At 62.5% G+C, this 57,487-nt stretch carries 54 protein-coding genes and 1 pseudogene (1 of these 55 cut by a window edge); 24 read left to right on the top strand and 31 right to left on the bottom strand.

Annotation, left to right across the window (positions count from 1 at the left end):
* The 7 genes from PSV33_RS03505 to PSV33_RS03475 form a co-directional block, all read right to left on the bottom strand.
* A protein-coding gene (locus PSV33_RS03505; protein ID WP_096670283.1) for a DUF2147 domain-containing protein crosses the window boundary here: on the bottom strand, positions 1 to 161 show its beginning. The gene continues 295 nt to the left of window position 1, outside the view; the window shows 161 of its 456 coding nt (coding positions 1-161); the start codon lies at positions 159 to 161; the stop codon falls past the left edge of the window.
* Between the two features lie 116 nt (positions 162 to 277).
* Positions 278 to 751 carry a hypothetical protein gene (locus tag PSV33_RS03500; protein ID WP_096670281.1) on the bottom strand — a complete coding sequence of 158 codons (474 nt, stop codon included), beginning with the start codon at positions 749 to 751 and terminating at the stop codon, positions 278 to 280.
* 146 nt (positions 752 to 897) lie between these two features.
* Positions 898 to 3,063 carry a PQQ-dependent dehydrogenase, methanol/ethanol family gene (locus tag PSV33_RS03495; RefSeq protein WP_300558736.1) on the bottom strand — a complete coding sequence of 722 codons (2,166 nt, stop codon included), beginning with the start codon at positions 3,061 to 3,063 and terminating at the stop codon, positions 898 to 900.
* A 23-nt stretch (positions 3,064 to 3,086) separates the two neighbouring features.
* Positions 3,087 to 3,692 carry a hypothetical protein gene (locus tag PSV33_RS03490; RefSeq protein ID WP_141396382.1) on the bottom strand — a complete coding sequence of 202 codons (606 nt, stop codon included), beginning with the start codon at positions 3,690 to 3,692 and terminating at the stop codon, positions 3,087 to 3,089.
* Between the two features lie 5 nt (positions 3,693 to 3,697).
* The gene (gene amoB, locus PSV33_RS03485; protein WP_096670277.1) at positions 3,698 to 4,939 is read right to left on the bottom strand and encodes a bacterial ammonia monooxygenase, subunit AmoB; all 1,242 of its coding nucleotides are present in this window, start codon (positions 4,937 to 4,939) and stop codon (positions 3,698 to 3,700) included.
* Between the two features lie 10 nt (positions 4,940 to 4,949).
* Positions 4,950 to 5,702 (bottom strand): methane monooxygenase/ammonia monooxygenase subunit A, encoded by a 753-nt coding sequence (locus PSV33_RS03480; protein ID WP_096670275.1) that lies wholly within the window; start codon positions 5,700 to 5,702, stop codon positions 4,950 to 4,952.
* Between the two features lie 86 nt (positions 5,703 to 5,788).
* Positions 5,789 to 6,598 (bottom strand): methane monooxygenase/ammonia monooxygenase subunit C, encoded by an 810-nt coding sequence (locus tag PSV33_RS03475; RefSeq protein ID WP_176491404.1) that lies wholly within the window; start codon positions 6,596 to 6,598, stop codon positions 5,789 to 5,791.
* A 234-nt stretch (positions 6,599 to 6,832) separates the two neighbouring features.
* On the opposite strand from PSV33_RS03475, the gene PSV33_RS03470 reads away from it, so the two are divergent.
* From PSV33_RS03470 to PSV33_RS03460, 3 genes are all read left to right on the top strand, one after another.
* Positions 6,833 to 8,284, top strand: coding sequence for an aldehyde dehydrogenase family protein (locus PSV33_RS03470; RefSeq protein WP_255250071.1), 1,452 nt, complete (start codon positions 6,833 to 6,835; stop codon positions 8,282 to 8,284).
* A gap of 66 nt (positions 8,285 to 8,350) precedes the next feature.
* On the top strand, positions 8,351 to 9,949 hold the full coding sequence (locus PSV33_RS03465) for a choline dehydrogenase (protein ID WP_176491403.1): 1,599 nt from the start codon (positions 8,351 to 8,353) through the stop codon (positions 9,947 to 9,949).
* Positions 9,950 to 10,058: 109 nt separating this feature from the next.
* Positions 10,059 to 11,699 (top strand): 3-(methylthio)propionyl-CoA ligase, encoded by a 1,641-nt coding sequence (locus PSV33_RS03460; protein WP_096670269.1) that lies wholly within the window; start codon positions 10,059 to 10,061, stop codon positions 11,697 to 11,699.
* Between the two features lie 48 nt (positions 11,700 to 11,747).
* Here PSV33_RS03460 and PSV33_RS03455 read toward each other — a convergent pair whose 3' ends face one another.
* The 5 genes from PSV33_RS03455 to PSV33_RS03435 all read right to left on the bottom strand — a co-directional run bounded on the left by PSV33_RS03455 (position 11,748) and on the right by PSV33_RS03435 (position 18,615).
* A complete protein-coding gene (locus PSV33_RS03455) occupies positions 11,748 to 14,294 on the bottom strand; it encodes a LuxR C-terminal-related transcriptional regulator (RefSeq protein ID WP_255250070.1) in 2,547 nt (848 codons plus the stop codon).
* Positions 14,295 to 14,460: 166 nt separating this feature from the next.
* Positions 14,461 to 14,892: a Zn-ribbon domain-containing OB-fold protein gene (locus tag PSV33_RS03450; protein WP_096670267.1), complete on the bottom strand. Its 432-nt coding sequence runs from the start codon at positions 14,890 to 14,892 to the stop codon at positions 14,461 to 14,463.
* Positions 14,889 to 16,091, bottom strand: a complete 1,203-nt coding sequence (locus PSV33_RS03445; RefSeq protein ID WP_096670265.1) for a thiolase — start codon at positions 16,089 to 16,091, stop codon at positions 14,889 to 14,891. Before PSV33_RS03445 ends, PSV33_RS03450 begins: the two co-directional genes overlap by 4 nt.
* 26 nt (positions 16,092 to 16,117) lie before the next feature.
* The gene (locus tag PSV33_RS03440; protein WP_096670263.1) at positions 16,118 to 17,755 is read right to left on the bottom strand and encodes a class I adenylate-forming enzyme family protein; all 1,638 of its coding nucleotides are present in this window, start codon (positions 17,753 to 17,755) and stop codon (positions 16,118 to 16,120) included.
* A 77-nt stretch (positions 17,756 to 17,832) separates the two neighbouring features.
* A complete protein-coding gene (locus PSV33_RS03435; protein WP_366945578.1) occupies positions 17,833 to 18,615 on the bottom strand; it encodes a nitroreductase family protein in 783 nt (260 codons plus the stop codon).
* Between PSV33_RS03435 and PSV33_RS03430 the strand changes: the two genes are divergently transcribed.
* Positions 18,614 to 20,584, top strand: coding sequence for an AMP-binding protein (locus PSV33_RS03430; protein ID WP_096670259.1), 1,971 nt, complete (start codon positions 18,614 to 18,616; stop codon positions 20,582 to 20,584). The genes PSV33_RS03435 and PSV33_RS03430 overlap by 2 nt on opposite strands.
* 54 nt (positions 20,585 to 20,638) lie before the next feature.
* On the opposite strand, the gene PSV33_RS03425 is transcribed toward PSV33_RS03430, so the two are convergent.
* The 3 genes from PSV33_RS03425 to PSV33_RS03415 form a co-directional block, all read right to left on the bottom strand.
* Positions 20,639 to 21,106, bottom strand: coding sequence for a luciferase family protein (locus PSV33_RS03425; RefSeq protein ID WP_096670257.1), 468 nt, complete (start codon positions 21,104 to 21,106; stop codon positions 20,639 to 20,641).
* Positions 21,107 to 21,216: 110 nt separating this feature from the next.
* Entirely contained in the window at positions 21,217 to 22,038 is an 822-nt protein-coding gene (locus PSV33_RS03420; RefSeq protein ID WP_096670255.1) for a class III extradiol ring-cleavage dioxygenase, read from the bottom strand.
* Positions 22,039 to 22,218: 180 nt separating this feature from the next.
* Entirely contained in the window at positions 22,219 to 22,458 is a 240-nt protein-coding gene (locus PSV33_RS03415) for a CDGSH iron-sulfur domain-containing protein (RefSeq protein ID WP_096670253.1), read from the bottom strand.
* Between the two features lie 189 nt (positions 22,459 to 22,647).
* On the opposite strand from PSV33_RS03415, the gene PSV33_RS03410 reads away from it, so the two are divergent.
* Positions 22,648 to 23,547 (top strand): LysR family transcriptional regulator, encoded by a 900-nt coding sequence (locus PSV33_RS03410; RefSeq protein ID WP_096670251.1) that lies wholly within the window; start codon positions 22,648 to 22,650, stop codon positions 23,545 to 23,547.
* A gap of 78 nt (positions 23,548 to 23,625) precedes the next feature.
* Here the strand turns inward: PSV33_RS03410 and PSV33_RS03405 are convergent, their stop codons facing one another.
* The 14 genes from PSV33_RS03405 to PSV33_RS03340 form a co-directional block, all read right to left on the bottom strand.
* Complete coding sequence (locus PSV33_RS03405; protein ID WP_096670249.1) at positions 23,626 to 24,606, bottom strand: acyl-CoA dehydrogenase family protein; 981 nt, start codon at positions 24,604 to 24,606, stop codon at positions 23,626 to 23,628.
* A gap of 26 nt (positions 24,607 to 24,632) precedes the next feature.
* A complete protein-coding gene (locus PSV33_RS03400) occupies positions 24,633 to 25,802 on the bottom strand; it encodes an acyl-CoA dehydrogenase family protein (protein WP_096670247.1) in 1,170 nt (389 codons plus the stop codon).
* Between the two features lie 31 nt (positions 25,803 to 25,833).
* Positions 25,834 to 25,962, bottom strand: a complete 129-nt coding sequence (locus PSV33_RS03395; protein ID WP_255250069.1) for a hypothetical protein — start codon at positions 25,960 to 25,962, stop codon at positions 25,834 to 25,836.
* Between the two features lie 33 nt (positions 25,963 to 25,995).
* Complete coding sequence (can, locus tag PSV33_RS03390) at positions 25,996 to 26,646, bottom strand: carbonate dehydratase (protein WP_096670245.1); 651 nt, start codon at positions 26,644 to 26,646, stop codon at positions 25,996 to 25,998.
* 20 nt (positions 26,647 to 26,666) lie between these two features.
* A complete protein-coding gene (locus PSV33_RS03385) occupies positions 26,667 to 27,455 on the bottom strand; it encodes an enoyl-CoA hydratase-related protein (protein ID WP_096670243.1) in 789 nt (262 codons plus the stop codon).
* A gap of 92 nt (positions 27,456 to 27,547) precedes the next feature.
* Positions 27,548 to 28,480 carry an MBL fold metallo-hydrolase gene (locus tag PSV33_RS03380; protein WP_096670241.1) on the bottom strand — a complete coding sequence of 311 codons (933 nt, stop codon included), beginning with the start codon at positions 28,478 to 28,480 and terminating at the stop codon, positions 27,548 to 27,550.
* A complete protein-coding gene (locus PSV33_RS03375; protein ID WP_176491402.1) occupies positions 28,461 to 28,649 on the bottom strand; it encodes a hypothetical protein in 189 nt (62 codons plus the stop codon). The genes PSV33_RS03380 and PSV33_RS03375 overlap by 20 nt, the downstream gene beginning before the upstream one ends.
* Positions 28,650 to 28,684: 35 nt before the next feature.
* Positions 28,685 to 30,688, bottom strand: coding sequence for a biotin carboxylase N-terminal domain-containing protein (locus PSV33_RS03370; RefSeq protein WP_096670239.1), 2,004 nt, complete (start codon positions 30,686 to 30,688; stop codon positions 28,685 to 28,687).
* Positions 30,689 to 30,732: 44 nt separating this feature from the next.
* The gene (locus PSV33_RS03365; protein ID WP_096670237.1) at positions 30,733 to 32,340 is read right to left on the bottom strand and encodes a carboxyl transferase domain-containing protein; all 1,608 of its coding nucleotides are present in this window, start codon (positions 32,338 to 32,340) and stop codon (positions 30,733 to 30,735) included.
* A 13-nt stretch (positions 32,341 to 32,353) separates the two neighbouring features.
* Complete coding sequence (locus PSV33_RS03360) at positions 32,354 to 33,181, bottom strand: SDR family oxidoreductase (RefSeq protein WP_170954822.1); 828 nt, start codon at positions 33,179 to 33,181, stop codon at positions 32,354 to 32,356.
* Positions 33,182 to 33,245: 64 nt separating this feature from the next.
* A complete protein-coding gene (locus tag PSV33_RS03355; RefSeq protein ID WP_096670233.1) occupies positions 33,246 to 33,662 on the bottom strand; it encodes a MaoC family dehydratase in 417 nt (138 codons plus the stop codon).
* A gap of 10 nt (positions 33,663 to 33,672) precedes the next feature.
* Entirely contained in the window at positions 33,673 to 34,116 is a 444-nt protein-coding gene (locus PSV33_RS03350; RefSeq protein WP_096670231.1) for a MaoC family dehydratase N-terminal domain-containing protein, read from the bottom strand.
* A gap of 33 nt (positions 34,117 to 34,149) precedes the next feature.
* Entirely contained in the window at positions 34,150 to 35,334 is a 1,185-nt protein-coding gene (locus tag PSV33_RS03345) for a lipid-transfer protein (RefSeq protein WP_096670229.1), read from the bottom strand.
* A gap of 112 nt (positions 35,335 to 35,446) precedes the next feature.
* Complete coding sequence (locus PSV33_RS03340) at positions 35,447 to 36,970, bottom strand: AMP-binding protein (RefSeq protein ID WP_096670227.1); 1,524 nt, start codon at positions 36,968 to 36,970, stop codon at positions 35,447 to 35,449.
* A gap of 185 nt (positions 36,971 to 37,155) precedes the next feature.
* Here PSV33_RS03340 and PSV33_RS03335 point away from each other — a divergent pair, with 185 nt between their 5' ends.
* From PSV33_RS03335 to PSV33_RS03280, 12 genes are all read left to right on the top strand, one after another.
* Positions 37,156 to 38,334: an acyl-CoA dehydrogenase family protein gene (locus PSV33_RS03335; RefSeq protein WP_096670225.1), complete on the top strand. Its 1,179-nt coding sequence runs from the start codon at positions 37,156 to 37,158 to the stop codon at positions 38,332 to 38,334.
* 12 nt (positions 38,335 to 38,346) lie between these two features.
* Positions 38,347 to 39,153, top strand: a complete 807-nt coding sequence (locus PSV33_RS03330; RefSeq protein WP_096670223.1) for an enoyl-CoA hydratase/isomerase family protein — start codon at positions 38,347 to 38,349, stop codon at positions 39,151 to 39,153.
* 34 nt (positions 39,154 to 39,187) lie between these two features.
* Positions 39,188 to 40,435 carry a thiolase family protein gene (locus PSV33_RS03325; protein ID WP_096670221.1) on the top strand — a complete coding sequence of 416 codons (1,248 nt, stop codon included), beginning with the start codon at positions 39,188 to 39,190 and terminating at the stop codon, positions 40,433 to 40,435.
* Positions 40,436 to 40,445: 10 nt separating this feature from the next.
* Positions 40,446 to 41,213 carry an SDR family NAD(P)-dependent oxidoreductase gene (locus PSV33_RS03320; protein ID WP_096670219.1) on the top strand — a complete coding sequence of 256 codons (768 nt, stop codon included), beginning with the start codon at positions 40,446 to 40,448 and terminating at the stop codon, positions 41,211 to 41,213.
* Positions 41,214 to 41,244: 31 nt separating this feature from the next.
* The gene (locus tag PSV33_RS03315) at positions 41,245 to 42,405 is read left to right on the top strand and encodes an acyl-CoA dehydrogenase family protein (protein WP_096670217.1); all 1,161 of its coding nucleotides are present in this window, start codon (positions 41,245 to 41,247) and stop codon (positions 42,403 to 42,405) included.
* Between the two features lie 4 nt (positions 42,406 to 42,409).
* Positions 42,410 to 43,210 carry an ABC transporter ATP-binding protein gene (locus PSV33_RS03310; protein ID WP_096670215.1) on the top strand — a complete coding sequence of 267 codons (801 nt, stop codon included), beginning with the start codon at positions 42,410 to 42,412 and terminating at the stop codon, positions 43,208 to 43,210.
* Positions 43,207 to 45,159 carry an AMP-binding protein gene (locus PSV33_RS03305; RefSeq protein ID WP_096670213.1) on the top strand — a complete coding sequence of 651 codons (1,953 nt, stop codon included), beginning with the start codon at positions 43,207 to 43,209 and terminating at the stop codon, positions 45,157 to 45,159. Before PSV33_RS03310 ends, PSV33_RS03305 begins: the two co-directional genes overlap by 4 nt.
* Positions 45,156 to 46,043: a branched-chain amino acid ABC transporter permease gene (locus tag PSV33_RS03300; protein ID WP_176491401.1), complete on the top strand. Its 888-nt coding sequence runs from the start codon at positions 45,156 to 45,158 to the stop codon at positions 46,041 to 46,043. Before PSV33_RS03305 ends, PSV33_RS03300 begins: the two co-directional genes overlap by 4 nt.
* Positions 46,044 to 46,046: 3 nt before the next feature.
* Positions 46,047 to 47,099, top strand: coding sequence for a branched-chain amino acid ABC transporter permease (locus PSV33_RS03295; protein ID WP_096670211.1), 1,053 nt, complete (start codon positions 46,047 to 46,049; stop codon positions 47,097 to 47,099).
* A 73-nt stretch (positions 47,100 to 47,172) separates the two neighbouring features.
* A complete protein-coding gene (locus PSV33_RS03290) occupies positions 47,173 to 48,402 on the top strand; it encodes an ABC transporter substrate-binding protein (protein WP_096670209.1) in 1,230 nt (409 codons plus the stop codon).
* Complete coding sequence (locus tag PSV33_RS03285) at positions 48,396 to 49,256, top strand: ABC transporter ATP-binding protein (protein ID WP_096670207.1); 861 nt, start codon at positions 48,396 to 48,398, stop codon at positions 49,254 to 49,256. The genes PSV33_RS03290 and PSV33_RS03285 overlap by 7 nt, the downstream gene beginning before the upstream one ends.
* Positions 49,257 to 49,303: 47 nt before the next feature.
* Positions 49,304 to 50,404: a CaiB/BaiF CoA-transferase family protein gene (locus PSV33_RS03280; protein ID WP_096670205.1), complete on the top strand. Its 1,101-nt coding sequence runs from the start codon at positions 49,304 to 49,306 to the stop codon at positions 50,402 to 50,404.
* A gap of 79 nt (positions 50,405 to 50,483) precedes the next feature.
* Here PSV33_RS03280 and PSV33_RS03275 read toward each other — a convergent pair whose 3' ends face one another.
* Together PSV33_RS03275 and PSV33_RS03270 are read right to left on the bottom strand one after the other, a co-directional pair.
* Positions 50,484 to 50,648: a Tn3 family transposase gene (locus PSV33_RS03275; protein ID WP_255250072.1), complete on the bottom strand. Its 165-nt coding sequence runs from the start codon at positions 50,646 to 50,648 to the stop codon at positions 50,484 to 50,486.
* Positions 50,649 to 50,677: 29 nt separating this feature from the next.
* On the bottom strand, positions 50,678 to 51,343 hold the full coding sequence (locus tag PSV33_RS03270; protein WP_096670203.1) for a metalloregulator ArsR/SmtB family transcription factor: 666 nt from the start codon (positions 51,341 to 51,343) through the stop codon (positions 50,678 to 50,680).
* Between the two features lie 85 nt (positions 51,344 to 51,428).
* Here PSV33_RS03270 and PSV33_RS03265 point away from each other — a divergent pair, with 85 nt between their 5' ends.
* The 7 genes and pseudogenes from PSV33_RS03265 to PSV33_RS03235 form a co-directional block, all read left to right on the top strand.
* Complete coding sequence (locus PSV33_RS03265; RefSeq protein WP_300558660.1) at positions 51,429 to 51,806, top strand: DsrE family protein; 378 nt, start codon at positions 51,429 to 51,431, stop codon at positions 51,804 to 51,806.
* A gap of 10 nt (positions 51,807 to 51,816) precedes the next feature.
* Complete coding sequence (locus tag PSV33_RS03260) at positions 51,817 to 53,028, top strand: MFS transporter (protein ID WP_096670199.1); 1,212 nt, start codon at positions 51,817 to 51,819, stop codon at positions 53,026 to 53,028.
* 126 nt (positions 53,029 to 53,154) lie between these two features.
* Positions 53,155 to 53,658 (top strand): annotated as a pseudogene (locus PSV33_RS03255) (recombinase family protein); the annotation flags it as partial.
* 145 nt (positions 53,659 to 53,803) lie between these two features.
* Positions 53,804 to 54,184, top strand: a complete 381-nt coding sequence (locus PSV33_RS03250; RefSeq protein WP_096670289.1) for a DUF6516 family protein — start codon at positions 53,804 to 53,806, stop codon at positions 54,182 to 54,184.
* Positions 54,181 to 54,543: a transcriptional regulator gene (locus PSV33_RS03245; RefSeq protein WP_176491400.1), complete on the top strand. Its 363-nt coding sequence runs from the start codon at positions 54,181 to 54,183 to the stop codon at positions 54,541 to 54,543. Before PSV33_RS03250 ends, PSV33_RS03245 begins: the two co-directional genes overlap by 4 nt.
* A gap of 201 nt (positions 54,544 to 54,744) precedes the next feature.
* Positions 54,745 to 57,132, top strand: coding sequence for a DEAD/DEAH box helicase family protein (locus PSV33_RS03240; RefSeq protein ID WP_096670197.1), 2,388 nt, complete (start codon positions 54,745 to 54,747; stop codon positions 57,130 to 57,132).
* A 132-nt stretch (positions 57,133 to 57,264) separates the two neighbouring features.
* Positions 57,265 to 57,487 (top strand): hypothetical protein (locus tag PSV33_RS03235; RefSeq protein ID WP_300558646.1); only part of this gene is annotated, 223 nt, incomplete at its 3' end.

Raw genomic sequence — 57,487 nt, 5'->3', positions numbered from 1 at the left:
CCAGCCGATTCGCTGATGCGAATCAAGGTTTTCACCGTCTTGCCGTCGTCGTCAATCGTCTTCCAGAGCCCGACGGGCGTGTCCTGCGCAAAAGCAGGACCGGCTGCCCAGGCAAAGGAGGCGATGGCGAGTACGTGTTTCAATGTCTTTCCGATTGTCATGAGACTTTCCTTCGTTGTGGGTAGGCGAGCAACGACTTCATGGGCCGATGATGCTATTACTTCAATAGCTGCTTGCACTTCTATTCATTGGCATCAAGGACGACTTGACTGTACGTTCAAGGTTTGACCTTACCCTGATTCGAAACGACCACCACACTCACCTTCTGTACCGAAAATTCGATGGTCTTGTGGGATGCATCGGACCAGTACACGCTAATGACGCGCGGCCCAGGGGCTGCGGGCAGGTCAAAGGCGTAGCGGTAACGATTCTTGCCCACGCGGACCAAGTCCGCCATCATCGGCATCAGAGACGTACCGTCGATACCGACATGCAGATGAACGCCAATGGACTTGGCGCTCATCGTCATGTTCGCCAGCTCCGCATCGGTCTCGAACTCGACCTCAATGTTGGGCCCGACCTGCGCCCCGGCAAGCGGCGACACGATGCGCAGCGGCGGCAGTACCTTCATGTCCTTCGCCGCGCCGCTCTTGGATGCGGCGTGCGCGTGCTCGGTCGCCAAGGCGACGGGTCCCGCCAGCGCACCCATCAGGACCGCGATACAGACAGCGGAAACTTTTTTCGATTGCATGGTTTTTTCCTCATATCCGTAAGCCATAGAATCTGGCCGACCGGGCGCGAAGCCCTGCAAGAACCGTCGGCCCGTCGCCGGCTGCACGGCAGGCAGCCGCGCACAACTCCCCGGCGCACTCCTTCGCGCCATCGGTCATATATCGGTCATTTCTTGGGACGTATCGCGTCTGCCGTTCCCTGGATGAAGGCCTTGATCTTCTCCACATCGTCCACGCTCAGCTTGCCCGTGAAGTCAGGCATGCCCCGGCTCATGGCGGGACCTTTGAAGATGAACTTGTCGAGGTTTTCGATGAAGGCCGCGTTCATGTAACCGAGGTTGGGGATGTTGCCGCCACGGTCCACGCCGGGAACACCATGGCAGAGAACGCAATTGCTGACATACAGCAAGGTGCCGGCCTCGTAGTGAGCCGGGTCGTATTTCACCCCTGCCACCAGTTCGCCCATCCGGTAAGCGACGAAGTCCGGCATGGGCGCTTTGCCGCCAACGGCAAAGGTGTAGACCGTGCCCGGACCTTGCCGCTCGGTGGCCCGCTTATCCTGACCGTAACTGCCGCCCCATCCCACGGCAATCGACACGTACTGCTTGCCATCCACCAGATAGGTGATAGGCGCAGCCACCACGCCGGTCCCCGTGGGCGACTCCCAGAGTTTCTCGCCATTTTGGGCGTTGTAGGCGATGAAACGCCCGTCCGCCGTGCCCTGAAACACGAGGTTACCGGCCGTGGTCAGCGTGCCACCATTCCACGGTGAGACCTGTTCCTGGCGCCATGCTTCTTTTTGCTGTACCGGATCCCAGGCAATCAGTCGGCCAAACGGCTTGCTTTTTGGTGGGACTGCATTGATGTAATTGCCGGTATTCCAACCGGTACCGGAGCCTGGCTGACCTGGCTTGTTGGAGTTGAAGCTCCAGTTCTTGTCATCCATCATGTTGACGGGTATGTTTTGCGCAGGCAAGTAGACCAGCCCGGTCCGTGGATTGAACGACATGGAGTGCCAGTTGTGCGCGCCGTAGGGGCCTGGAATGGCATCGTACGGTCGATCCGTGGGACGCGCATCGGCAGTCTCGATGGGGCGACCCGTCGCGTCGTAGCCGCTGGCCCAGTTCACGTCGACGAAGTTCTTCGCCGAGATGAACTTGCCGTTGGTGCGGTCGATCACGAAGAAGAAACCGTTCTTCGGCGCATGCAGGATCACCTTGCGTGGCTTGCCCGCTATCTTCAGGTCGGCCAGGATCATCGGCTGGGTCGAGGTGTAGTCCCAGTTGTCGCCGGGTGTTTCCTGGTAGTGCCAGACGTACTTGCCGGTGTCGGGGTTGAGCGCGACGATGGACCCCAGGTACAGGTTATCGCCGCCCGCGGGGCTGCGCTTGGCTGCCGCCCAGGGTGAACCGTTGCCGACGCCCACGTACATCAGGTTCAGTTTGGGATCGAAGGTCAGCGTGTCCCAGGCGGTGCCACCACCGCCGGCTTCCCAGTACTTGCCCGCGGGGTCCCAGGTCTTGGCGGCCTTGGCCATGGACTCGTCCTCGAACGGTTTGCTCGGGTCGCCGGGTACCGTGAACCAGCGCCATTTCTGGTCGCCGGTGGCGGCATCATAGGCCGTGATGTAGCCGCGCACGCCGTACTCGGCGCCGCCGTTGCCGATGATCACCTTGCCCTTGAACACGCGTGGCGCCCCGGTGATCGTGTAGCTGAACTTGCGGTCGATGATGGTGTCTTTTTCCCAGACCTTGTTGCCGGTGGCCGCATCGAGCGCGATCAGCCGGCCGTCGTAGGAGGCGACGAAGACCTTGCCCTGATACAGCGCCACGCCGCGGTTGACCACGTCACAGCAGCCCTTGTAAGCGGCCTCGCGCGGCACCTTGGGATCGAAGGTCCAGATCTTCTTGCCGCTGCGCACGTCAATGGCATGGACGATGCTCCAGGAGGCGCTGACATACATGACGCCGTCCACCACCAGCGGCGTGGCCTCGACGCCGCGCGTCGACTCGAGGTTGTAGGACCAGACCAAGCCGAGATCCTTGACGTTGGCGGTATGGATCTGCTGGAGCTTGCTGAAGCGGGTCTCGGCATAGTCCAGGCCGTGGCTGGGCCAGTCGTTCGTTCGCGCCTCATTGGCACGGATGAAGGCGCCGTCGACTTTCCTGGTCACGGCCGCAATGTGCGCCTTCGAGCCCTTGGCCTCCTCGGCCATGACGGGCGGCGCGGCCATCACCAGCAGCGAAACCACCGCCAATGTCAGGGCCATTGCAGGTCGGTTGGCGGTTTTTTCTTGACGCGCGTTACCCGCCATGTTCATCCAAATTTTCATCTTGTCTCCTTTTTTCATGCTGTCTACTTTTGAGGTACGTCGGTGATCGGGGGTTTTCGCCGCTGTCTGGTAAGCCGGTACAAGAGCCAGGCCATGCCGATAAAGAACAAGGGCAATGGCAGGTATTTCCAATAGTTGCGCACGCCGACGCGGAACGGAAAGACCGAGGTCTCCGTCTTCCCGCTGGCCGGGTCGGTCGCGCTGAGCAGGCCGATGTACCAGCCGGGCTCGCTGAACTTGTGGTCCAGGGTGACCGTGCCGCGCGGATAAACCTTGGCCGGCAGCGCCACCATCGTCCGCTGCGCGATTTGGTCCGTGTCACCAAGATCCTCGTAGCGCGCCTTGGCACCCAGCCCGTCCGCGTCACGCAGGATGCGGAACTCGACCACGCGTTCGCGCAGCGCGGGCTGGATGAAGTCAATCACGATCACTGCCCGTCCGACTTCGGGGATGTCCTCGCAGAACTCCTGACTGGCACGGTGCTCGGGCTGGTAGCCGGCGAAATGGGCCCGGTCGCTGCCGATGCGCAGGATGCACTTGTCGTCTTCAATGCCGACCCCGCCATGGGCCCATGCCGATACCGCAGCCACGGCCAGCAGCGCGGAACTCAACGTTCGGATCAGTCGCATCTCCATTACCCCCCGAACAAAGGGATCATCGGTCCGCTGATCTCTACTGGATAGCGACGGCCCTGCGCATCGAAGAAGAACAGCATGCCGGCCACCACCGCATCCGGGGAGGAGATCATCGTCGTCATGCGCTGCGTCTCCCACATCGCATCGTCCGCATAGACCACGATCTTCTTCGTTTCTCCTGGATTGATCGAGCCGCCCTCCACGCGCAACGCGTCTGTCGCGACCAGATCGTCCTGGTCTTTTGGTGTGACCTTCAGCACCGCGGAATTGATAAAGCGCAGGCCGCCTGAGGCAAACTCACCAACGCTCACGGGACTCTTCCCGCTGTTGGTTACCGTGAGCTCGATACGGAAGCTCCGGCCCGGGATGCGGTAGCGTGCATCATCCATCGTGACCAACACCGGCGAAGGCGCCATCTTCAGGGGCGGCGTCTTGATCTTGCCGGTCTGTAGCGGCGTCGTGACCGGCCAGCGCTCGGTGGCATAGAAAAACCCGCCAGCGATAAGCATCAGCGTAGCCACCAGGATAACCAGTGCCGCCTGACGGTCGCGCGTGGTGATCATGTCGTCGGCGTTCTCACCCAGCGCGCTGGCACGCCGGAACCTCGGCAAGATCAAAGGCACCTTGGTCAGCCAATAGCCAAACCAGACCAAACCAAGCACAACCCACACCGCTGACCAGGAAGCCGCATTGGCAAAGCCGTGCGTTTCCAAATCAAGGGTTTGGCCGAACAAGGTTTTGATGCTGTTGTCAAATGCCGCCGGGTCGCCCCCGACCTCGACCCAGATGCCGGGCCCAATCATCGGCCCGGCATCCTGGACGTTGATGATGGGATGCAGGTGATAGCGGCCGGGTGTGCGGGCCTTCAGCGTGATCTCGAAGTTGTACTGCTCACCGCGCTTATACGAACTACTGCGTATGGTGGGCACACCGTTGACGCGGCTGTCCAGGCGCACAAAAGAAGGCCCGGGTACGCCCACATTGAGATAGGCGGTGTCCTCGATGGACGCGACATGCTCCGGCCAGGACAGGGAAGGAACAAAAGTTCCCTTGACGACCAGAATCTGGTTGACATCGAGCTTGCGCGTCGACAAATCCACGTCAAACCAATGCACGGTGCGCATGCGCAAAGCGGGTTGCTGAGCCTTTTCACCATGGGCATACGTCGGCGTTGCCGAAAACGTGACCAGGACGACGATCAGGCCTTGAATGACTGCGAACAATTTTGCAATGAAATTCATGACCTCTTCCTTAAACAACTTTTCGCAGCCACACGGCCTTGACACCGAGTGAGCCAACCCAGGCCCAGAACCAGAGGCTCAATATGGTCAGGAAGCCAGCAAAAACCGCCGTCAGCGGTGTGACTGCATCGCCGAATGTCCTCAAAGTACTCTGCTCGATGATGCGCACATATTCGGGCATGGCAGTGCGGATGTACTCAAAACCCATCACGTCCGCCACCGTCATCAGCGTGCCGTGCATTTCGACCGGCACCATGAACGGAGCCAGCAGTGGCCAGTTCATTGGGTACAGAAGCAGCCCCGAAAGAAAGCCAGCAAAAATCCCCGTGAAAAACCAGCTGCGCGTAAGCAGCAAGGTGCAATCGATCAGTAGACCCACGCCAATGAAAGTCGACGGCAGCACCATGTTCATCGGAAAACCCGCGAACTCATGAAAGTTCAAGTACCGGCTCAACCAGCCCGTCAGCGTCAACCCGATAATGCTCAGCGTCGCACCCAGAGGTATGCGCAGCAAATGCCAAAAGGCATATCCAAATACGCCGGGCAGAATAACCAGCACCAAGGGCGTGACCAGCGGCCAATAACGGCGGTCCCGCCAATCGATCCAGTAATCCCAGTCCCCCACCAGCAAGGCAAACTGGAAGGCGAATACGGACCCCAGAAGCACCACAAAGAGCGGAATGACCACCCAGTCAACCTGGGCATCAACGCGGGCCGCTTCCTGCGGGCTAAAGGCGGCCTCAGCCGGAGTCAAAACGGACATTCAAAGTCTCCAGAAATAAATTGGGAGGTCAAGCGCACAGCTTGTCATCGAGACCTAGCCCCGATGCATTTACCCGGAAAGGCGTATCAGTGAGCCGCTTGAAGCTCGGCTTGCGGCGACACCGACTGCTTCGTCAGCTCGGCCACGCGACCCAGTATCTGCAGGAGCAATCCACCAGCCGCAAACGTAGACCAGCCCAGCAACACAAAGCCATAGTGAATCGGCGCGGCGAACAACTCCTCTGCATAGAAGAAAGTGTGACCCCACTCGTTGAATCCCACATTGGGCATGATCATGAAAGCGCCGGCGACGATGATCGCGAACGGCAGCGAAATGCGATTGCCAAAGAGCGGGATGCGCGTGTGAGCGTAGGCGAACGAGATGAAGCCCCAAAACACCAGCAAGGGCACGCAGAAATAAAACAGACCAATGTGGGTGGGGGTGAAATCAGTATCCCGGATCGTCACCTGGTGCCAGGCTGCATCGGCCTCCGTGTAGATCGAACCGGTCACATAAAACATGATGGCGAACAGCAAAATGAGCGCCATCAGCACGAACAGGCGCCGCACCTCCTCTCGTGGCCCGATCCGGGAAAAATCCCGCTCACGGGTACGCCATAGATACACCAGAGCCCCGGTTCCCAGCGCGCCAATCAGCAGCAACTGTCCGTACAGCAGACGCATCCAGTAAACATCGAACTCGTGGCTGAAATAGTCGAGCCCGTATGTGAACGCCGACGCCTCGGAGTAGATGCGATAGCCGGTATAGAGCACCGCGAACGCAAGCAGCGCCAAAAAGAATTTGGCCCACGGAGCACCTATTTTCTCCCGGGAGGATTTTCCCTCGCCGCCGGCTACCCGCATGCCCCCGGCACCTTGAATTGAAACTGTTTTCATTGTCATGTCTCCTGTCGTGTGAATCGTGTGAATTAAGGGTAATCACTTAGCCTCCACCCACTTGCAAGAAAGAGGCTCGGCCAGCTTTGCGCCAACACTCGAAGAATGGTAGATCGAAGCACACGACGTTGCACCTAACTTTCGTTAGGGTGATTTCCATGGCGCATCTCAATAGACTTACTTCGACCTCGAATCGACGTGATACGAGACCAAAATAAAATGCAGGAGACAGAAATGAAGGTGACTTCCAATGCCATGCGGCTTGTCAACCCCGACGAACCGGCGGGACAACCGGAAATAGACCGCATCTTCGCCGCGCAGCGTGAGACGGCCTTACGGCTTCGTCAATCAACCGCCGCGCAGCGGCTCGACAAGATCGACCGCCTGAAGCGGGCCGTCCTGGCGCGCCAGGCCGACATTCAGCGCGCTGGCGCACTGGACTTCGGCAAACCGGCCGCCGAGGTCGACCTGACCGAAATTTTACCCATCGTGGCCGAAGCCAACGATGCGCGTCGCCATCTGCGCCGCTGGATGAAGCCGAACAAGGTTTTCCCGACCCTGCTGATGTTTGGCACGTCAAGCTACGTGCAGTGCGAGCCCAAGGGCCGCTGCCTGATCATCTCGCCGTGGAACTATCCCGTCAACCTGACCTTCGGCCCACTGATCTCGGCCATCGCCGCCGGCAACACGGCCATTCTCAAACCCTCGGAGATGACACCCCACCTGTCGGCGCTGATGGCGGAGATCGTGCGCGAGGTGTTTCCCGAAGACGAGGTGGCCCTGTTCCAGGGCGACGCGTCGGTCTCGCAGGCGCTGCTGGATCTGCCCTTCGATCACATCTTCTTTACCGGCTCGCCGGCGATTGGCCGCGTGGTGATGGCCGCGGCGGCCAAGCACCTGACCAGCGTGACCCTGGAGCTGGGCGGCAAGAGCCCCACCATCGTTGACGCCACGGCGGACCTGAAGGCCGCGGCGGCCAACCTGATGTGGTCCAAATGCACCAACAGCGGCCAGACCTGTATTGCGCCGGATCACGTCTACGTCCACGAATCGGTCAAGGATGTTTTTGTAGAGCACTGCCGCCAAGCCCTGGCCAAAGCCTACGGTGAAGGAGATGCCGTGCGCACCAGCCCTCACCTGGCGCACATCGTCAATGAGCGCCATGCCAAGCGCATCGTCGGACTGCTGGATGACGCACTTGAAAAAGGTGCCAGACTGCTGGCCGGTGGCCAGCACCAGACAGATCGCCAGTTCGTCGCGCCCTCCTTGATCGACAACGTCAGCCCGGATGCAAAGATCATGCAGGAGGAAATTTTCGGCCCGTTGCTGCCCGTCATTGCTTACCGCGATCTCGACGAAGTCATAACCAAGATCAACGACCAGCCCAAGCCGCTCGCGCTGTACATCTGGACGAAGAACCACAAGGTCGCCGACAAGGTGCTGCGCGAGACGAGTTCGGGCGGTGCCTGCGTCAACCACAGCGTCGTGCAGTTCCTGCATGGCCGCCTGCCCTTTGGCGGTGTCAACAACTCCGGCTTGGGCAGCGCACACGGGATCTACGGGTTCAAGGCCTTCAGCCATGAGCGCGCGGTCGTCAAGACCTGGCTGTTGCTGGCCTCCACCTTCTACCCGCCCTACACCCATCTGTCGCGACGGCTGATCAACTGGACGCTGCGTCTGGTCTGATGGCCTCGGTTGCACCGAGCTAGCCTGGTGCATTTCTTTTTTCTCTGAATCGCATAGGGACAAATCTTGAAATTCGATTACATCATCGTGGGCGCCGGTTCGGCCGGCTGTGTCTTGGCCAACCGATTGAGCGCGGATCCGTCGAACCGCGTGTGCCTGCTCGAAGCGGGACGGTCCGACGACTCACCGCTGATCCGCACGCCCATGGGCCTCGTGGGCTTGCTCGCCACCCGCAAGTACAACTGGTATTTCGACACCGAACCACAAGCCGAACTCGAAGGTCGTCGCCTGTACTGGCCACGGGGAAAAACAATCGGGGGTAGCAGCTCGATCAATGCCATGGTCTACATGCGCGGGCAACAGGCTGATTACGACGCATGGGCAGCAGCGGGAAACGCCGGATGGGCCTACAAGGATCTGCTGCCGATCTTTATGGAACATGAGAATAACGAGCGCGGTGTCTCGACCTACCACAGAACAAATGGACCACTGAACGTTGCCGATGTACGCTCGCCCAACCCGTTGTCGAGCCGCTTCATCGACGCCGCCGTGCAATGCGGCATTCCGCGCAACATGGACTTCAACGGCGCGCAACAGGAAGGTGCGGGGCCTCACCAGGTGACCCAGAAGAACGGGGAACGCTGGAGCAGCGCTCGGGCCTTCCTGCACCCTGTCATGGACCGGCCGAACCTGACCGTGCTCACCGGTGCCCATGTCACACGCATCCTCTTCTCGGGCAAACAGGCCGTGGGGGTCGAGATCGAACGCAAAGGCGAACGCCAGCGCATCGAGGCCGAACGTGAAATCGTGCTGAGCGGCGGCGCCATCAATTCACCGCAGCTGCTGCTGCTGTCGGGTGTCGGACCCAGGCAGCAATTGACGGGCCTGGGCATCGACCTGGTCGCCGACCTGCAGGGCGTGGGCCAGAACCTGCAGGACCATCTCGACGTGACGGTGATGATCCGCGACCGCAGCAAGCAGGCGATTGGTGTCGCGCCTGGTTTCCTGCCGAAAGCACTTGCCGGGCTCTGGCAATACTGGCGCAAGCGCGAAGGCTTCCTGTCCAGCAACGTGGCCGAGACAGGGGGTTTCGCCAGGCTCTCGCCACAATCGGCGCTGCCAGAGGTGCAATTTCACTTCCTGCCGACCTACCTGCGAAACCATGGCCGTGACCTGGCCCCCGGCTACGGCGCCACCTTGCACATGTGCCAGTTGCGCCCCCAAAGCCGTGGTTTCATCGGCCTCAAAAGCGCCGATCCGCTGGCCGCACCGATGATTCAGCCCAACTACCTGAGCCATGCCGACGACTGGGACGAGATGCTGCGTGGCCTGAAACTTGCACGACGCATCTTTGAGGCCAAGGCCTTCCACGACATCAATGGCGGCGAAGTGGCGCCGGGTGCCGGCGTGCGCAGCGACAAGGATCTGCGGGCCTACATCCGGCGCAGTGCGGAAACCATTTACCACCCGGTCGGCAGTTGCAAGATGGGCAATGACGACATGGCCGTGGTCGATGCGCAGTTGCGGGTGCACGGGCTTTCGGGCCTGCGTGTCGCCGACGCATCGATCATGCCTACGGTTATCGGCGGCAACACCAATGCCCCTTGCATGGTGATCGGCGAGAAGTGTGCGCGGGCCATCCTGTCAAGCCACAAACTTCAGTAGATTCATTCGCATAAAAGTCACCACCCCGCAGAGGCGCTATGGCACCTCTCATCACGATACCCGGCCAGTGGCCGGATTTAGCCTTAACCAAAAAATCCAAGGAGACTTCATGAACGGTCAAATGATGAGCGCCCCCCTGCTCATTTCCTCACTCATCACCCATGCGGCACGCCATAGCGGCGATGTGCCCATCGTCTCGCGCCGCGTCGAAGGCGACATCCACCGCATCACCTATGCGCAATTGCACGACCGCGCGCGCCAGATGGCCCATGCGCTCGGCAATCTCGGTGTGAAAGCTTCGCAGCGCGTCGCCACGCTGGCCTGGAACGGCTACCGGCACCTGGAACTGTATTTCGCCGCCTCCGGCAGCGGTTCGGTGCTGCACACCCTCAACCCGCGCCTGCACCCGGACCAGTTGCTCTACATCCTCGACCATGCCGAGGATCAGGTGCTGTTCTTTGACCTGACCTTCCTGCCCCTGGTCGAGGCCGTGGCGGGGCGCTGCAAGACGGTACGTCACTTTGTCGCGATGATCGACAAGGACAAGATGCCGGCGAGCAAGTTGTCCAATCTGCTGTGCTACGAAGACCTGATCTCGGCGCACAAGCCCGACTTCGCATGGCCCACTTTCGACGAGAACACCGCCTCGTCGCTGTGCTACACCTCGGGTACCACCGGCAACCCCAAGGGCGTTCTCTACAGCCATCGCTCGACGATGCTGCACACCTATGCCTCGCTCATGCCGGACGCGATCTCCATCTCATCGCGCGACTGCGTGATGCCGGTGGTGCCGATGTTTCACGCCAATGCCTGGGGCCTGCCCTACAGTTGCGCGATGGTCGGCGCCAAGCTGGTGCTGCCGGGGGCCGCGCTGGACGGCAAGTCGCTGCACGAGCTGATTACCACCGAGCAGGTGTCGTTTGCGGCCGGCGTGCCCACGATCTGGCTCGGCATGCTCCAGCACGCCGAGCAGAACGCGCTCAGCCTCGCCCCCTTGAAGCGCACCATCATCGGTGGCTCGGCCGTGCCGCCAAGCATGATGCGAGCCTTTGAAGATAACCATGGCATTGAAGTCATCCACGCCTGGGGCATGACGGAGATGTCGCCCCTGGGCACGGTCAGCCGGCTGAAGCAGAAACACCTGTCCCTGCCACTGGACGAACAGCATGCGCTGCTCGCCAAGCAAGGCAAGGTCGTGTTCGGCGTGGACATGCGCATCGTCGATCCGCAGGGGGCCGACGTCCCCTGGGACGGCAAGACGCCGGGCGATCTGCTGGTGCGTGGCCCTTGGGTAGTCCAGAGCTACTTCGGCCCTGATGGCGCCAAACCCCTGGTGAGCGACACGACCGGCGCGCAGTGGTTCCCCACCGGCGACGTGGCCACGATCGACGCCGACGGCTACATGCAGATCACGGATCGCAGCAAGGACGTGATCAAGTCCGGCGGCGAGTGGATCGGCTCGATCGACCTGGAAAACGTCGCCATGGCGCACCCGGCGGTGGCGATGGCAGCGGCCATCGCCGTGCCGCACCCGAAATGGGATGAACGGCCCTTGCTGGTGGTAGTGCGCAAGCCGGGCGCGGAGGTCACCCGCGAAGCGCTGATTGAACACTACAAAGGCAAGGTCGCCTCCTGGTGGGTGCCTGACGACGTGGTGTTCGTCGAGGCCATCCCCATCGGCGCCACTGGCAAGATGCTGAAGAACCAGTTGCGTGAGCAGTTCAAGGACCACCGGCTGCCGGGGGTCTAAAAGATTTGCGGTAAACATATTCAATGAATGCCGCAAAAGCAAGCCCCATCAAACTAGCCAGGCCCGAGTGCGAGCTTCGCGCAAAGCACCCGTGCGATTTTTCACGCCCAGCTTCGCGTAGATGTTGTGAAGATGCCATTTCACCGTGCCCTCGGTCAACACAAGCCGACCCGCCACTTCGCCATTGGACAGGCCATCTGCCAGCAGGCGAAGGATCTGCAGTTCGCGCTCGGTTGGTCGCTCCTGGTCCGCGGGCGCCGCATCCTGACGTGCAGATGCAGCGCCCGCGGCAAGCAGCAGCGTTCGCGCGTATAAAAACGCCGGCGTGGGACTCTGCGGCTTGTCAGCCACGCGGCGCAAAAGGCTCTCCAACTCGGGGCCTTCGTCAAGGTACAGGCGCACGTAGCCGTTCGATGCCGCGATGCGAAGGCTTTCCATCACCGCGTCGTGCCCACCCTCGGCATCTCCTGTTCGCACCAACGCCAGTGAGCGCAGCATCAACAACTCGGCCAGCTTGTGCTGCTGGTGGCTGCGTCGCGCCCTGGCGATGCCGGAATCGACCCATTGCAGAGCGAGATCGGGCCGCCCCTGCGCGAGATCGAGGCGGGCCCAGAGGCGCTCGGCCTTGTCTCTGTGCAGATTGGTCTGCGGTCCTTGCGGCAGCAACCCATTATCGTTGGCCATTTGTCGCGCCGCCTCGACGTCGCCGGCGCGCAACAGCAGCAGCGCACGTTCGGCCACCATCGTGAGCTGCAGGCGCACGAAGCCGCGCGCCAGTCCCACGCGCTCGCCCTCCGCCGCCGCATCGAGCGCACCGGATATGTCGCCCCGCGCCGCCTGCAGACGTGACGCCGCCACGTAGCCCGCGACCATCGCATCGACAATGCCCTGGTGCGGCAGCAGTGGCAGTGCCGCTTCCACTTCCACCATCGCGTCAGTGCACTGGTTGCGTTCATACAGCAGCAACGCGCGGATCGCGCGCAGCATGGCCGCCAGGCCCGCGGCGCCGGGAGCGAAAGCTGGCTCTTCGGCCAGCGCCGAGGCGCTGTCTGCCAGGGCATCACGATGCCGCCCCGCCTTGAGCAGCGAGGCGGCCGAGATCACCCGCACCCACATGTGGCCGTAAGGTGAAGGAGCCTCCTCGAACTTCACTTGCGCCTCGCGCAAGGACTGGGCAGCCTCGGCGAAGCGTCCATTGCATTTGTGCGCATAGGCCAGCACCGTTTGTGCGGCTCCATAGTGGAATGGGTCCGGATCGGGTGGCCCTGCCAGCCACCGGCGCACAAAGACCTCGGCATCGGCCTCGTTATCACGCAGGCCGGCGATCACGCCGCGCTGAAGGACGGTCGTATGCAGGATCAAGCGAACGCCGGCTGATTGTCCCTTGCCACAAGCCCGCTCAATGCGCGTCAGCCACGCTGCCGCCTCGGCATAGCGGCGCAAAAACACCAGCGCCCACACCGCTTGCAACATCAGCGCGCAGTCTGGCTCCACGCCGCGTGATTCCAATTGCGCGAGCAGGTCCAGGAAGGTCTCGTGCCGGCCCTCGCCCTGCACCAGTTGACGCGCGTAGCCGGTCAGATAAGCCGACGCCAGCCTTGCGTCATCACCTTCCAGGGCCACGCGGATCGCACGGTAGACCTCGCCCCGGGCATGCCACCATTGCGCACAACGCGTTCGCAGTATGCGCACAAACACAGGCCTCAGCCCCATGTCGGCCAATCGCGTCAGTGCGCGCTCCGCCACCAGCGCATGCAAGGCGTAGAACGGCTCGCCAGCCACGCGTCCCCGACGCTGCACGATGCCCAGTTGCTCGCCTTCGGCGATCGCCTCCGCCCCCTCGGGCGCATCGAGCGCGACCAGCAGCGGCAGCGTGAAGTCGCCAATGGCGGCCATCACGAACAGCGCCTGCCGTCGGGCCGGCGCGAGGCCCTTGAAGAAGCTCTCGTAAACGAAGCTGTCCATTAGCAAGTTACTGCTGCCCCCGGCGGCCTCCTGTACGCCCTCGCCGCTGGCGAGGGCAAGCTGTACCAATGCCGGCCAACCCTCGGTGATCCCGACGATATGCTCAACCTCTTCGTCACCGGCCGACAGGCGGCGCCGCCGCACCAGTTCCCGCACATCCTGCGCGTCGAGCTTCAGCTCGTGCTGTGTCACCCAGCGTACCAGCCCGCGCGCGGTCAGCACGGCCAGATCGAAATCCATCCCTTCGCGGCCGCAAACGACGAACCTCAAGTAGTCGGGTGCCGCCACCAACAGACGGCTCAGGGTGTGAGCGCTCTCGCTGCCACGCAACACATGCACATCGTCGAAGAACAGCACCATGGGACGACGACGTTGGCCAAGGGCCTGCAACAACGCCAGCAAGCCGCTCTCGACCGCCGCCGTCGCGTCGATGGCACCCATCGCGACAGGCTCCGACGGACCTCCGACTGCATTCAACAAAGAGCGCACAAAGAACACCTGGTCGCGCCAGGAAGCGTCGAGCCCCACCCACACGGGGTCGGCGTCTTTGCAAGCGCGAAACCATCCTCCCATCAATGTCGTCTTGCCATAGCCGGCCGGCGCAACGATGGCCACGATCCGATCACGCATGGACAAGGGCGCAATCGCCCGCCGCGCAACCGTGGCCGTCGTCAGGTCAGGGGGGCCCCCCTCGACTACCGCCTGGGAGGACGACGCAGCGAAATGGGGCCAACGAAATCTCGCTTTGGGTTGGGTCATGCCTTCAGACACTCAGAAGGCGCACGAAGACGCTGTTTCACGCTTGAAGTCCGGCCGCCCGGAATCGCGGCAGCGACACACCGCCACCGACAGGCTCGCAAACCAGCTCGACCGCCATGTCGAAGGTGACCACCGCAGGGTCCGCGCCGACGAAGGAGCTGATCATCCGCGGGCCTTCTTCGAGCTCAACCAGCAGCACGGCATAAGGCGTGTCCTGCTTGAAGGCCGGGCCGGGCGCCCGATGCACCACGCTGAACGAATGCACCTTGGCGCGACCGCTGGCGGCGCGGTGCTCCAGCTGTTCGCTGCCGCACGCGCGGCAGATCGCCTGCTGGTAGAGCTGCACATGGCCGCAATCGAGGCAGTGCTGCAGCAGCAACTTGCCTTCCTGAATGCCGCGCCAATAAACTTCCGAATCCGCATCCGGCATGGGCTGCGGCTTGAGGTGAGCGTCTTTCGGGTTGATCACAGCGCGGCCTCCGTTCCCAGGATGGTGGTGGCGTTGGTCGCGAAGCCCGCACCCAGGCTGTGCACCAGGCCGAGTTCAGCGCCCGCAACCTGGCGTTCACCGCAGCTTCCGCGCAACTGGTTGACGACCTCGTAGAAATGAAACAGCGCCCCCGGCATGCCCGAGTGCGCGAACGACAGCAGGCCGCCATGGGTGTTGCAGGGAATGGCGCCGCCGTAGGTGATCTGGCCGTCCTGGACGAAGCGCCCGCCTTCCCCCTTGGGGCAAAAGCCCAGGTCCTCCAGCATCATGATCACCGTGCCGGTGAAGCAGTCATAGACCCCGGCCACATCGATGTCCTTCGGCCCGCAACCGGCCATGGCGTAGGCCTTGGCACTCGACTGCACCGCGCCGGTGGTGGTCAGCGAAGGCATCAGGAAGATGTGCTCGTGCGTGTAGCATTCGCCGCCGCCCAGGATGTAGATCGGCTTGGCAATGCCCAGTGCCCTGGCGCGCTCGGACGAGGTGACGATGAAGGCCGCGCCGCCGTCGGAGATGAGCGAGCAGTCGAGCTTGTGGTAAGGGGTTGTCACCAGGCCGGAGTTCAGCACGTCGTCGACCGTGAGTGGCGCGGTCATCTGCGCGCCCGGCGTGCGCCGCGCATGGTCGCGGTGGATCACCGCCACCTGGGCGAACTGCTCAGCCGTGGTGCCGAACTCTTTCATGTGCCGATGCGCGGTCATGGCGAAGGTGTTGGCCACCGGAATGCCGAAGGGCATTTCGTATTGCTGATCCCGGCTTTCGGTCATCGAGCGCAGGGCCAGGTCGGGCGACAGGCCGGTCAGCAGGCTGTCGCCGCCCACCACCAGAATGGTCTCGGCCAGGCCGCCGGCGATGGCCGCGGCGGCGATGTTGAACAGGGTCGCCGCGGTGGCGCCCGAGACCTGCAGCGTGTTGGAGAACGTGGGCTCGATGCCCAGGTACTCGCTGAAGGCCACGCTGAAGCGGTGGAACGGAGAGGCAAAGGCGGAGCTTGAGAGCACGCCATCGATCTGGTGCTTGCCGATGCCGGCGTCGGCCAGCGCCTTGCCTGCCGCGTCGGCGGCCAGTGCGAGCGCGCTCTTGCCCGGCACGCGGCCGACGGCCGAAATGCCTGCGCCGATGATCGCTGTTTTACCCCGAAGCGTATGTGTCGAGGGGGCGGATTTGATGTTTGCCATAACAGGGTTCAGGGGTTGGGGTTGGTTCAGGCGGCCGCTGAACGCACACGTTGTCGCAGCTGCGCCTTCAAAATCTTTCCCACCGGGTTGCGCGGGATGGTGTCAAGGTACTCGATGTGTTCGGGCAACTTGTAGGCCGCCACGCCGATCTGCTTCAGGTGGCCGACAATATCCTCCAGCGTCGGCGGCTGCGCCTTGTCCTTGGGCACGACGTAGATACAGGTCTTTTCGCCCATGATCTCGTCGGGCACCGCCACCGCCGCCACCTCCTGCACGCCGGGATGGGTCAGCACCAGGTTCTCGACCTCGGCGGCGCTGACGTTGTAGCCACCGCGAATGATGATGTCCTTCTTGCGGTCGAAAAACCCGATGTGGTGCGCGTCGCGCACGATGAAGAAGTCCCCGGTGCGGCAAAAACCGTCAGGCGTGAACGTGCTTTTCGCCAGGTCCGGCCGCCGGTAGTAGCCGGCAAACACGTTGGGCCCGCGGTAGACCAGCTCGCCCACCTGGCCCGGCTGCGTGCATTCGGCGTCGGCCTCGTCGAGCAGCTTCATCTCGACACCGCGTATGCCCGAGGGCCACGCAACGTCCGGAAGACCCCACCACGGAAAGTGATCGGCCCGCTTGGCGAAGTCGGGCACGTCCCGCGCGCCAGCAAACACCGCGGTGCCTTCGGTCTGCCCCCAGGCATGCAGGATTTCGATGTTCCAGCGCCGCTTGAACTCCTCCATGCTCCAGCGCGAGGGTTGCGCCGAACCCGAGGCGATGCAACGCACGCCGGAAAAGTCGAGCTGGTCGACGTTGGGCAGCTTGAGAATCATGTTCAGCAGGGCCGGCACCAGCAGGGTGAAGTGGACCTGGTCGTGCATCAACTGCTTGAGCAGCAGCGGCATGTTCAGCGGGTGATGCAGGAGCGTCGTGCCCCCGATGGCCAGCGAGGCCAGCCAGGTCGCCACGCCGGTCATGTTGACCACCGGCGCGGTCGCCAGCACCCGGTCCCCTTCGTGCAGCCCGGCGGTCTGCGGGATCAGGCTCATCTGGAAGAGCCAGTTATTGTGCGACATCGGGCAAGCCTTGGAAAGGGCTTCGGTGCCGGACGACCAGCACAGGCTGAAAATGTCGTTGGCGTCGACGTCGATGGCGTCGAGCCGGGCGATGTCAGCCGCACCGCGCGCCATCTCGGCGATGCGCTCGATCGGCAGCGCGACAAAGCCGGTTTTCTCGGCGATGGCCAGTTGGTCGGCGCCCTTGAAATCGCGCATCCCGAAAAAGAAGCGCGCCTCGGTGAGTTTCTTGACGTTCTGGAACTCATTGTCGCGCCATTGAATCGGCATCGGCGAAAGCACGCCCCCGGCACGGCTGACCGCGAGAAACATGGCCACCAGTTCCCAGACGTTGGGCAATTGCACGACGACGATCTCGTCCTTGCGCAAGCCCATGTCCAGCAGCCCGGTCGCGATGGCCTCGACCGCTGCCGACAACTCCCGATAACTCAGGCTCTGTGCCGCTGTGCCGGTGAGATCCGGCCGATCCGCCGGGTCGACCACGGCTGGCCGCTCCGGCGCCTTGGCCGCCGTCTCGCGCAGCAAATCGAGCAGGGTACGTCGTCCCCAGTGACCGCTTTCGGTGTAGCGCTTCAAAGCCTCTGTGCTGTGCAGAATCATGATCAGTCTCCTCTTTTTAATGTATTGCCGAGCAGAGGGAAGACGCATCCGCTGGCGCGCAATCCCGGCAAGCGGAATCAGAAACCGTGAAAGCTGGCGAATGCCTCCACCTCGGCACGCTCGGTGATGAAAGCGTTCTCCGGGGCCGACAGATCCTCGTGCCCGAGGGCGATGCCGCAGGCAAGAATTTCATGGTCGCTGATAGGCAGTTGAGCACGCGCCACATTGTGGTACCAGGCAAACGCCGCCTGCGCACAGGTGTGCAGGCCCTGCGCGCGGGCGGCCACCAGAATGTTCTGGATGAACATGCCCAGATCCATGAAGCTGCCGGTGTTCAGGCGGCGGTCGAGCGTGACGAGCAGGCCCACTGGCGCGTCGAAGAACGTGTAGTTGCGCAGCATCTGGTGCTCACGCGCCGCCGCATCATTGCGGGCTATGCCCAGGGTTGCATACAGACCGAAGCCGCAGCGACGCCGGCGCTCCAGATAGGGCTCGACCCAGGTCGTGGGGTAATACGCGTACTCGGGCTGATGCCGGTCAGGTTCGTGCGTAGCCGCCTCGATGAAGGCATCACACAGGCGCTGCCGGGCCTCACCCGCCACCGCATACACTTTCCACGGCTGCACATTGTTGCCACTCGGAGCCCGCGCCGCCACGCGCAGGATGTGCTGCACGACCGAAGTGGGTACTGACGTGGATAGAAACCGCCTGACCGATTTCCGGCTGCGGATCGCTTCATCGACATGCACGGATGGACCGCCTTTCTGTGCTTTCTGGCTGCGTAGCGTTACGGAGAAGAAACGATGCGCGGAGACTGGGCCGCTGGACTCCAACACGACGTTCGGATAGGATTCAGGCATGAATTCTACCAAACAACCGTTTGATTGGGTGCCTACCCCTGAACTGATTGCGCAATCAAACCTCACGGCATTCCTGCACACAGTAGGCGAATCCAGCTTCGAGAGCCTGAGCCCTCGTGCCGATGCCGATCCGGCCTGGCTGATGCGGGAAGTCTTCGAGTTCTGCGACTTCCGCTTTTACCAGCCCTACACGCAGATGCTCGACACCTCGCGCGGCATCGAGTGGGCGCGCTGGTGTGTCGGCGGCACCACCAACATCGTGCTGAACTGCCTGGACCGGCACCGCGGCACGCCGGTGTGGGAGCAGACATTTTTGGTCTGGGAAGGCGAAGACCCGAAAAACCGCAGGAGCCTGAGCTACCGCGAGTTCGATGCCGAGGTGTGTCGCCTGGCCGGGGCCTTGCAGTCGCTGGGTATCGGCCAGGGCGACCGGGTCGGCCTGTACCTGCCCAACCTGCCGGAGACCTTTGTCGCGTTTTTTGCCGTGTTGAAGATCGGCGCCGTGTTGATGCCGCTGTTTTCCGGCTTCGGGCCGCAGCCCATCGTGGCCCGCCTGAACGATGGCGAAGCCAAGGCGGTGCTGACGGTGGACGGCACCTGGCGGCGCGGCAGCCCCGGCGTCATGAAGTCGGTGCTGGACGAAGCATTGCGCGAGGTTCCCAGCGTGCAGCACGTGGTGGTGCTGCGCCACCTGGGCGACGCGGCCCCCTGCCCGATGACGCCGGGACGCGACCACGACTGGGCCAGCCTGGTCGCCGGCCAAGCCGACGACCTGCCCACCGCCGAGATGGCCGCCGACGCGCCCGCCGTGCTGCTCTACACCTCGGGCACCACCGGCAAGCCAAAGGGCTGTGTCTGGACCCATGTCAGCTTCCTGGGCTCGATGGTCACGCGCGACATGCACATCTGCGCCGACTTCAAACCGAGCGACCGCTTCTTTTTCATGAGCGACATGGGCTGGATGGTGGGCGCCATGTGCGCCTGCATTCCCAGCTATTTCGGCGGCAGCCTGCTGGTGGCCGAGGGCACGCCCGACTACCCCGACACGGGCCGCTTCTGGCGCCTGGTGCAGGACCACAAAGTCACCTACCTGGGTGTCGCGCCCACGCTGATCCGCAGCCTGATGCGCTACGGCGACGCAGAGGTCGAGCGCTACGACCTGTCCTCACTGCGCATCACCTGCTCCGGCGGCGAGGCCTGGACCGAGGCGCCCTGGCGCTGGTTCTTCAAGCACGTCTGCAAGGAACGTCTGCCCTTCCTCAACATTGTCGGCGGCACCGAGGTGGGCGGCTGCAATTTCACCGGCACCCTGCACCACCCCTTGCGGCCGGGCTCGTTCGGCGCGCGCGGGCTCGGTGTCGGGGTCGACATTGTCGATGACAGCGGCCAGCCGGTCGGTGCGGGCCAGGTCGGCGAGCTGGTGCTGCGCAACCCCAACATCGGCTTCACCAAAAGCCTGTGGCGCGACGACGAACGCTACCTCGACAGCTACTGGCGCACCATTCCCGGCGTCTGGGTGCATGGCGACTTCGCGATGCGCGACGAGGACGGCCTTTTCTACATCCTCGGGCGCAGCGACGACACGATCAAGGTCTCGGGCAAGCGCACCGGCCCGTCGGAGATCGAAACCCTGCTCACCGGCACCGGCAAGGTGTCGGAGGCCGCGGTGATCGGCGTGCCCGACGAGATCAAGGGTTCGGCCATCGTCTGCGTCTGCGTGCCGATGCCCGGCGTGGCGGCGGACGCGGCGCTGCAGGCCGAACTGTCGCAGGCGGTCGTCCATGGCATGGGCGCCTCCTACCGCCCCAGGCAGGTGCTGCTGGTCAGCGACCTGCCCAAGACCCGCAACATGAAAATCATGCGCCGCGTCGTGCGGGCCGTGTACCGGGGCGACAATCCGGGCGACCTGTCTTCGCTGGTCAACCCGGAGGCGGTGGCCGAGTTGCAGGGCAAGCTTGCAAAAGTTTGAGGCTGGTTGTGCGCCACCCCCTGCCCTGACGGGCAGGATCGGTCACCGGATTTTTCACGCCGTTGACGCCGCCGCAGCATGCGACGCCGTCAGCAAATCGCAAACCACCTGCAGCTCCTCGTCGTCACGCGGCCCATAGACCATCACGATGTTTCCGGGCAGGCCGTATTGACCCGCCAGCGGATGCAACTCCGCCCAGCCGTTTTCGATGGCCTGGGGAACCATGTCGGGGGGCAAGGTCATGTGCAGGCTGCCGTCACTGGGCGGGTGGATGTGGGCAAACTCCTTGCCGAACATGAAGGCCCCGAAGGACTGGCATCCGCATCGCGGCAAATAAAAGGCGCGCGCTCCGGGAACAGACACTTGGCTCGGGCCAATTTCCACGCCGCCCAGGGACTGCCCTTTCGCGAAAACAAGCTCTTGCAGTTCCACCGGCGCATTCTGGTCAAGCTGCGTGTGCGGGTTGGTTGGCGTCGTTTGTGGGCGAGCGCCACGGCGCTGATGGCTGAGATAACTTGTCATGCGGTTCTCCGTCTTCGCGCTTCATCGTTTGTCGCTGCACACCTGCCGCGTGGGTTACAGGAAACACCCCCCGGCGACAGGCGCCTACCGGCCCAGCAAGCCACCGACACTTAGACCACGCCTTCTTGGCCGAACCTGAAGCTGGAGACGGTCACGCCGCCAAAGAAGCCTTCCTCGTGGTACGCGCACACGGCTTCATCATGCCCGGCGGCACCCACCGCCACCATCAAGGGCAGCAGATGGTCTTCTTGCGGATGGGCCACGCGGGCGACCGGCGCGTCTTGCCAGTCGATCAGCCGCTGCGCACGCTGGTGCGAATCGGTGGTGATCAAGGTCTGCTGCAGCCAGTCGTCGAATTGCTTTGACGGCACCGCAGCGGACGGCCCCATGCGGCGCAGGTTGTGGTAGCTCAGGCCGCTGCCGACGATCAGCACGCCCAGCTCGCGCAGCGGCGCCAGGGCACGGCCGACGGCCAGATGAGCCGCCGGGTCGTAGCCCGCGCGCAGTGACAGTTGCACGACCGGCACATCGGCCTGCGGGTACATCACCACCAGCGGCGCGAAGGTGCCATGGTCAAAACCCCGCCGGGCATCGAGCCGCGCCGCGAACCCCGCGTCCTGGATCAGCTGCTGCACCTGCCCGGCCAGTGTGGGCAGGCCCGGCGCCGGGTACTGGACATGGTAGGTGTGTTCGGGGAAGCCAAAGTAGTCGTAGACCATGGGCGGCCGCGCGGCGGCCATCACGGTGAACTCGCGCTCCTCCCAATGTGCGGAGATCACGAGCACGGCCTTCGGTCGATCGCCGAGCTGGCGCGGCATATCCCGCAGGGACTGCTCCAGACGGTCATACATGCCCTTGGACTGCGCCATCATGTACGGCCAGGGCCCGCCGCCGTGCGAGATAAAGTAGGTCGGCAATCGTTCCGTTTTCACGGGTACGCCCCGCTTTTACGGCGATGCTGAATAAGTCCTGGCGATGGGCTGCGCCCCGCATCGGGATGGGATGCAAGGCGCAAACCACAGCCATAGCCCAAGCTATGGCGCGGATTTGCAACGCCGCAGACCGCCCGTTGCGGGGATGCAGAACGCGCTGAGAACTTGTTCAGCATTGCCTTACAGTCCTTTATGCGTGCCGTCGCAAAGCGCGCCGTTCTTGCTCTGCTTGCAGCCGCAAAAATACACGGTCTTGCTTTCGTCGGCGCTGTACTTGGTCGGCACGAACTCGCCACCCTTGTGGCTGCCGTCGCAGAACGGCTGCGACTTGCTGAGGCCGCAGGCACACCAGTAGTAATCCTTGTCTTTTTCCACATCAATTGCGAACGGGGTGCTGGCGGCGGTATGCGGCTTGCTCATGTTGCTCTCCTGAGGATGATTAAGAAGTGGTACTGCATTGGTTGAAGGTATCAACGAAAGCGCGGTTTATGGGCTGCCTCTTTGAGACTGGATGTCTACTGGACTGACCATGAGGAATAGCTTAATGTTTCATTTCGGTTAATCAATAGCTGTAAAATTAACACATCATTTCCTCACAAGAAACCATAAATGGATCGTCTGACCAGCCTTCGCGTCTTCAGGGAGGTCGTGGAAGCCGGCAGCTTTGCGCGAGCCGCAGCGCGCCTCACCTTGTCTGCACCGATGGCGAGCAAGCATGTCGCCCAGCTCGAACGAGACCTCGGTGCGAGGCTGCTGCACCGGACCAGCCGCAAGCTCAGCCTGACGGAGGCCGGCGCGGTGTACTACGCACAATGCTGCGAGGCGCTCGACACGCTGCAGGCCGCCGAAGCGGCGCTTCGGCAAAGCGCGCAGGCACCACGCGGACAGCTCAAGATCAGCGCCCCCGTCTGGTGTGCAAACCGGCGTTTCGCCGACGTACTGGTGGCCTACCGCAACACATATCCCGAGGTGCTGGTCGACATGCGACTGGAGAACCGCAAGATCGACCTGGTGGCCGATGGCTACGACCTCGCACTGCGTGCCACGCGCGAACTGTCGCCGGCGCTGATTGCACGGCCGATTTGTCCCGTGCAGTTCCACCTGGTCGCAAGCCCGGCCTACCTGAAGCGTGAAGGCTCTCCGCGCAGACCCGCCGATCTGGCCAGGTACAGCGCCGTGGTACCCAACTACGTGAACGTCGATGGCCTCGAAATGCAAGGGCCTGCCGGCAAGGCGCGGATCAAGCTGCATGCTGTGATGCGCTCGGACGACAGCACGCTCACCTATCACGCGGTGCACGCCGGCATGGGCATGGCGTTCCTCCCCGAATGGACGGTCGACGACGATCTGGCCGCGGGCCGCCTCGCGCGCGTGCTGCCGACCTACACGGTGCCCCCTTTCACGCTGTATGCGGTTTACACGAATCGGCAGTACATGACACCCAAGCTAAGGACCTTCATCGACTTCTTCAGTGAAGCGCTTGGTGGTGGCAAGTCTGTGGCGCAATAGCCGGATCAATGAACGGGGACTGTTGTGAGCCCCGGACGTCGATCACTTCACCGCTGATCGTGCGCACAAAAACTGCGCCTATACAGACCGCACAAAATCAACGATGGACACGTCGGCAGCCAACACGCTGTTGCCGATCAATACGTTCCAGTGCGCTTCCGAGCCGTGGGCGATGCGCCACTCGTGCAGGCGCCGGGTCAGCAATTGCAGATCATATTCTTCGGCAACACCGATCGCGCCGTGCAGTGCATGGGCGATGGAGGCAACCAGCACCGCCGCCTCGCTGGTGCGGGACTTGGCCATCGCGGCGGCGAGCAGGGACGGCGCCGCAGCGTCGGTGTAAAAGGCCGCTTCGGCGGCCATTGAGGCCGCGGCGACGTGTTCAGCCATGACGCTCAACTGGTGCTGCACCGCCTGGAACTTGCCCAGCGTTTTGCCAAACTGGATACGGTCATTACAGTATTGCAGTGTCATTTCGAAGACACGGGTCATTGCCCCGCTGAGCAGGGCGGCGTGCAAGGCCGCCGCGAACACCGGCAGCAACGGGCCCGCGCCGGGCACGTGCGTCACGGCGCTTTCATCGTCGGGCCAGCGCAGGGTGGCCGCAAGGCTCCCATGCACGCCGCTTGCCTCGCGCTGCGCCGCAGCCGCGGGCAGCAGCAGCAAGGCATCGCCATCCTGGGCCAGCACCAAATCGGCCACCTGACCGCAAGGTGTGAATGGGCAAACGATGGCGCCACCGGCCTCGCGCCGCAACGCAGCGGCCAGCGTGATCATGCCAGCGGGCATCGCACACGAAGGCCCAAGCAGCGCACGCGCCACTATCGTCTGGGCCACGGGCACCGGCACCGTGTAGCGGCCGAAGCTGCTCAGGATCGGGAACAGCTCAGCCAGCGCAAGGCCGGCGCCGCCTGCGGCCTCGGGGGCGATCAGTTCGAGGAAGCCGGCGCCTTGCAGCGCCTGCCACAGCTTGAGCGGCGAGCCGCCCGCTTCAATCGCGCGCACTACGGCGGGCGTGCATTGGTCCTGGAGAATGTCTTCAATCGCCTGAGCAAACATGGAATGCTTTCGTTTTCAACCTGGATTCAGCGCAGGCCCAGACCGCGCGCGATCATGCCGCGCAGTATCTCGCGCGTGCCGCCGCGCAGGGAATAAGTGGGCGCCACCTGGCTCACATAAGCCACGGCGCGGTACAGCTCGGCATCGACCGGGGCGTCCGGATCCATAGCGATGGCGGCTTCGATCACAGCGGGAATGCTCTGCTCGAATTCGGTGCCAATGTCCTTGACCAGGGCGGCTTCGACCAACGGACTTTCCCCGTTGACAAGCTTGGCCGTGACGGCGATCGACATGTTGCGCAGCGTGGCCAGGTGCGTGGCGAATCGACCGATGGTGGCGGCGTGGGCAGACGCATCCGGACTGCGGCGCAGGCAGGTGATCCAGTGCTCAAGCAGCACGATGCTGGAGTACACCCGCTCCGGGCCGCTGCGCTCGAAGGCCAGCTCGGCATTGACCTGGGCCCAGCCATTGCCCTCATCGCCGACCAGGGCATCGTCAGCCAGCAGCACGTTGTCGAAGAACACTTCGGAAAAATGCGCATCACCCGCCAGGTCACGGATCGGGCGCACCGTCACGCCGGGCAATGCCAGATCGACAATGAACTGCGACAAGCCCTTTTGCCGGTCCTGCGGCTCGCCCGACGAGCGCACCAGGGCGATCATGTAATGGCAGTGGTGCGCATTGGTGGTCCATATCTTGCGGCCGTTCAAACGCCAGCCGCTTGAGCTGTCAATTTGGCAGCGCGTGGCTCGCGTACCGACGCTGGCCAGATCCGAGCCGGCATTGGGCTCACTCATGCCGATGCAGAAAAACGCCTCGGCGGCGCAGATTTTCGGCAGGTAGAACTGGCGTTGCGCCTCCGTGCCGAACTTGAGGATCAAGGGCCCGCTCTGGCGGTCGGCAATCCAGTGCGCGGAAACCGGGGCGCCGGCGGCCAGCAGTTCTTCCACCAGCACGAAGCGCGAGAAGGCGTCCAGGCTGGCACCGCCGTAGCGCGCGGGCAAGGTCACGCCGACCCAGCCCCGTGCGGCCAGCTTCTTGCTGAAGGCGGCATTGAAGCCCATCCATGAACGGGCCCGGATGTCGGCGGGCATTGGCTCAAGGCTGGATTTGAGAAAGGCCTTTACCTCGGCGCGAAATGAATTCGTCTCGGCGGGAAGGGTTGCGAGCCGAAAAGCGGACAGCAGGTTGTTCAAGAAATTTTCCTCCGTAGAATGGGTTCGCCGATCAGATCGGGCTGCGCTCTACCAGTTGGCTGGCGAACAGCTTGACCATGCCAGGTTCCAGGCCGTGCGCGAAGGCGGCCAGTTGGGCAGCGATGCTGGCAACCGGGCGGGCTGTCGTGTCGGCTGACATGTGGAATAGCCTTTCTTGTGTTCTTCGTATCACTCAGAGTGTGCCAAGGGCGGCAAGCGATTGAGCGTATTGCTCCTGCCGGTCCTGCACGCCTTTGACGCTGCCCCCGACCGGCCGCAGCAAGCCGTCGCGCAGGCCGTAGACCAACCCGTGCACCTCAACTTGCTGCCCGCGCTCCCAGGCACGGCGCAGGGTGGTGGTGCGGCACACGTTGCTGACCTGCTCGATCACATTCATCTCGCAAAGCCGCGCGGCGCGCTCGTCAATGCCGGAAAGGCCGTCGAGCCGATCAGCGTGTTTGCGCGCCACATCCTCCAGATGGCGCAACCAGTTGTCGGCCAGACCGGTGCGGCGCTGTTCTATCACCGCCTGCACCCCGCCGCAGCCGTAATGCCCCACCACGAGAACATGCTCGACCTTCAACACCTCGACCGCATACTGCAGCACCGTCAGGCAGTTCAGGTCGGAGTGCACCACCAGGTTACCGACGTTGCGGTGCACGAACACCTCGCCAGGCCGCAGGCCCAAGATTTCGTTGGCCGGCACCCGGCTGTCGGAGCAGCCGATCCACAGGTAGCGCGGCATCTGCTGGTGCGCCAGCCGCTCGAAGTACTTCGGGTCTTCCGCAGCGCAGCGCGCCGACCAGGCACGGTTGTTCTCAAGCAGAGGGGCCAGGCTGGACATGGTACCTCCCCGATGCGATTTCAGCACCCCTTCCACACCGGTTTGCGCTTCTCGGCGAAGGCACGCGGACCCTCCTGCGCGTCCTCGCTGGCGTAGGCGGCGCGGTAAATGTTGTGCGCCAGCGCCATGCCGGCCTCGCAGCCAGCGCTCATCGCCGTCATGATCGATTCCTTGCCCGCCATCACCGACAGCGGCGCGTTGTCGCGGATGCGTTCGGCCAGCGCGGTGGCGCGGACGCGCACGGCGTCGGGCGTGTCTTCGAGGTAGTTGATGAAACCCAGCCCATGGAAGGTCTCGATCGGATACAGGTCGCCGGTCAGCACCATCTCCATCAGCATCGGCTGCGGCAGCATCCACAGCAGGGGAATGGCCCAGGGGCTGCCACGCCCGGCGATGCGCGTCTCGGTAATGCCGACTTGCGTGCCCTTCAGGCCCACGCGCAAATCCGAGTTCAGACTCAGCATCATGCCGCCGGCGATCAGGTGGCCGGTCATGGCGGCGATGATGGGTTTGGCCACGCGGCGCTGGCGGCCGTGAAATGGGTCCTTCATCTTGGTCAGGATGTCCACGCCCTCTTCCTTCTTGACACGCGCGGCCTCGCGCAGGTCGAGCCCGGCGCAGAAGGTGCCGCAGTCGGCCGAGGTCAGGATGGCCACGCGCACGTTTTTATCGGCATCGACCTCGCCCCACAGGTCATGCAGCCGGTTGGCGGCGGCCGGTGACAACGCATTGCGCATCTCGGGACGGTTGATCTTCACGGTGGCAATGCCATCGCGCACTTCGTACAGAACCGTTTCTGCTTCACTCATATCCTGATCTCCTGTTAAAAAATTGCTTGCTCTGCTCATACGGCCGCTGATTCGTCAGCGCCTTCGTCGCATGGTTCACGCCGTGACCGATTTCACGCGTTGTAGACCATGTCACCTTCTCTTCGTGCGACTGCTGAACGCACAAGCTCTTGCGTCAACTGTTCCATCCAGTGGTCGATGGGAACCGAAGGAACAAACCTCTGGTGAATGAGCTGAAAGTAGCTGGTGTTGGCGGCCCATCTGACAAAATCTGCAAAAGGCATTTGCTGCTGATCAAGCAGTTTGAATTTCAGCAAAACCTTGACGGCATGATGCGCATGTCGGTCAGGACTTTTGACAAAGGCGTTCAGGCGCTCACGCGCGTTAGCCAGAACTTCGGCACGGTAGCCAAATACCGAGCCGTGGCCGGGAATGACCCAGCGCGGATCAAGCCGCTCAATCAAGTCGAACGTAGCGGCCACGTCGTCGAACGCGGTTTCACCATCGAGCTCCGGAAACACCACGCCGAAGCCTTTTTCCCACAAGGCATCTGCCGAAATCAAGGTTTGGGACCGAGGCTCAAACAGAATGACTGAATGGGGATCATGGCCTGGTGCCGCATGGATTTGCCACGCCGTATCTGCCAGCTGAATTTCCGTGCCCGGTAAAAGAAGGCCATCGAACTTGAACCGGAGGCAGTGTTGCCCGGATGGCACATAGTTCAGGGCGACGGGGTCCCACGACGAGACAAGTGATGCATGGCCGGGAGGAATGAGGGTTTGAAGTTCTGGATAACTGCGCTGGAGGGCGGCATTGCCTCCGCAGTGGTCGCTGTGCAAATGCGTATTGAGCAGTAAATCCAGCGGCCGCCGCTGCAAAGCGGCGCCGACCAACTCGGTGGTTTGTTCCGCATGCGTGCTGTAGCCACTGTCAACGAGTGCGCTGGCCTGCGATCCGAGGAACAGAATGTTATTTGAGGACAGCCAGCCGCGTTCAAAAACTTGAACGCCTGTCGGAAGTTTCCGGTCAAAACTGGTTTTTTGCATCAAAACGGCCTTTAACTCCAGATTTACGGGCGCAAGCTACTATCAAATTAATAGCAACCATAAGCGCCGCATCCATTGACAGCAGCGCGCTGGGCATCTCGGGCCGGTTGATCTTCACGGTGGCAATGCCATCCCGCACTTCGCACGGAACAGTTGCTGTCTCGCTCACGTCGTTATCTCCTGGCAGGAAATCTGGTGACCCGCTCATTCCACCGCGTCTTCGGATTCGATCACCGCCACCACCAGGCCGCGCTCGACCATCTGTCCGGCCTGCACCGACAGCGAGCGCACCACCCCATCGTGGTCGGCATTGATGCGCAGCTCCATCTTCATCGACTCCATCGTCGCCACCACATCGCCGGCGCGCACCCGCTCGCCAACTGCCACATGGGTTTTCAGGATCATCCCCATCATCGGCGTGCGCAACTGGCCGCTGGCCTGCCGGCCGGTGACGGCCTGGCTGAGGTAGGAGGTCACGCCAATGGCGTGGGCGGTGCCGCCGCCCTGCACAAACACGGTATCGTCGCTGCGCACGATGGTCAGCACCTCATGGCGATCCCCCATGCGCAAACGCCAATCGCCCCCGGCCATGGCGGTCAGCGCCAGGCGAACCCGCTCGGCGCCGATTTGCACCGTCACTTCGGGCTCGGGCGAGACGGCGCCAAACCGGACCTCGTGCGTTGCGCCGCCTGAGTGCAGTAGCAGGGCCGGAATCGGCGTGAGCCGGTCGTCGCCGGCGTGCATCTGCCAGCCCGTCACATCCAGGGCCGACCAGGCCCCGAATTGTTTGCCGCTGCGCCGCGCATCAAGCAACCACCAGGCCGCCGCTGCGGCCAGCCGCTCCAGCGGCGCGCTGCTCACGCCCTGACTCCCCTCGGCCAGCACCTCGTCAATCAGACGGGTGTGGAAGCTGGCGTCGCGCGTGGCGGGCAGGGCCAGCAGGCGCTGCAGAAAAGCGCAGTTGGTCTCGACGCCGTGGACCTGGGTTTCGCCCAGCGCCAGGCTCAGGCGGTCCAGCGCCGCCTCGCGCGTGGGCGCATGCGCAATCAGCTTGGCCAGCATCGAGTCGTAGTACGGCGTGACCGCCATGCCGGCCCGCACACCCGATTCGACCCGCACGCCAGAAGTCGGGAACCGCACCGCGATCAGCTCGCCGGTGGAGGGCAGGAAATTTTTCGCGGCATCCTCGGCGCAGACCCGCGCCTCGACCGCGTGGCCCTGCACCCGCACCTCGCCCTGGCGCAAGGGCAGCCCCTCGCCGGCAGCGATGCGCAGCATGACCTCCACAATGTCGATGCCAGTCACCTCTTCAGTCACCGGATGCTCGACTTGCAGCCGCGGGTTGACTTCGAGAAAGTGGTGCTGTTCGCCCTGCACGATGAATTCCACCGTGCCGACGCCGCGGTAGCGCAGCCGCTGCCCCAGGCGCACCGCGTCACTGAGCATCGCCTCGCGCAGCGCCGGGGCGAGGTTCACCGCTGGCGCCTCTTCAATGACTTTTTGATGGCGCCGCTGCAGCGTACATTCGCGCTCGAACAGGTGAATCACTTCGCCATGGCCGTCGCCGACGATCTGCACCTCGATGTGACGCCCGCGCTCGACAAAGGCTTCGACGATCAACGCCGCGTCGCCAAAGGAACTTTTGGCTTCGCGCATGGCCGACTCGATGGCCTCCATCAGTCCGTCCAACTGCTGCACCACCCGCATGCCCTTGCCGCCGCCACCGGCGGCCGCTTTCAGAATCACCGGCAGTGGCAGGCCGCGTACGGTGGCCGCCACTTCGGCCGCGTCGCGGCTGGGCAGCTCGCTGCCGCCGAGCACGGCCACGCCAGCGGCGCGCGCCTCGCGCTTGGCCGAGGCCTTGTCGCCCAGGCGCTCAATGACCTCGGGCGTCGGGCCGATAAAGACCAGGCCGGCCGCCTCGACCGCGCGCGCGAACGCCGCGTTCTCGGCCAGAAAGCCAAAACCCGGATGAATGGCCTGCGACCCGGTGCGCCGGGCCGCATCGATCACCGCATTGATGCGCAGGTAGCTCTCGGCCGCCGCTGCCCCACCGATTTCGATAGACTCGCCGATCAGGTCGACATGCAGCGCATCGCGATCAGCGCTGGAATGCACGCCGGCCACCGCAATACCGAGGCGCTGGCAGGTGCGTGCGATGCGGCAGGCGATTTCGCCGCGGTTGGCGATCAGGATTTTTTTAAACACGGCGGCCTCCCGCAGCGATCAGGATTTTTTTGGACATGTCAGCCTCACATCCTAAACACGCCGAAGTGCGTGTCGCGCTGCGGCACACGGCCCGCCAGCTCCAGCAGCAAGGCCATGGTGTCGCGTGTTTCCAGAGGGTCGATGACCATGTCGCACCACAGGTTGGAGGCGTAGTTGTAGGGACTGGAAAAGCTCTCGAACTGCTCGCGTATCGGTTGCTTGAATTGCTCGCGTTCTTCGTCGCTCCAGCTTGTGCCCTCGCGCCGGTGGATGTTCTCGCGCACCATGGTCAGCGTGGTGGCCGCCTGCTCGGGGCCCATCAGCGCGGCACGGCCGGTGGGCCACATCATCATCACATTCGGCTTGAACGGGCGTCCGCACATGGCCAGGTAGGCCGCCGCGTACGAGCCGCCGGTGATCAGCGTGTAGCGCGGCACGTTGGCCGAGGCCATGGCCGTCATGAACTTGGCACCGTGCTTGGCAATGCCCTGCTGCTCGACCGCTTTACCGACCATGAAGCCCGACACATCGGCGATGAACAGCAGCGGAATGTCGCGCTGGCAGCACAACTCGATGAAGTGCGCGCCCTTGAGCGCGCTCTCGGAGAAGATCACGCCGTTGTTTGCCAGAATACCAATCTGGAAGCCCTTGATGCGGGCAAAGCCGCAGATCATGGTGTCGCCATACAGCGGCTTGAACTCCTGCAGGTCACTGTCGTCGATCAGCCGCAGCAGCACTTCACGGTTGTCGGTCGGATGCCGGTTGTCGGCGCTGACAATGCCGTAGATCTCGCGCGGGTCATGGCGCGGCGGCAGCGGCGCAGCCACATCCCAGCGCTGCCGGGCCACGGTGCCGAGGTTGGCCACGATGCCGCGCACGATGGCGATGGCATGGCCGTCGTTCTCGGCCAGATGGTCAGTGACGCCGCTGATGCGGCTGTGCATATCGCCGCCGCCCAGGGTTTCAATGTCAACCTCTTCCTTGGTGGCGGCATACACCAGTTCGGGCCCGGCAAGGAACATCGCGCCTTGATTGCGCACGATCACCGCCTCGTCGCACAACGCCGGCAGATAGGCGCCGCCGGCGGTGGACGGCCCGTGCACGGTCGCGATCTGGGTGATGCCCTCGGCCGACATGCGGATCTGGTTGTAAAAGATTGAGCCGAATTGCCCGTCGTCGGGGAAAATATGCGCCTGCTCCGGCAGGTTGGCGCCGCCCGACTGGACCATCGTGATGCACGGCAGCCGGTGCTGCCAGGCGAACATCTGGGCCCGCACATGCTTTTTGGCAGTGATGCCGTAGTAGGTGCCGCCCTTGACCGTGGCATCGTGGATCATCAGCATGCAGGCGCGCCCGCACACCAGCCCCACGCCGGTGATGATGCTGCCACCCGGTGGCACGCCCTCGTACAGGCCGTCGCCGGCAAGCTGCCCGAACTCGAGGAAGGGCGATCCGGGGTCGAGCACGGCGGCCAGACGCTCGCGCGGCAGCAACTGCTTGCGCTTCTTGTGCAGCAAGCGCGCCTTTTCGGGGCCGCCGATCAGGGCACGTGCGCGGCGTTCATGCAGATCGACAATGCGCGCCTCGTAGGCTTCACGGTTGCGCTGGAACTCGGGCGAGTTCGGCGCGGCGGTAGATGTCATCAAGCTCATCGAAGCTTGCGCTTTAGATCGAGATGCCGCCGCCGCAGATCAGCGTCTGGCCGCTGACGTAGTTCGATTCGGGAATGCACAGCAGGTAGACCGATCCGGCCGCCTCCTCGGGCGTGCCACCGCGACCCAGCGGAATGGTGCGCTCCATCATTTCCAGCAGATCGGGGTTGACGCCGACCTTGATCTTGCGGCCTTCGACATCAATCGATGCGTTGCCGCCGGCCGAAGCTTCGGTCAGCCGCGTCTTGATCATGCCAAAAGCGACGGCGTTGACGTTGACCTTGTAGCGCCCCCACTCCTTGGACAGCGCCTTGGTCAGGCCGATGATGCCGGCCTTGCCCGCCGAGTAATTGGCCTGGCCCGCGTTACCGCCGGTGCCGGCGATGGATGAGATGTTGACCACCTTGCGGAACACCTCCTGCCCGGCTTCGGCTTCCTTGCGCGAGGTGACGCGGATGAACTCCGCGGCGGCGCGCAAAATCTTGAACGGCGCGGTCAGATGCACATCAATAATGGCGTTCCACTGCTCGTCGGTCATCTTCTGAACCACGTTGTCCCAGGTGTAGCCGGCGTTGTTGATGATGATGTCCAGGCCGCCGAAGCTGTCAATCGCGGTCTTGACGAAGCGATCAGCGAAACCGTCGGCGGTGACGCTGCCCACGCAGGCCACGGCAATGCCGCCGGCCTTCTTGATGTCGGCCACGGTCTGCTCTGCCGGGGCTGCGTCGAGGTCGTTGACGACCACTTTGGCGCCTTCGCTGGCCAGCTTCATGGCGATCGCGCGGCCAATGCCGCGGCCCGAACCTGAAACGATGGCCACTTTGCCTTCGAGTTTTTTCATGATGTGTGTCCTTGCTTGTGATTAAAAGGAAAGAAATAAAAAGTCGGGCCGCCAGACGGCAGTCTCAGTTCAAGGCAACCAAAGCCTCGCCGGCCAGCGTGATTTCGCCTGTCGCCTTCGTCGCGCTGATTTGAACGCGCACGCAAGGTCGGCCTGCATGCTCGAGCTTTTCAACCACCTTGCCACTGCAGCGCACGCGGTCGCCGAGATGGGTCAGGGCCGCGAAGCGCACGCCATAGCTGAGGATCTGGCGCTGCGGCACCCATTCGGTGAGCGCGCGCCCGAGGTAGGCCATCGACAACATGCCGTGCGCGAACACATCCTTCATCCCCGCGCCGTGGGCGAAGTCGATGTCGATGTGGATCGGGTTGTGGTCGCCCGACGCACCGGCGAACAGGGCCAGGGTGGTGCGGCTGATCGGCGGCAGTTCCAGCACGGGCATGTCGTCACCGACATCAATGATTTTTACTTGAACGTTCATGAATATTCCTTCAGGCGTGGCGCACGACGATCACCGAGTGCAGGTCGGAGACATGCTCGCCGAGCTGATTGGTGACCTTCGTGTCGTTGACGACAAACTCGAGCGCGCCGCCCTTCTTGTCGTAAATGTCGGAGATCCGGGTCTGAAAGCGCAGCGTGTCGCCAGCGCACACCGGAGCGTGGTAGTCGAAACGCTGCTCGCCGTGCAAGACCTTGCGCAGGTCGATCTTGAGCGTGTCGAGCAACTTCATCAACACCCCCGAATCGCTCTCGGCGCCAAAGATGAAGGTCGGCGGCGCCACGACGTTGCGGTAGCCAGCGGCCTTGGCGGCGGTCGCGTCGAGGTGGATCGGATCGGTGGCACCGATCACCTCGGCGAAAAAGCGGATGCGCCCCTTCTCCACATCCCACAGCGTAGGCGGCACCTCGTAACCGATGAATTTCTTGTCAATCATGGGACTCCAGCTCCTGGTTTTCTGCGCCTGTGCTCATGCGGCCTGGTAAAGCGTGACGACGCAAGCGCCGCCCAGCCCGAGGTTGTGCTGCAAGGCCACACGGGCGCCCTTGACCTGGCGTTTGTCCGCCGTGCCGCGCAGTTGATGGGTCAGCTCGTAACATTGCGCCAGGCCGGTGGCACCCAGCGGATGGCCCTTAGACAGGAGGCCGCCAGACGGATTGGTCACGACCTTGCCGCCGTAGGTGTTGTCACCGTCCAGCACGAACTTCTCGGCACCGCCCTCCGGACACAGGCCCAGCGCCTCGTAGGTGATCAGTTCGTTCTGCGCGAAGCAATCGTGCAGCTCGACCACGTTCACGTCCTGCGGACCGATACCGGCCTGCTTGTACACCTGCTGCGCCGCCTCGCGCGCCATGTCGAAGCCGACCACGCGCATCATGTCTTTGGATTCGAAAGTGCTGGGGAAATCGGTCGTCATCGCCTGGGCAGCAATCGAAACGCGCGTATCGAGCCCGTGCTTTTTGGCGAAGGCTTCGGAGCAGATCACCGCAGCAGCGGCGCCGCAGGTCGGCGGACAAGCCATCAGGCGGGTCATCACACCCTCCCACAGCACGGGTGCGTTCATCACGTCATCAACCGAGACCTCCTTGCGGAACAGCGCCAGCGGGTTGTTCACCGCATGGCGGCTGGCCTTGGCGCGAATGCTAGCAAAGGTCTCCAGTTTGGTGCCGTACTTGTCCATGTGCGCCTTGCCGGCACCGCCGAAGTAGCGGATGGCCAGCGGGATTTCCGGGTGACCGACGATGTCGGCGGCGGCCCGGTCGAATTCCTCGAAGGGCGTCGGCCTGTCCTCGAACTGGGCCTTGATGGCACCGGCGGCCATCTGCTCGAAGCCCAGGGCCAGCACGCACTCGGCGGCACCGCTTTCGACCGCCTGGCGCGCCAGAAACAGCGCCGTCGAACCGGTGGAGCAGTTGTTGTTGACGTTGACGATTGGTATGCCGCTCATGCCCACCGGGTAGAGCGCCCGCTGGCCGCAGGTGGAATCGCCATACACATAGCCAACATAGGCTTGCTGGATCATGGGGTACTCGAGGCGCGCATCGGCCAGGGCTTGGCGCACGGCCTTCTCTCCCATCACGTGATAGGGCTCACTGGCGCCCGGTTTGGTGAACGGAACCATGCCCACACCGGCAACGATGACTTTACGACTCATAACTCTAACTCCTCAGGTTGAAGCGTCGTCTGACGCTGATGAATGGTCGCGCCGCGAGCGGCATGACCTGATAGGTGTCACGGGTGAATGCGGCACAACTGTCCTGTTCCGATCATGTGGCTACCCATTGGCGCTCGATCTCATGACGCTGTATCTTGCCCGTGCTGCTGCGCGGGAACGCGGCGGCATCGACAAACCGAATGTCCTTGGGAACCTTGTAGCCGGCCAGCTGCGCGCGGCACCACTGCATCAGAGCCTGCGCGTCTGCGGCGGCTCCGGGCTTGAGCGCGACGAAGGCCAAGGGCACTTCTCCCCAGTGCGCGTCACTTCGTCGTACCACGGCGGCGTCGAGCACCGTCTCATGCGCGAGCAGTACGCGCTCGATCTCCGCAGGATAGATGTTCTCGCCCCCCGACTTGATCAGGTACTTCGCACGGTCGACGAAATTTAGCGAGCCGTCAGCCTGCCGAACGAACAGGTCGCCCATGTGGAACCAGCCGCCGCGAAAGTCGATCGCATTGACCTCGGGAGCATCCCAGTAGCCCGAGAACAGCGTCGGTCCACGGATCGCCAGTTCACCAGGCACGCCGACAGGCACGTCGCGGTCATCGGCATCGACGAGGCGGATGCGGCAAAAACCCGACTCGCGCTTAGCCAGACTTTCGGGCACGACGCCTTGCGCCAGCAGAACTCCGGAAGCCGGCGCCAAGCCCGTCTCCGTCGCGCCGAAGCTGTTAAGGTAGGGAGCGCCAATCAGGCGCGTGAGTTCGGCGATCTGCTGCAGCGGTACCAGATCGGCCATCGCACCGACCATGCGAACACTGCGGATGCGCGGCCGGTTGCGCTTCAGACCATCGATTAGCGGCTCTATCATGCCTGGCATCGCCACCAGCCAGCTGATCGGTTCGCGCTCAAGTACCGCGCACAGACCGTCAGCATCGAACCCGTCGTGAATCACCACCTTGCCACCCAACATCAGGGTAGCGAGGCTAAAGTCGGTGGCTGCCATGTGGAACAGCGGCGACCAAGCCAGAAAGTTGCGGTCGGCACCAATGCCGAATTCAGCGGAAAAACACATCGCGCGCGCAACCATCGCGCGGTGGCTGATCACCGCCCCCTTGGGAACGCCGGTGGTGCCGCTCGTGTAGAGAATAACCAGACCCTGTGCGGGATCGACATCGATCTGCGGGTCGCTCTCAGGCGCCGTAGCCAACAATTCCTCGTAGCGCGCGTCGATGTCGATCACTTGGGGCACGCCATGATCGATGCGCGCGAGCATCGGCGCATGGCGCGCCGACACAAGCACAACGCGCGGCGAAACCAGGCGCACGCAATGCGTCATTTCAGCATCGGCCAGGCGCCAGTTCAGGCAGGCCACGATGGCGCCCAGCTTGGCAGCTGCCAACTGGGTTTCGAGGTATTCGCGGCGATTCTCCGACAGCAGTGCCACACGGTCACCCATCGCAACGCCATGCTGAACCAGTACATGGGCCAATCGATTCACGCGCTGATCAAGCGCTTGGTAGCTCAGCGCACCCCGTTCATCCTCGACAGCCATCGATTCGGCACGGACGGCCACCTGCTTGCGTAACAGGTCGGCCACCGTCAATGAATATGCACCGATTCCGTCTCCCATGTACACCGCCTCCCGTTCTGGCACTCCGAGTGAGTGTCAGCGACGTATCCTACCAAACGCTTGACAGTTTTACAATACCCCATTAAATTCGCATCAACCCAAAGGAGGTCTCGTCCGCGCAGGCTCGCTCTGGTGCGCGCCGTGGCTCATTGACCCACAACCCAAACACTGATTGGCATCCCAACATGGCCGCCCCTCGCAGTTTTGCTCTCTCCGCCGACGACCGCGCCGTGCTCGAAGCCGCCGACAAGTTCGCGCGCAAGGAATTCGTGCCACTCGCGCGCCGCATGGACGACGAGGAATGGTGGCCGCCGGATATTTTCCAAAAAATCGGCACGGCCGGCTTCATGGGGGCCACCGTGCCTGCCGAGCATGGTGGCGCGGGCATGGACCTGTTCAGCTCGGGCCTGATCTGCCAGGCCTTTGCGCGCTGGAACCCCGCCATCGCCTTGTCCTGGGCGGCGCACGATAACCTGTGCGTCAACAACATCTTCCGCAACGCCAACGAGGCGCAGCGCCGCCAGTACCTGCCCGGCCTGTGCAACGGCACAAAAATCGGCGCGCTCGGCCTGACCGAACCCGGCGCCGGCTCCGACGCCCTGGGCGCCATGCGCACCAGCGCGCGCCGCGAGGGCGACCACTACATCCTCAACGGCACCAAGATCTACATCACCAACGGCCCGGTCGCCGACGTGCTGCTGGTTTACGCCAAGACCGCGCCGGAGTTGGGTGCCAAGGGCATCTCGGCCTTCATCGTCGAGAAGGATTTTCCCGGCTTCAAAGTGGCCCAAAAACTGATCAAGATGGGCTTTCGCGGCAGCCAGACCGGCGAGCTGGTGTTCGACGACTGCCGCGTGCCGGTGGCCAACCTGGTGGGCAAGGAAAACGAAGGCGTCAAGATCGTCATGAGCGGGCTTGATCTGGAACGCGCCCTGGTGGCCGGCTTGTGCGTGGGCATCTGCGAACGTGCGCTCGAATTGAGCGTCGAGTACGCCAGGACGCGCGTGCAGTTCGGCAAGCCGATTGGCAGCTTCCAGATGGTGCAGGCCATGCTGGCCGAGATGTACACCGAGATCGAGGCCATGAAGACCCTGGTCTGGCGCACGCTGGCCGAGGTCAATGACCTGGAAATAGGCGGCGGTGGCCGCGGCGATGCCCACAAGCTGACCGCCGCCTCCATCCTGTATGCGGGCGAGGCCTGCAACCGCGTGCTCAACAAGGCGGTGCAAGTGCACGGTGGCAGCGGCTACATCTGGGAGTCCGAGATCAACCGCCTGTTCCGCTGCATCAAGATCCTGGAGATCGGCGCGGGTACGTCGGAGGTGCGCAAGATGATCATCGCCGAAGAGTTGCTGCGCGGCTGATGCCCGGGATACATGACGATGCAGCCCTTCTCAGCCATTCACTTCGATCAGCGCGGCGCCGTGGCGTGGATCACGCTGAACCGGCCCGATGCGATGAATGCCCTGTCGGAGACGATGTGCGCCGAATTGCGCGATGCGACCGAGCGTTGCGAGCGTGACCCGGCCATCCGGGTCATCGTGCTGACCGGCGCTGGCCGCGCCTTCTGTGCCGGCGCCGACCTCAAGGGCGTGTTCGAGAGCAGCACTGGCGAACCCGGCCCAAGCGACCCGATGGGCGAGTTTCTCGATCTCGTCGGCGGCATGATGGATAGTCTGCGCGCGTGTCCCAAGCCCACCATTGCGGCGCTGAACGGACTGACGATGGCCGGCGGGCTGGAGCTGGCCATGGCCTGCGACCTGATCATCGCCGCCGACAGCGCCCGCATCGGCGACGCGCATGCCAATTTCGGCGTGTTTCCGGGCGCTGGCGGCGCGGCGATCCTGCCACGGCGCATCGGTGCCACCGCCGCCAAATACCTGCTGTTCACCGGCGACACCCTGCCCGCACGCGAACTGGTTCCGCTGGGCCTGGTGAACCGCGTGGTGCCCGATGCCGAGCTGGTGTCCGAGGTCGAAAAACTCGCCTTGCGCATCGCCAGCAAGAGCCCGCTGGTGCTGCGCCGCATGAAACAGGCCGTGGCGGACGGTCTTGAGCAGCCACAGGCTTCGGCACTGCGGCTGGAGCGGCTGGTGCTCGACGCGCACCGCCATTCGCACGACATACAAGAGGGCCTCGCGGCTTTCGTCGGCAAGCGTACGCCCGATTTCAAGGGCTACTGATTTCACCCCACTCCTTCTGAATGGACGCATTACCATGACCAGCCCGCAAGCCGCCGTTTACATTGCCGGCGTCGGCATGACGCCGACCGGCAAGTTTCTTGACCGCGATATCAAGCAACTGACCGCCGCTGCCGTGAACGCCGCCCTGGCCGATGCCGGACTGTCCGTCAGCGACATCCAGTCGGCGTATTTCTCCAACGCCACCCAGGGCGCGCTCGAAGGCCAGACCATGATCCGCGGCCAGATTGCGTTGCGCACGATGGGCTTCGAATTCATCCCGATCTTCAACATCGAAAACGCCTGCGCCAGTGCCAGCTCGGCCTTCAACTTGGCGGTGCAGTACGTGCGCTCGGGGGCAGGCGAGATCGCGCTGGCCATTGGTGCCGAGAAAATGTTTTGCGCCGACAAAGCCAAAATGTTCAGCGTCTTCGATGGTGCCTGGGACGTGGCCATGGTCGAGGAGAACAAGCGTAGACTGCTGCAAATGGGGCACGGTATCGAGCCGCCCGATGGCTCCACGTCGAAAGCGCCCTACAGCCTGTTCATGGACATCTACGCCGCCTTTGGTCGCTTTCACATGCGCGAGTTCGGCACCACGCAGCGACAAATTGCCGCCGTTTCGGCCAAGAACCACGGCCATTCGGTGCACAACCCGCTGGCGCAATACCGCAATGCCTACACCATCGAAGAGGTACTGGCCGCGCCACCGATCACCTATCCTCTGACGCTACCCATGTGCGCGCCCATCAGCGATGGCGCAGCCGCAGCCATTGTCTGCTCGGAGGCGGCGCTGGCCCGTCTGACCGACCGTCGGCGCGCCATCAAAGTGCTCGCCTCGGTGGTGACCACCGGCACCAACCGCCGACCGGAAGACGTGGCCCAGCACATCACCGTCAAGGCGTCCAGACGCGCCTACGAACTCGCCGGCATCGGCCCGCAGGACATCTCGCTGGCCGAGGTGCACGATGCCACCGCCATCGGCGAAATCGTGCAGAGCGAGAACCTTGGTTTCTGCAATTTCGGCGAAGGTGGGCGACTTGCAGAAAGTGGCGGTACGAGCATTGGCGGCCGTATTCCCATCAATACCTCGGGCGGACTGGAATCCAAAGGGCACCCGATCGGCGCCACCGGACTGGGCCAGTTGCACGAACTGGTCACGCAACTGCGTGGAGAAGCGGGAGCCCGCCAGGTTCAGCGCGCACGACTCGCCATCGCCGAGAACGGTGGCGGGCTGTTCGGCCTGGAGGAAGCAGTGGCCGCGATCACCATCCTCGGTCGTTGAAGGGAAAAAGATGAATTTGCATGACAAGGTGGCCATCGTCACAGGTGGTGCTTCAGGCTTGGGGCGCGCGGTGGCTGATGCGCTCGCCGCAGGCGGCGCACGGGTGTCATTGTTCGACCGCGACAGCGAGCGTGGTGTGCAGGCAATCACCGAGCTGGGTTCTGCCGCCATGTTCGAGCAGGTAGATGTCACCAGCGAGTCACAGGTGCAGGCGGGCATCGACGCAACCTTGGCCCGCTTTGGTGCCATTCACATTTGCATCAACTGCGCTGGCGTACCCGACGCAGCCAAGACCGTTTCCGACGGAAAACCCTTTCCCCTGGCACTGTGGGACAAGGTGATTGCCGTCAACCTGACCGGCACGTTCAACGTGCTGCGCCTGGCCGCCGTGGCGATGGCGCGCAATGAGCCTGAGGGCGATGAGCGCGGCGTCATCATCAACCTGTCGTCCGGTGCCGCACAGGACGGCCAGATGGGACAGGCGGCCTACGCCGCCAGCAAGGCCGGGGTGATCGGCCTCACGCTGCCGGTGGCACGCGACCTGGCCGATCTGGGCATCCGCTGCGTGGCGGTTGCACCGGGCTTGTTCGAAACGCCGATGGTCGCGGGCCTGCCAAAGAAAGTCGCGCAGGCCATCGTTGACAGGATGATTCTGTTCCCGCGCCGCATGGGTCAAGCCAGCGAGCTGGCCCACCTGGTGCGATCCATCGTCGAGAACCCCTATATCAACGCTACCTGTTTGCACATTGATGCCGGCGCACGCATGAGCGCGCGCTGAACGAGACCGACAACACACCGAGACCAACACCATGAATTTCCTCCCCACCGAAGAACAGCGCATGGCCGTGGAAGGCTTCACTCGCTTCCTAGAAACCGAACTGCGCCCGATTGTCGAACGCTACCAGCCCGACAAGCTGATTGAAAAAGAGTTGATGCTCGAGATCTTCCAGAAGATGCTGCCCTACGGCATGGGCGGCAACGGCATCATTGCCGAGGAACATGGCGGCCTGGGCATGCCCTGGCTCACCTATGCACTGATGTATGAGCAGCTCGCGCGCATCTCCGGCGACGTGGCAATCTCGCTGCTGATTCAGCAGCTCGGCGCCTATTCGCTGGAGGTCTGCCCGAACGTAGCCATGCGCGAGAAGTATTTGCCACGCATGGTACGCGCCGAAATTATTGCCTGCAGCGGCATCAGTGAGCCCGGCGTCGGCTCCAACGTGGCCGAGGTGACCTGCCGCGCCAAACGCGACGGCGACCACTACATCGTAACCGGTGAAAAAACCTGGATCTCCAACGGCCACTATTCCGACTTCTGCATGGTCATCGTTCGCACCTCGAGCGAAGGCTCGGGCGCCATCTCGATGATCCTGGTGGATCGCGCCGAACACGGCTACGAAAGCCGCAACATCGACAAGCTGGGGCTCAACAGCACTTCGACCGCACAACTGTTCTTCGACGGCGCGCGTGTACCGGCCGAAAACATGATGATTGAACCCGGCACCGGCCTGAAGAACACCATGGTGCTGTTCGAGAAGGCGCGTCCCATGGTCGGCATGACTTCGATCGGCATCGCCCAGGCCGCACTCGACAAGGCGGTGGCCTACTCGAAGGAACGCCGCCAGCATGGCAAGCCGATTGGCGGTCATCAATTGATCCAGGGCATGCTGGCCGAGGCGGCCACCGAACTCGACGCCGCGCGATTGCTGGTCTACCGCGCCTTCAACCTAATCGACCACGGCGTGCGCAGCGAGGTGCAAAGTGCCATGGCCAAGTGGTACGCGACCGAGATGGCGGTCAACGTGACGTCGAAAGCAGTGCAGATTCACGGCGGCAACGGTATCACCAAGGACTTCGGGGTTGAATTGTTATTCAGAAACGCCCGCATGATGCCGATCCCCGATGGCACCACCGAAATCCAGAAACTCATCATTGGCCGCGCCCTGACAGGCATAAACGCCTTCTCCTGAACCTATGAGCTCCAACTCCTCCATTAGCCAGGACAGCCAGGCTTCGGTACTGCAAGCGCGGGACATCACCTTGCGCTTTGGTGGTGTCACTGCTTTGGCCGATGTTGCCATCGAAGTGCATGACAACGAACTGCTGGCCATCATCGGCCCCAACGGTGCGGGCAAAAGCTCGTTGATGAACGTGCTGAGCGGCTTTTACCAGCCACAACAGGGCTGCGTGCACTACCGCGGTCAAGACATCAAAGGCCGCGCGGTGCACGAGATCGCGCGCGACGGCGTGGTGCGCACTTTTCAGGGCACCCATTTATTCTCCAACATGAGCGTGATCGACAACATCCTGGTGGGCCGCTACAGCCTGATGCGATCGAGCCTGGCGCAGGCATTTCTCTACTTTCCCTGGACCCAGCGTGAAGAGTCTGTGCACCGGGAAGCAGTCGAGGACATCATCGACTTCCTTGAAATTGAAAACATCCGCCACCAGCCGGTGGGCGCGCTCGGCTACGGCCTGCGCAAGCGCGTGGACCTGGGCCGGGCCTTGGCGATGGAACCCAAGGTGCTGCTAATGGATGAACCGATGGCCGGTATGAACACCGAAGAAAAAGAAGACCTGGCCCGCTTCATCATCGACGTGCGCGAGGCCAAGCGCATCCCGGTGGTGCTGGTGGAGCACGACATGGGGGTAGTAATGGATCTGGCTGACCGCGTGGCGGTGCTCGACTTCGGCCGCAAAATCGCCGACGGCACGCCGGCGCAGGTGCAAGCCGATCCGGCCGTGATCCAGGCCTACCTGGGAGCTGCGGCATGAACGCGACCCACCCCACCCCGGTATCCGTACCGACCCTGCCACAGAAGTTGCTCGCCCATGCCCAGGAACATCCGAAGCGGCTGGCGCAACGCGTCAAGCGCAAAGGCGTGTGGCGCTGCTATACATGGGCCGACGTGTTTGATCGCACGCGCAACATTGCGCTTGGCGCGGCGGCGCAGGGCCTGCAGCGCGGCGAAACCGCGATCGTGATCGGCGAGAACGAACCCGAGCATTACTGGGCGCTGTTCGCGGCCCAGTCACTGGGCGCCAAAACCGTGTCGGTCTACCCTGACGCCACCGTCGACGAACTGCATTACCTGTGCGAGGATTCAAAGGCCCGTTTCATCTTCGCGCAGGATCAGGAGCAGGTCGACAAGGCGCTCGCGCTGCTGGAGCGGCTGCCCGACATCCGGGGCATCGCCTACTGGGACAACTCGGGCATGTGGTCGTACCGGCATCCGCTGCTGCAATCTTTCGATGCCTTGACCGCTGAAGGGCGGCGCCAGCACGAGCGGCACCCGCAGCGCTTCGAACGCGAAGTCACCGCCGGCCAGGCGGACGATCTGGCGCTGCTGACCTACACCTCCGGCACCACCAGCAAGCCCAAGGGCGTGATGATCAGTCACCGCTGGTTGATGGACAACGCGTTGCGCATGAGGAGCTCGCTGCCGTTGCAAGCCGGCATGGAATACATGTCCTACACCCCGCTGGCCTGGATCACCGAGCAACTGCTGGGCGTGACCCTCGGACTGACCTTGCCGCTGGTCATCAACTTCCCCGAAGGTCCCGACCAGGTCTTGCCCAACCTGCGCGAACTCGCGCCACACATCGTGCTGTTCGGCCCGCGCCAGTGGGAGAACATCGCCGCCACCATCGAGGCGCGCATGCTCGCCGCGAGCTGGATGGCGCGCGGCATCTACCGCTGGGGCATACGCATCGGCCACGACGTACATGTGGCGCGGCTCGAAGGGCGGACGGCACCTTGGCTGTCGCGCCTGCTGCTGCCGCTGGCCGAAGCGCTGGCCCTGCACCCGGTGCGCGATCAGTTTGGCTTTATTCGCAGCGATGTCGTGGTTTCAGGCGGCACCGCCATGGCACCCGACGTGTTCCGCCTGTTCCACGCCATGGGCGTGCCCTTGCGCAACATCTATGGCTGCTCGGAATTCGGCCTGATTGCCGGCCACCGCGGCGAGCGCTACGACCTCGAAACCGTAGGCCCGCTGCTGGATGTGGACCCGGCCTTCGGCGCGCCGCTGGAATCGCGCATCGAGGACAACGGCGAGCTGCTGCTGCGCGGCGGCACCGGCTTTCTCGGCTACTGGGGCAAGCCCGACAAGACCGCCACCATCCAGCGCGACGGCTGGTACGTCAGCGGTGACGCCGTGCGCAAGACCGGGCGCGGCGAACTCGTGTACCTCGACCGCGTGGAACACCTGGTCAAACTCGCCAGCGGTCACCCGTATCCCCCGCAGTTCATCGAGACGCGGTTGCGCTTCTCGCCCTTCATCAAGGACGTGATGGTGCTGGGCGACGCCACCCGGCCCTGGGTTGGCGCGCTGATCAACATCGACATGGCGGTGACCAGCCGCTGGGCCGAGGAGCGGCGCATCGCGTTCTCCACCTTCACCGACCTGTCGCAGCGGCCCGAGGTGCGGCAACTGGTGCAGGGCGAAATCCGGCGCATCAACCAGTTGCTGCCCGAAAGCTCGCGGGTGGTGCGCTTCGCCAATTTCCCGAAGGAACTCGACCCCGACGAAGGCGAACTCACCCGCACACGCAAGCTGCGCCGGGAATTTCTTGAAGTGCGCTACCGGGCACTGATAGACGGCCTGTATGCGGGCGCCGCCGACATTGCCTGCGACATCGCCGTGACCTACCAGGATGGCCGCCAGGGCGTGTTGCACGCAAACGTGGTGGCCACCGACATTGAAGGAACACACACCCCATGATCATCGAATTCATCAACTACACCATCAACGGCGCGCTGCTCGGCCTGCTGTATTCGCTGGTGGCCATGGGCTTTGTCGTCATCTACCGCGCCAGCAAGGTCTTCAACATGGCGATCGGCGAGATGATCGTGCTGGGCGCCTTCCTGCTGTGGTGGGCGATCCAGTCGCGCGGCATGCATCCGGCGCTGGGCATCGCCGTTGCACTGGGCATTTCGGTGCTGATCGGGCTGGCGATTGAACGCCTGCTATTCAGGCGCCTGATCGGCGAATCGGTATTCTCGATGATCATGGTCACGATCGGGCTGCTGATCCTGATGCGCGGCCTGGTGCTGGTGATCTGGGGTCCGCAGGAGCGCCAGTTCCCCGCCATCTTTCCCCTCACGCCCATCATCCTGGGCGAGATGATCATCCCGCGCTCGCTCGCCTTCGGCGGTGTCATCGCGGTGCTGGCAGCGGTGGCGCTGCACTGGTTCTTCAACCGCAGCCGCACCGGGCTGGCGATGTCGGCGGTGGCCGAGGACCACCAGATCGCGCTGGCCATGGGCATCAGCGTGCGTCGCTCCATCGCCTTCGCCTGGGCGCTGGGCGGCGTGCTGTCGGTTATCACCTCGATGGTCTACCTGAGCGGCAAGTCGCTGACCTTCCTGTCCTCCGAAATCGGCTTCGCCGCCCTGCCGGTGGCGCTGCTGGCCGGGCTCGAATCCATCGGCGGCCTGCTGCTGGCGGGCATCATCGTCGGGGTCGTGCAGGGACTGACCGCCGCCTACATCGACCCGCTGATCGGCGGCAACGCCGCCGCCGTCGTCCCCTATATCTTCATGCTGGTGGTGCTGGTGGTCCGTCCGACCGGCATGTTCGGCTGGAAACGCATTGAAAGAGTCTGACCCATGGATCCCTCCGGCATTTTTTCCACCAGTTATGCGCGTGACCGCGCGCTGATCCGCACGCGCGCCCAGTGGGTCACACTGGCCTTGTTCATCGGCATTTTGTTGCTCTACCCCTGGTTCGCCTCGGCGCGTCTGGTCGCGGTAGCCAACCTGATGCTGGTCACGTCCATCGTGGTGGTCGGCCTGCAGATCACCACCGGCTACGCCGGGCAGATTAACCTGGGCCAAGCCGCCTTCATGGGGGTCGGCGCCTACGCCGCCAGTGTGGTCGAGGTCAAGGCCGGGCTGCCGTTCTGGGTGGCGGTGCCGGTGGCCGGCCTGGTGGCGGCGCTGGCCGGCTGGCTGTTCGGCCTGACAGCGAAACGCATCAAGGGTTTCTACCTCGCACTGACCACCATCGCGGCTCAGTTCATCTTCCACTTCGTTGTGCTGAATCTGCCCTCAGCCTGGCTCGGCGGCGTCAATGGCTTCAGCCTGGAGCCGGCCCGGCTGGGCACATTTTTGTTCAACACCGACCGCTCGCTGTACTACCTGTTTCTTGTCGTCACCATGGTGATGGTATTCGGCGCTTTCGGCATCCTGCGCAGTCGCCACGGGCGCGCCTTCGTCGCCGTGCGCGACGACGATGTGGCCGCCGGCATGATGGGCATCGACGTGGCCGGCGCCAAGTCGCGTGCCTTTGTGCTCGGCGCTTTTTACGCTGGCATCGGCGGTGCCCTGTGGGCCTACCAGGTCCGCTTCGTCTCGGTCGATCAGTTCACGCTGTTCAACTCGATCTGGTTCATTGCCATGATGATCGTCGGCGGGCTCGGCTCGATCGTCGGGGCACTGATAGGCACCGTGCTCATCCGTGGCGTGCAGGAGGTCATCACCAGTCTGGGCCCCGACCTGGTCGAGCGCATCCCCAGCCTGAGCAGCGACCTGATCTTCGCCAGCATGAATGTGTTTCTCGGCCTGATCATCACGCTGTTCCTGCTGCTTGAACCGAAAGGCCTGATGCACCGCTGGAACATCCTGAAAACCAACTACCGGCTCTGGCCGTTTCACCACTGAGCTCGCCCAGCACAGCGAGTCGCAATCCCCCTGTCCCTTTTCCCTTCATCACCACCACTACCCGGAGACAAGCATGCAACGCAATACCTTTCTCAAACTCACAGCCGCTCTGGCAACCGGCCTGCTGCTAAACGCGACAGCCTATGCACAGACGACGACGATCAACATCGCCGCCTTTGCCGACTACGCCGGTCCCTACGCCAACGTCATGCCCCAGATGCAGGGCGGGCGACTCGCCGTGATCGAGTGGTGGAACAAGGAAGTCGGCAGCAAGCTCAACGTGCAGATCGTCGTCAAAACCTTCGACACGCGCTACGACGTGGCGCAAACCGCCAGCCTGTGGCCCGGCATCAAGGCCGAAGTCAAACCCGCGCTCCTGCTCGGCCTCGGCGGCCCGGATGCCGCCGCGCTGCAGCAGCGCCTGCCGGAAGACAAAATCCCCATGCTCATGGCCACCGCCACCTACGGCTTCGGCTGGAAACCCAACCAATGGGCCCTGAACCTGCGCCCCACCTACGCCCATGAGGCGGCCGGATTCCTGGAATGGTTCCGCACCACCAAACTCCAGGGCAAGCGCCCGGTCAAGGTGGCGATCATCACCTCCGAAGCCACGCCCGCCTACGCCGACATGGCCAAGGGCCTGCAAAGCTACACCAAGGCCAACCCTGACAAGGCCACCTTCGTCGAGGCGATCTGGACCGAAGTGCAACCTGCCGACCTGACCCTGGCGGTGCGCCGCCTGGTCAACGCCGGCACCGACGTGATCGTGATCCAGACCAACACCGCCCAGGCTGTGGCCACTAAACGGGCCTTGCAGGCGCTGGGCAAAAACGTCCCGATCATGCTCTCGCTGCACAACGGGGTGGTGGGATCATCCAAGGCACTTGGCGACCCGAACGGCTTTGCCGGTGATTTCGAGGTGGGTGCCATCGCCGATGCCAGCGAAGACGACTCGACCGCACGCAAGTTCTACAGCATGTTGCAGGAAAAGCATGGCCTGAAATCGGGCTGGAATGCAATGACCATCATGGGCCTGGGCCAAAGCATCGTGGCCGTGCGCGCGATTGAGGCCACCATCAAGGCCAAGGGCCCCGGCAAAGTCACCGGCGAAGCCGTGCGCGAGACCTTGATGAACAGCCAGTTCACCAGCAACGACCTGATGGGCATACTGCCAGGCGTGGACTTCAGCAACGACGCCCCCTTCCCCACCGGCACCGCCAAGGTCAACATCGCGACCATGAAGGACGGCAAGGTGGTTCGGGCGGCGGGCGATGTGACCGTGCCAACGGTGCCTAAATGGTGAGTTCAGCCCTTGCTGCGGCACCGGATCAACGTACCGCGCCCCATGCGACCGCCAATCCGGCGGTGCTGACGCTGTCCAACGTCGAGGTGTTGTATGCCGAGGTGATCCTGGCGCTCAAGGGCGTGTCGATGCAGGTCCCCGAAGGCGGATGCGTGGCGCTGCTGGGCGCCAACGGCGCAGGCAAGAGCACCACCCTCAAGGCCATCTCCGGCGTCATTGACTCGGAAGACGGCCGCGTCTCGGGAGGGGCGATCACCTTCGACGGCCGGCCGATTCAGGGGCACGACCCGGCGACCGTGGTGCGCAGCGGTCTGGTCCATGTGATGGAAGGCCGGCGCGTGCTGCAGCACATGACGGTCGAGCAAAACCTCATCATCGGCGGCCACATGTTTCCATCGGCGCAGGCGATGCGCCGGGCGATGAACAGCGTGTACGAAGCGATTCCGCGCCTGGCCGAACTGCGAAAACGCACTGCCGGCTATCTGTCGGGCGGCGAGCAGCAGATGTTGGTGATCGGACGCGCGATCATGGCCGAGCCGAAACTCATGCTGATCGACGAGCCGTCACTCGGACTGGCGCCGCGCATGATTGAGGAAGTCTTCGCCGTGCTGCACCACTTGCGTGAGCAGGGACTGTCGCTGCTCATCGTCGAGCAGAACACGCGCGTAGCCCTGGAGATCGCCGACTATGGCTATGTTATGGAGAGCGGCCGCATCGTGCTGGAGGGGCAGGCCCAGGAACTGCGCGACAACGAGGATGTGCGCGAGTTCTATCTCGGCCTGGACCGCGAGGGGGTGCGCAAGAGCTTTCGCGAGGTCAAGCACTACAAGCGGCGCAAGCGCTGGCTGGGATAACAGACGGCTGGCTTGTGGTTTTAATTCGGTTTCAGGAGTAACGACAAATGAGTGGTCCCTTGCAAGGGTTGAAAGTGATCGAGTTCGGCGGCATCGGCCCCGGACCGTTCTGCGCGATGATGCTGTCCGACATGGGCGCCGACGTGATCCGCCTGGATCGCAAGGCCGACAAGGGCAAAGACCGCGGGGATGGTGCCTTCCTGGCCAGTGGCCGGCGCAGCGTGCTGCACCGCGGTCGGCGTTCGATGGCGGTCGACCTGAAGTCGCCCGAGGACGTGCAGCGAGTCCTGGCACTGGTCGACGGGGCCGACGCGATCATCGAGGGTTTCCGCCCGGGCGTGATGGAGCGGCTGGGTTTGGGCCCGGACGTGCTGCTGGCACGCCACCCACGACTCGTCTACGGGCGCATGACCGGCTGGGGCCAGGACGGCCCGCTCGCGCAGGCCGCCGGGCATGACATCAACTACATCGCGCTGTCGGGCGCGCTTAGCCTGATCGGCCGCTCGAAAGGCGGACCGGTAGCGCCGCCGGCGATGGTCGGCGACCTGGGTGGCGGCGGCATGATGCTCGCCTTCGGCATCGTTTGCGCTTTGCTCGAAGCGCGCACCTCCGGCCATGGCCAAGTGGTCGATGCCGCGATCACCGACGGCGCGGCGCTGCTGACCTCCATCGTCTGCGACCTCAAAGCGCTGGGAATGTGGAAGAACGAGCGGCAGGCCAACCTGTTGGACGGTGGATCGCATTTCTACGACACCTACGAGTGCGCTGACGGGAAATGGATCTCGATCGCATCACTGGAGCCCCAGTTCTATGTGCTGCTGCTGGAGAAGCTCGGCATCAGCGATCCCGAGTTTCAACGGCAACGCGATCCGGCAGTCTGGCCGACGCTCAAACGCCAGATCACCGACATCTTCCGCGCCCAGCCGAGCGCGCACTGGTGTGCGTTGCTGGAGGGGACCGACGTGTGCTTTGCACCGGTGCTGACACTGGAAGAGGCAGCACGCCACCCACACAACAGCGCGCGCGGCACTTTCTTTGAGCGGGACGGTGTGCTTCAACCTTCACCGGCACCGAGGTTCAGCCGGACGGTGACCGATCGCCCAAGCCCCGCACCGTTCATTGGCGAACACGACGACGAACTCTTGTAGCCGAAGAATGACGGGGGCTGAGAAAAATGGGCCACAGGGCTAACCAGGGGTCATCTCAGAAAACGGAAAATAAAGCACGTTAAGCCGGTGGTAGCGGTCGCAACGGCCTGAACTTGCCCGCGCCGATCTTGGCGCTGCTGCGCCAGAGGTAATCGCCGGTCAGATTGATGTGCTCCCACCCCAGCGGTGACAGGTATTGCAACAGCGTGTCGTTTACCGGTTTGCCATGCCGGGGTCGTCTCAGAAAACGGAATTTAAAGTACGCTAAGTACGCTAAGTGTTAGAAGCTGCGCCTTGCATCTGCGCCCACTCAGCAACCCCCTCCCGTAATTGCAAAGCGGTATAGCCCTGTTCTTGCAGCAGACGCACGGCATCTGCTGACATGAGGCAGTACGGCCCACGGCAATAGGCCACGATGGGCTTGTCCTTAGGCAGCTCGGCGACGCGGGCGCGTAGCTCTGCCAGTGGCATCGAGCGGGCGAAAGGCAGATGAGCTTGCTCGAACTCGTTAGGGGGTCGCACGTCAATCACGACGACCTCACCTTCTCGCGCTTTGCGCAGCAGCTCGGCCCGATCCTCACCGCGCCATTCCCCATTCGAAGAAGTGAGCTGACGCAAGGCGTCTTGCAGCTCGAATAAGCGATCTTCAGCCAAGGTACGCAGCAGCACCCAAAAACGCGGCACCTCAGGGCTGGCGATGCGGTAGATGATGTGCTTACCCTGCCGCTCGGTATCCACCAGTCGTGCCGAGCGCAGCTCCTTGAGGTGGGCGCTGGTTAGTTTTACGCTGATACCCACCTCGCGGGCGAGTAAGTCCACCGGCTTCGGAGCCTGACAAAGCAACTCAATCAGCTCCAAGCGCTTCGGGCTGGCTGCGGCCTTGGCGATGCGTGCGACCTGTTCGTACAGGGCATCCTTTAGTTCTCGATTTGTGCTCATGGCGACAGGGTGTCCGTAGGTGTGATTGGCGTCAATGAATTGACAAGGATTGGGTGTTATGTGCTACATTCTAACAATCTTTAGAATGTTAGATAAAAAGAATTTAACCATGAAAAACTTGTTCATCCTCAATGGTGCTCCCTATGGCGACGAGCGCACCTACAACGGCTTGCGCCTAGCCGGTGCCTTGGCCAAGCGCGAAGGCAATCAGGTGCGCGTTTTCCTGATGGGCGATGCTGCCATCGCGGCCAAGGGAGGGCAGAAGGTGCCGGAAGGCTTCTACAACGTGCAGGTGATGCTGGGCCGCGTAACCCGCGCTGCGGTCGATGCTGTGGGAGTGTGCGGCACTTGCATGGATGCGCGAGGTATGAAGGGTGATGAACTGATGGAGGGCGCGCACCGGGGCACCCTCGAAGAGCTGGCCGACTGGTCGGAGTGGGCAGACAAAGTGTTTGTGTTTTGAGGGGCCGGCGATGAATCCGACCTCCGCAGAAAAGCGCAATGTCCTGTTGCTCGCCAGCACGCAGGCCCTTTTTCAAACCGCATCGGTGATGGTGATGATGCTCTCGGGCTTGGCCGGGCTACAACTTGCCAGTGACAAGAGCCTTGCCACCTTACCGATTGCCATGATGATGGTGGCCGCAGCGGCCATTATGATTCCCGCCTCAATGCTGATGCAACGGTTCGGCCGCAAGGCTGGCTTTTTGCTGGGCACCACGCTTGGATGCTTGGCGGGCCTGACCGCAGCCTATGCAATTTGGCTGCACAGCTTTTGGCTGTTCGTGTTCGCCAACATGCTTGTTGGCGGCTACCAAGGCTTTGCACAGTATTACCGATTTGCCGCCGCTGACGTGGCCAGTGCCGACTTCAAGAGCCGGGCAATTGCATGGGTAATTGCAGGGGGCGTAGTTGCAGCGTTGGCCGGGCCGAACATCGCCCGCCTGACGCAGGACATCGGCCCATTGCCATTTATGGTGTCGTATTTCGCTCTATCCGCCTTGAGCGTAATTGCCTTGCTGGTGGTGACGCGCATTTGCATCCCATCGCCTGTGGTGGTTGCCGAGGTGCACAGCTCAGCTCGCCCGCTTTCGGAAATCATGCGGCAACCCGTGTTCATCACGGCGTTAATTGGCTCCTCGGTTGGCTATGCCGTGATGGTTATGGTGATGACTGCAACGCCTTTAGCGATGCAGATTTGTGGCCAGTCGCTGGGAGCCTCGGCCACCGTGATTCAGTGGCACGTCTTGGGGATGTTCTTGCCATCCTTCTTCACCGGCAACTTAATCCGCCGCTATGGGGTGCTGGCGATCATGGGTGCCGGGATCGCGCTGCTGGCTGGGCACGTCACCATAGCGCTGACTGGCATTGAATTCCTGCACTTCCTGTCTGGACTGATTCTGTTGGGCGTGGGTTGGAATTTCTTGTTCATCGGTGGCACGACCTTGCTGACCGAAGCCTACCGCCCGAGCGAGCGAGCCAAGACGCAGGCTGCCCATGACTTCCTGATGTTTGGCTCGGTCAGCCTTGCGTCGTTCTCGGCGGGTGGCTTGCTCAATGCGTGGGGGTGGCAGTCTGTCAACCTGACGGCGTTGCCGTTCCTCGGAGCTGCATTGATCGCTGTTGTCGGCCTTGGGGCGTTACGTTGGAGAACTCGGCTGACCTCGCCAGGAAATGTGTCGGCTTGAGCTATGCCCTAACCTGATGTCAGGATAGGCCACCTCGCAACGTCCGAATAAAGTTCATTTCGGCGTTTCTTGACACCTGCTGCGAACGGTCATAGATTTCTTCCTGACATTTTCACGTCGGGATGTATCGGTTACGCCCGAGTCAGCAGCTTTGACCAGAACCCGGAACGGCAACTGGAGCAGCTCGAAGTCGGCAGGGTGTTCACCGACAAGGCGTCAGGCAAAGACACCCTGCGGCCTGAACTCGATTCTCTGCTGGCCTTCGCGCGCGAGGGCGACACCGTGGTGGTTCACAGCATGGATCGCCTGGCGCGCAACCTCGACGACCTGCGCCGCCTGGTGCAGAAGCTCACCCAGCGCGGTGTGCGCATCGAGTTTGTCAAGGAGAACCTGATCTTCACCGGCGAGGACTCGCCGATGGCGAACCTGATGCTGTCGGTGATAGGTGCGTTTGCCGAGTTTGAGCGGGCCTTGATCCGCGAGCGGGAGTGCGAAGGTATCGCGCTCGCCAAGCAGCGTGGAGCCTACCGGGGCCGAAAGAAGTCTCTGGGCGGTGAACAGATCGCTGAGCTGAAACAGCGCGTCGCGGCGGGCGAGCAGAAAGCGAAGCTGGTCCGTGAATTCGATTTACCTTCATACGGATCAGGCCAAGCGGGCCCGGCAAATGAGGGATGCTTTTGGGTCACCAAACGCCTAAGGCATCAACGAGCCCAGAAATGGCATATTCCAACCCAATGAGCATTGAAAAGCTTATCAGTTCATGATAAGCTTTGGCATGGAATCACAACGTTCACCGGCCATTGGTTTGGAATATTTACTTGGCTTGGATGGCAATATTGAAGTTCAAAATGATGCAGGCTACTGGGTCAAGATGGAAGTTTCGAGTGTAGACGTGACGGCGGAACGACCGCACGGCATCAGGTACAGCTTGACACTGCATGCGCCGGACAACACTCGGCTAATTGGTTTCGATAATGCCCATAGCGTGAGACCAGCAGGCTCACGCTTCAAGCATGCAGGTAAAAGGTTCCCGTACGACCACCGCCATCGACACGCTCTGGATGAGGGTGTGTTGTACGAGTTTGACACCGCTTACCAGTTGGTCAGTGATTTTTATGCTGAAGTAGATCGCGTTTTAAAAGAGGTCAGTCCATGAACAAGGTATTGAAGTTCGGTATTGCGGCAGTGCCTATGCAGCGTGCCCGTTCGCTGGCTATTGCGGCTGGAACACGCCAACGCGCCAAAGATGAACCCAACGTTTGGTTCCCCTCGGTGACCGCCATGGCACGAGTCCTGTCAGATGAGAACATGGCCTTGCTCAAGGTCATTCGAGAGCGTCACCCAGACTCCATGGATGCCTTAGCCAAAGCTGTGGGAAAACATGTGCCCAACGTTTCGCGTTCGCTGCACACCATGGCGCAATATGGTTTGGTCACGCTAACCAAACATGGTCGAACGGTGACGCCCCAAGTTACCTCCGAACGAGTTACGGTGGATTTTTCCTGGGGTGGCTGACATTGCATTCAAATGAAATCAGCTACTCGTTCAAACCGATTGACAAACGTCACCGCGACTAAATTGGGTAGCTTTACTTTTTTTTTGGGTGGGCAAAAATAGTCAATTTTGGACATGCCACTCCAGCCTCGGAAGACGATCCCTCGCCAGCCTCAATTAGCCTGCGGTTCGTTTTTTCCATCAACGTAAAACGAGCCGCGCATGTCAAAGACAGAAGCTGAACTCATCCAGTTACGTGCTGAGAATGACGCGCTTAAGGCTCTGCTGGCACAGCACGGCATCGCGGTACCGCAACCATCAGATTCCGACGCTGGCGATGCTGCGCTGCAACCCAATGCCAACGAGTTTTCGCCCACGGCGAAGGTTAAGCTCTTCCGACGACTCTTTCGTGGGAGGGACGATATCTATCCAGTTCGCTGGATAAGCAACACGACGGGGAAGTCTGGGTATTCGCCCCACTGCGCCAACAAATGGAAACCCGGCATTTGCAAATTGCCGACCATAAAATGTAACGAGTGCAGTAATAGCCTATATGAGCCCGTCACCGACTACATCATTCGCCAGCATCTCAGAGGCGAGATCACCGCCGGAGTGTACCCACTACTGGTCGACAACCGATGCTATTTTCTTGCCATCGACTTTGATGAGGCGGACTGGCGCGAAGATGCCCGCGCGGTACTGCAAACCTGCCTCAATAATGATCTCCCTGCAGCGTTGGAAATCTCGCGCTCTGGCGAGGGAGCTCACCTTTGGCTATTCTTTGCGAACGCGACGCCGGCAAGGGATGTGCGACGTCTTGGCGCGGCGCTGATCAGTGCGACTTGCGCCCGCACTCGTCAATTGGCCCTTAAATCATACGACCGTCTGTTCCCAAATCAGGACACCATGCCGAAAGGCGGATTTGGCAACCTGATCGCATTACCGTTACAAAAGGAACCCCGTGACCTTGGACGCAGCGTCTTTGTTGACGCGAACTTGCAGCAGCTCCCAGATCAGTGGGCGTTCCTGGAAAACATCAAGCCCCTTCCGCAAAGCCGTATCGAAACGGCGTTGACCAAACTGGTCGGGGACCGCCATCCGCTCGACATCGCTTATGCCGAAGTGCCGGAAGAGAACGCTGACGCCCCATGGGTACGACCGGCCAAGCCTGATGTCAAACTCAACGGCATCATGCCGAAGGCGGTAAAGGCAACAATCGCCGCCCAATTGTTCATCGAGAAGGCCGGCCTGCCGCAACCCTTGATGAACCGGCTAGTCCGCGTTGCGGCGTTCCAAAATCCGGATTTCTACAAACTTCAGGCCACGCTCAGGTCCACATGGAATACCCCCCGGATCATCAGCCGCGCAGAAAACCACGAAAAATTTCTGTCGTTGCCGCGAGGTTGCCTGAGCGACGTCGAGGCATTGCTTGCCGCAAATAAAATTGAGCTCCGTCTGGGCGACGCGCGTTCGATGGGGCAACGAATGAACGCGACGTTCAAAGGCGTGCTGCGCCCGGATCAGCAGGAAGCGCTCGAAGCTGTCACAAAACATGATTTCGGCATGCTGATTGCGCCCACCGCATTTGGAAAGACGGTCACCGCAGCGGCCGTTATCGCCAAGAGAAAGGTCAGTACCTTGGTGATTGTCCACCGCGCCGACCTTATGCGGCAATGGCAGGAGCGGCTTGGCAGTTTCGTCGGACTGGACGAGCAAAAAATTGGCCTGATCGGCGCCGGGAAAAAGAAGCCCACAGGCATGCTCGATATTGCAGTCATCCAAAGCCTGGCGCGCCGCGACGATCTACCCGAACTGTTCAGCCAGTACGGGCAGGTGATCATTGACGAGGCACATCATTTAACCGCAGAAACATTCGAAGCGGTCTTGAAGCAAGCCAGCGCACGCTACGTCCTGGGGCTCAGCGCTACCCCCGTTCGCAGTAACGGGCACCATCCGATCATCTTCATGCAGTCGGGCCCCGTCAGGTATATCGCCAAGCGCCCGGCACATATCCCGGATAAGCTAATGGTTCGGATCCGGCATCTTCCGACTCCGTCCATTCCGCCGCACGCCAGTATTCAAGAGGTCATTCGGCGGCTGGCCGAGGACGACGATCGAAACGCACGCATCGTCGCCGACGCGACCAATGCCTTGAAAAACGGGCGCAAGGTGCTGTTGCTGACCAAAAGGACGGAACACCTTGACCTGTTGCACAAGCAATTGGCGAATGTCGAGTACCCATGCTTCATGCTGCACGGTCGCATGAAGGCAAAGGAACGCCAGGCGATCATCAAGGCCCTGGCGGAGTTGCCGGAGGACGCCCCGCACATACTGTTGGCCAGCGCCCAACTGGTCGGCGAGGGTTTCGATCATGCTCCGTTGGACACTCTGATCCTGACGCTGCCGATCTCATGGACAGGAACGCTGCAGCAATACGCCGGCCGTCTACATCGTGACCATGCAAACAAGAGCGACATCTTGATTTACGACTACGTCGAACAGGATCATCCGCAACTCTACAGGATGTGGGAAAAGCGACAGCGGGGTTACCGGGCGATGGGTTATCAAGTGGATTCCGATCAACAACAATTACGCCTTGGCTCCCTATGACGAAAGAATTGGCCAAAAATTTGTTGTCACCTAGATTCGGCGCTGTGAACAGCCCGACGGGAGTACGTCGGAATGTCAACTATCGCTGCGTGCCCAAGAGAGCCGGACAACCAAGGAAACCAAAATCTACATTTGAGAGACAGCCTCCTGGTTTTTGGCTCTGGCAGTGAGCGTCTTACCGCGAAATCGTATGGCAGCACTCCACTTTTCGCTGCGGCTCGGTCATTTTCAGCCAATGTCGGCAGCAACCTGTACTGGGTGTACCGAGGCCTTGACTCCCTCCCCTTTGGCGAAGAAATCCGCTCGTTTTACCTTTTCGAATATGAAGGGACTTCCGCGATTGCGCTACCGCAAC

It is taken from the genome of Polaromonas sp. (assembly GCF_029945895.1).
GTDB lineage: Bacteria > Pseudomonadota > Gammaproteobacteria > Burkholderiales > Burkholderiaceae_C > Polaromonas.
The sequence above is the reverse complement of the archived record's forward strand: the minus strand, read 5'-3'. Positions and strand labels throughout refer to the sequence as shown.

Coding starts and splice junctions, on each gene's coding strand:
- PSV33_RS03500 (WP_096670281.1), bottom strand. CDS start 751: ATGCAATCGAAAAAAGTTTCCGCTGTCTGTATCGCGGTCCTGATGGGT.
- PSV33_RS03495 (WP_300558736.1), bottom strand. CDS start 3,063: ATGAAAATTTGGATGAACATGGCGGGTAACGCGCGTCAAGAAAAAACC.
- PSV33_RS03490 (WP_141396382.1), bottom strand. CDS start 3,692: ATGCGACTGATCCGAACGTTGAGTTCCGCGCTGCTGGCCGTGGCTGCG.
- amoB (WP_096670277.1), bottom strand. CDS start 4,939: ATGAATTTCATTGCAAAATTGTTCGCAGTCATTCAAGGCCTGATCGTC.
- PSV33_RS03480 (WP_096670275.1), bottom strand. CDS start 5,702: ATGTCCGTTTTGACTCCGGCTGAGGCCGCCTTTAGCCCGCAGGAAGCG.
- PSV33_RS03475 (WP_176491404.1), bottom strand. CDS start 6,598: ATGAAAACAGTTTCAATTCAAGGTGCCGGGGGCATGCGGGTAGCCGGC.
- PSV33_RS03470 (WP_255250071.1), top strand. CDS start 6,833: ATGAAGGTGACTTCCAATGCCATGCGGCTTGTCAACCCCGACGAACCG.
- PSV33_RS03460 (WP_096670269.1), top strand. CDS start 10,059: ATGAACGGTCAAATGATGAGCGCCCCCCTGCTCATTTCCTCACTCATC.
- PSV33_RS03455 (WP_255250070.1), bottom strand. CDS start 14,294: ATGCGTGATCGGATCGTGGCCATCGTTGCGCCGGCCGGCTATGGCAAG.
- PSV33_RS03445 (WP_096670265.1), bottom strand. CDS start 16,091: ATGGCAAACATCAAATCCGCCCCCTCGACACATACGCTTCGGGGTAAA.
- PSV33_RS03440 (WP_096670263.1), bottom strand. CDS start 17,755: ATGATTCTGCACAGCACAGAGGCTTTGAAGCGCTACACCGAAAGCGGT.
- PSV33_RS03430 (WP_096670259.1), top strand. CDS start 18,614: ATGAATTCTACCAAACAACCGTTTGATTGGGTGCCTACCCCTGAACTG.
- PSV33_RS03435 (WP_366945578.1), bottom strand. CDS start 18,615: ATGCCTGAATCCTATCCGAACGTCGTGTTGGAGTCCAGCGGCCCAGTC.
- PSV33_RS03425 (WP_096670257.1), bottom strand. CDS start 21,106: ATGACAAGTTATCTCAGCCATCAGCGCCGTGGCGCTCGCCCACAAACG.
- PSV33_RS03415 (WP_096670253.1), bottom strand. CDS start 22,458: ATGAGCAAGCCGCATACCGCCGCCAGCACCCCGTTCGCAATTGATGTG.
- PSV33_RS03410 (WP_096670251.1), top strand. CDS start 22,648: ATGGATCGTCTGACCAGCCTTCGCGTCTTCAGGGAGGTCGTGGAAGCC.
- PSV33_RS03405 (WP_096670249.1), bottom strand. CDS start 24,606: ATGTTTGCTCAGGCGATTGAAGACATTCTCCAGGACCAATGCACGCCC.
- PSV33_RS03395 (WP_255250069.1), bottom strand. CDS start 25,962: ATGTCAGCCGACACGACAGCCCGCCCGGTTGCCAGCATCGCTGCCCAA.
- can (WP_096670245.1), bottom strand. CDS start 26,646: ATGTCCAGCCTGGCCCCTCTGCTTGAGAACAACCGTGCCTGGTCGGCG.
- PSV33_RS03385 (WP_096670243.1), bottom strand. CDS start 27,455: ATGAGTGAAGCAGAAACGGTTCTGTACGAAGTGCGCGATGGCATTGCC.
- PSV33_RS03380 (WP_096670241.1), bottom strand. CDS start 28,480: ATGCAAAAAACCAGTTTTGACCGGAAACTTCCGACAGGCGTTCAAGTT.
- PSV33_RS03365 (WP_096670237.1), bottom strand. CDS start 32,340: ATGAGCTTGATGACATCTACCGCCGCGCCGAACTCGCCCGAGTTCCAG.
- PSV33_RS03360 (WP_170954822.1), bottom strand. CDS start 33,181: ATGAAAAAACTCGAAGGCAAAGTGGCCATCGTTTCAGGTTCGGGCCGC.
- PSV33_RS03355 (WP_096670233.1), bottom strand. CDS start 33,662: ATGAACGTTCAAGTAAAAATCATTGATGTCGGTGACGACATGCCCGTG.
- PSV33_RS03350 (WP_096670231.1), bottom strand. CDS start 34,116: ATGATTGACAAGAAATTCATCGGTTACGAGGTGCCGCCTACGCTGTGG.
- PSV33_RS03345 (WP_096670229.1), bottom strand. CDS start 35,334: ATGAGTCGTAAAGTCATCGTTGCCGGTGTGGGCATGGTTCCGTTCACC.
- PSV33_RS03340 (WP_096670227.1), bottom strand. CDS start 36,970: ATGGGAGACGGAATCGGTGCATATTCATTGACGGTGGCCGACCTGTTA.
- PSV33_RS03335 (WP_096670225.1), top strand. CDS start 37,156: ATGGCCGCCCCTCGCAGTTTTGCTCTCTCCGCCGACGACCGCGCCGTG.
- PSV33_RS03330 (WP_096670223.1), top strand. CDS start 38,347: ATGACGATGCAGCCCTTCTCAGCCATTCACTTCGATCAGCGCGGCGCC.
- PSV33_RS03325 (WP_096670221.1), top strand. CDS start 39,188: ATGACCAGCCCGCAAGCCGCCGTTTACATTGCCGGCGTCGGCATGACG.
- PSV33_RS03320 (WP_096670219.1), top strand. CDS start 40,446: ATGAATTTGCATGACAAGGTGGCCATCGTCACAGGTGGTGCTTCAGGC.
- PSV33_RS03315 (WP_096670217.1), top strand. CDS start 41,245: ATGAATTTCCTCCCCACCGAAGAACAGCGCATGGCCGTGGAAGGCTTC.
- PSV33_RS03310 (WP_096670215.1), top strand. CDS start 42,410: ATGAGCTCCAACTCCTCCATTAGCCAGGACAGCCAGGCTTCGGTACTG.
- PSV33_RS03305 (WP_096670213.1), top strand. CDS start 43,207: ATGAACGCGACCCACCCCACCCCGGTATCCGTACCGACCCTGCCACAG.
- PSV33_RS03300 (WP_176491401.1), top strand. CDS start 45,156: ATGATCATCGAATTCATCAACTACACCATCAACGGCGCGCTGCTCGGC.
- PSV33_RS03295 (WP_096670211.1), top strand. CDS start 46,047: ATGGATCCCTCCGGCATTTTTTCCACCAGTTATGCGCGTGACCGCGCG.
- PSV33_RS03290 (WP_096670209.1), top strand. CDS start 47,173: ATGCAACGCAATACCTTTCTCAAACTCACAGCCGCTCTGGCAACCGGC.
- PSV33_RS03285 (WP_096670207.1), top strand. CDS start 48,396: ATGGTGAGTTCAGCCCTTGCTGCGGCACCGGATCAACGTACCGCGCCC.
- PSV33_RS03280 (WP_096670205.1), top strand. CDS start 49,304: ATGAGTGGTCCCTTGCAAGGGTTGAAAGTGATCGAGTTCGGCGGCATC.
- PSV33_RS03270 (WP_096670203.1), bottom strand. CDS start 51,343: ATGAGCACAAATCGAGAACTAAAGGATGCCCTGTACGAACAGGTCGCA.
- PSV33_RS03265 (WP_300558660.1), top strand. CDS start 51,429: ATGTTAGATAAAAAGAATTTAACCATGAAAAACTTGTTCATCCTCAAT.
- PSV33_RS03260 (WP_096670199.1), top strand. CDS start 51,817: ATGAATCCGACCTCCGCAGAAAAGCGCAATGTCCTGTTGCTCGCCAGC.
- PSV33_RS03250 (WP_096670289.1), top strand. CDS start 53,804: ATGGAATCACAACGTTCACCGGCCATTGGTTTGGAATATTTACTTGGC.
- PSV33_RS03245 (WP_176491400.1), top strand. CDS start 54,181: ATGAACAAGGTATTGAAGTTCGGTATTGCGGCAGTGCCTATGCAGCGT.
- PSV33_RS03240 (WP_096670197.1), top strand. CDS start 54,745: ATGTCAAAGACAGAAGCTGAACTCATCCAGTTACGTGCTGAGAATGAC.